Genomic DNA, 57,671 nt, shown 5'->3' with positions numbered 1-57,671 from the left:
GATGCCCCTTCATCAAACGAATCCAGCGCGGCCTGTGCCTTCGCTATCTGTGCCCGGCAACCAGGGCTGCTCATGTCCTGGCAAGCCGCCTGAAGCTCTGCATCCCGCATGTGGTCAAGCTGATTGGTCTGATTCAGTTGCTGGCAAGCCGCAGAGCCTGCCCCTTGCTGGTTACAACTGGCAAGCAAAGACAGTTTCTTCTGTACTTCTTCCTGATTCAGGTAGTACTCGATACTGCCTGCGGGCAATACCGCTTCGTCCGCCAGATAATCGGCACTGTTACGACTGATGAGCGCTGACTGATTCCCATGATGGCGGTTGATATCTCCTTCTCTTACCGTTCCCAGCCCGCTGTTTTCCAATACAAAGGCGTAGTTGTCCGCTGAATACCCGCCCATCAGGCTGGCGTATTCTTCATTCAGCGTTTTATTTTCCCGGCTGTCTAATCCGCCCTGCGCAACCTGACCATGCGTGACTTCATGACCTAACGTTGTCATGTAGTCCTTCGCATTCTTCATGGTTTCGTCATTGATAACGATTTGGCTGGCACCATTACCATTCATGTAATGTGCCCCGTGCGTCATCTTGGTGACCGCGACAACCAATGCCGAATCAATATTGACGCCATACACTTCGGCATAGGCGGCGGCATACGCGTTAATTGCAGCCTGCTTTTCTGAAGCTGTTGCTGTATCCAGATTATTTAATATGACCGCAAACTTACCCTCTGCCTGCGATGCAACCAGCTTCTGAACATCCAGGTTTTTCTGAACGTTATCAACATGCTCAAAAGTATCACCGAGAGAGACGGAATCTTTGGTGACCACATCGGCAAGCGAGGACAAACCAAGCTAGGACTGGATGGCGGTGGTCGAGGGTGACATCCACATTGCCCTGCTGGCGGTCGACTTCGAACAGATCCCGGCTGGTAGTGCTGGTATCGCGGTTCAGCGCCGTGAGGTCGCTGTCATCACTCAGGATGATCTCGCCCTGCCCCAAGGTTGCGAGCGTTTTGTCTTTGCTGTAGGACGAGGTGTTGGTGTATTGCAGGTTGCTGCTGTTGTAGGTGGAATCGATTCCCCCTTGCTGCACCCCGACACTGGTGGTGATGCCTGCCGACTGGTCCTGACGGTAGTCGGTGTTGTTGAGATCGCTGTAGCTCAGGCTGCCGGTGTTGAGCGTCAGGCTGCCGAGATCCTTGCCGTTTTCATCGACAGTAGCAATGAGCGCGCCGGTGATGTCAGTGTTACCCGCAACTTTGATCTCGGCCGTAAGCTGAGCTTAGGTTTTGAGGGATGCGGGGATGTTGAAGGCCTCCGAGAAGTGGACGCATCCGGTACAGAACTGGAATTTGACGTTATCCCAGGTGAGCCCCCACTTCCCGAACAGGGTCGAATAATAGGTGGCTCTGTGACTTACGCTGACACAAAATTATGAACACCCTCCCTATTTCCAACCATATTCCTGCTTCATCTCTCCATACATAAAATCACATGCCTCTTCTTCTTCCTCGAAGTCAGCAATATTAAAGATCTTACCTCGACTGTTATAAACCACCTTCCATCGACCACCATCATTCACTATACACATACATTCACCATCTTTGATACCATCGACACTGAATGATATTTCAGGAACGCCATGGATTAATAGCTCATCTTTTAGTTCTTTTCGATTCATGATTTATTCCTTTGGTCTTAAATAATTATTATCCAAGTACCATTTTACGGGCTTGGGCAATTCATGTTGTATGCCCATTCCAGGTTGACCAAACCACGGAGCAATTTTTCCTGTTGGAACATCAGGAATGGGTTTAATGACCTCATATATATTATAAGGATCATTTATCTTCGTTGAAGGCAATGCTCTTTGCTCGAAAGGAATGCCTTGTGGCGATACAAAAGACCCATATGGAGAACCATAGCGATCCATGACATAACCAGGTTCTAAAGTAATATTTTCGCTGGCTCCATAAAAACCACGATTCGGTGGCCAGATTCCTAACTCTTCCTGAACCCGTCCTTCGACTTTAAAATGAATATCGAAATTAGAAGACTCTCTCGCCACCCTACTCTCTGCGATATTCGCTTCGATACGCGCTCTAGTCGCAGAAGAAGTATTTAGAACAACACCCTCACCCTGCATCCTACCATCTGCATTCGCCCCAGCACCACCCTGAACATTGCTCTGCGCATGCTCCCTTGACGCCGATGTATTCTTCGGTAACTTCGACTGCTTTATCTTGCCGCTTTTACCATCGATAACAGCCGCTGCGACACCACCTAGCGCCAGAATGACTCCGGCTTGTTCCGGGGTAAGACCCTGTCCTTCCAACCAAGCCGTTCTGTCAAAAGTCTGGTGATTGTAAACAAGCTGCTCTGCATCAGATATCCGGTCTTGCTCTGTGTACTGGTATAAATCTTCGTAGGTTTCCCACTTAACTGCCGGATAAGTCTCCCCTTGGGTTAAAACCTTGTCGCTGTAATTTGCAAGAACTGCCTGAGCATCCTGATGATTCGCACCTTCATCCTCCAGCGCCCGGTAATACTCATACTCATCACTCCCATAAGCAAACTCTGCCGAGCACTTGATCATCGCGCAGGCGGCGCTTAGCAGTTCCCGTTGTTTTGCCGGGTCATCCCCGGCCAGTTTGTTCAGGGCATGCTGCTCTTTTTCATTCGGCAAGCGGAAATCCATCTGCCCGTTTTGCCTGTCGTGGTCAAAACGACTTTGGTTTTGCGAAATCAGCTCGCTGCCCTGGGTGCCGTTCTGGGTATTCCAGCCGCCAAATTCGCCATGACCGGCATTGCTGTAGTTGAAGCTCAGGTAATCGTCCGTGGCTTCCCCCATCACCTCGGCATACTGCTCGCGGTTCTGTTCGTAAGTCTCACCGTCACCCTGATGCCCGCGCTGCGCGTCTATATGGTGCTGAGTTTCATGGCCGACTGTGTTGACCGCATCTTCAAGGCGAGAGTGTTCACTGTCGTTGATGTACAGGGTGCCGTTGGCATACGCCCCTTTGGTGACTTGATCACCATAGGTTTCAACCACGGCCAGCAGGGATTCTGCAGGGGTGATGCCCAGTTCAGCAGAGATATATCCTGACAACGCGCGTAGTCTATGTTTTTGCGCCGGGGTGGCGTGGCTGTCGTTCAGCACAGCGACCAGTGCCGCATTCTCTGGCCCGGTGACAAAGTCTCTGGTAGCGGTGAAGAATTTCTGTTTGTTATCCTGATGGGCAAAGAAATTCTCTACACCGTTTTCGGCATCACCCAGCAGGCCGATGCTTTCTTTCTGTGCCACATCCATGACGGCATCGACAAAGATGCCATTCCGCTTCACATCCTCGGCAATGTTATTGCGCCCTTCTTCCGTCAGCAGGCGGTGGTCGAGGGTGACATCCACATTGCCCTGCTGGCGGTCGACTTCGAACAGCTCCCGGCTGGTAGTGCTGGTATCTCGGTTCAGCGCCGTGAGGTCGCTGTCATCGCTCAGGGTGATCTCGCCTTGTCCCAAGGTTGCGAGGGTCTTGTCTTTGCTGTAAGACGAGGTGCTGGTGTACTGCAGGTTGCTACTGTTGTAGGTGGAATCGATACCCCCTTGCTGCACCCCGACGCTGGTGGTGAGGCCTGCCGACTGGTCCTGACGGTAGTCGGTGTTGTTGAGATCGCTGTAACTCAGGCTGCCGGTGTTGAACGTCAGGTTACCGAGATCGTTACCCTCTTCATCGACGGTGGCAATGAGCGCGCCGGTAATGTCGGTGTTGCCCGCAACCTTGATCTCAGCCGTGCCGCCCGAGGTGAGGGTGGTGAGCTGGGTTTCCGAGCTGATAACACGGCCGCTGCTGGCGTTCAGGCCGCCATTACTGCCGGTAGTGTCTCCCTGGCCGCTCAGGCTGACACCGCCGCTGATACCGGCCCCCTGATTGCTTGAACTGTGGCGATCCTGCACTGAAGCCACATTGAGATCGCCGCCGATATCCAGGTTCAGCGACTCAGCGGCATCGACATTGGCACCTTGAATATTGGTATCACCACGGGAATTGATGGTGATGTTATTACCCGACACCCCGCTGTTGACATACGTGGTCGACTGGCTGCGCTGCTCCGACTGATTCAGGCTGGCGTTGAGACTGCCGCCCGTACTGCTGCCGTGCACCGTCATCGACGCGCTGATGGTGCCGCTTTCCGTCTGGGACTGACTTTGCTGTGTTTGTTCAGCGGCCAGTACACTGACCGTACCGCCATCCAGCGTCACGCCCTCTTTGGCGGTGAGCGAGCTGCCCTGCACCAGAATCTGCTGGTCGCTCTGGGTACCGGAATTGACGATGATATTCTGACCCGCGAGTGACGAGCCTCGTGCGGTTGAGCTGGTGCTCTTGCTGTCGGTCTGAGTAACTGACATATCAAGATGGAGACCCGCATCGACCCCAAGTGTACTGGTGCTTTGCGCTGCGGCGGCTCCCTGCTTCATCAACAAGGTGGTTTTCGACGCCACATCCACTGTCGCCAGTGTAATGCTGGCGAGATAGAACGCCTCATCACTTTTGACATCACTGATGATGCCTTGCAGCTCGGCAATATCTGCCGCGTTCACACCCGGTGTATTGTTCGCCAGTGCCTGTTCCAGCTCAGACAGCGTCTGCTCAAGGCTGTCGACTTGTTTCTGGTACTGACGGTAATCCTTTTCCGCCTGTTTGAGCTTTTCAGCAGACTCTTTCAGTGCAAGCGCCGCTTTGCCCGTTTCCACAGCCTGATGCTGCACCACCAGGCTCAGCTCGGCTTCACCCTGCATGCTGGAAGAGGTGGTCGATTCTGTGTCGAGCACTTCGCGGATCAGCACATTCTCCGCCGCGGTCAGTTCGATATTGCCCTGGCCGTCTTCGTCCGCGTCGGCCAGCACATCTGATCCTTGGATCACAATGTCTTCAGCGGCATCCATCAGCACCGTGCCTTTCCCCGTAATGGATGAGCCCAGATGCGTCGTGGCGTCTGTTTTGTGTTCCGCTTTCTCGTACTCGGCTTTGGCCAGTGTCACTTTGGCCTGACCACCGTCAAAATCTGTGGCACCAAACGGATTGACCAGCGATTTCAGGGTGTCGCCCAGCCCGACCGACAGGGATTCTGATTCCGACCAGCGGGTGTGGGTTTCCTGCGCCGCCAGCACATCAATACTGCCGGTATCGGCCGTCAGATTCACATCGGCGTCGGCATCAATACCGGAGCCAATCACGCTCACACTGCCGCCATTGATGTTCACTGTGCCGCCGGAGGTCAGGGTGATGCCTCTGGCAGTGTTGTGGATTTCACCCTGACGTTCTGAGTCCATCGAATACAGATCGCCGCCGCTGAAGGCGCCGTATTCCTGCTCGAATGTTTCGTGCTGACGGCTTTCCTGTCCGGCCGCGATGATCACCTCATCGACGGCGGTGGCCGTAATATCGCCGTCCGCGTCGATATCACTGGCCACCAGCGTAATCGACTTGCCTGAGGTGATATCAATGTTATCGCTGCTCATCATGCCGCTGGCATCAAGCAGGGTGGCGGAATCCACCTCGGATTTGTGCGAACCCGACAGGCCGCCAAAGCCTTGTTTGATGGTCTCGTCGCGGCTGTAGCTCTGGTACTGCTGCGCGGTGACGGTCACATCACCATCGGCCGAGGCTTCGATGCCCCCGCCCGCGGTAAAGTTGGAGCCGACAATCGTGATATCGCTGTCACCGCCTGCGGTCTGAACGCTGTCAATCTTCTGGGCTTTGACAATGATTTTGCCGCCCGCCGAGACATCGGCACCGACCACAGTTTCGGTCAGCGATTCCTGAATAGACGTTTCTTTGCGACCAAAGGATTTCTTCTCCGTGGATTGGTCGTAATGGTATTCACTGTCGTTGACGGCCTGAAAAGTGATATCGCCCTTCGCCAGCGCAACCACGTCACCTTGCGTCGACATCTGGCTGCCGGTTGCCGTGAAATCGTTGCCGGACTGAATGAACACACCATCATTGGCCGCCAGCTGCGTACCCTGATGCTGCCTGATGTGACTGACCGACTGACTGTTGTGCGTTTCCTCACTGCTGAAGACTTCATTCACCAGGGTATTGAGCGCAACGTCCCACCCGGCAACCATCGCCAGCCCGCCCTCTGCATACATGTCCGATGCAGTCACGGCAATATTTTCTCCGGCATCAACACTCAGATTGCCGCCGGACGATAAACCGGATCCCAGCACGGTAACATCCAGGTGTTCCTGATCACCGGTTTTGATGTAATCGCGCTGGGTTTCCGCGGTCACTATGATGTCTTTTTCGGCGGTCAAGCTGAGGTCACCACCGGCAGTAACATTCGCGGCGGTATTTTTAATCGAGCCACCAGCATTCATAGTGACCGTACCGCGTCCGTTAATGCTGGCCGTCTCGCCGACTCGGGTATCGGTGTATACCACACCGCTGGCATCATCGGCCGTGGTCACTGCGCCGCTCTGCGTGATGCTGACGCGCTCAACCTCAGTACGGTTGATGATGTCACCCTTTTCCGTGCTGAGTGCGATATTTTCACCGGCGATCTGGCCGCTGATATTTTCGATGTCATTGACGGCATTCATCTCAATATCGCCACCCGCGGTGATGCTGCCGCCCAGGTTGCTGATCCTGTCATCACTGACCAGATGCAGTTTGCCCTTGCTGTCCATCTGGCCGCTGTTGATGATATTGCCCGCCGAGGCATACACCTCTGCACCGCTGATCAACGCGCCGCCGCTGATATTGTCCTGCGTCACTTGCGACAGATAGAGCTTGGGTGCCAGCACCTGCTGGCCGTTCACTTCAACCGGTTCCCACCAGACAATATCCTGCGTCAGTCCGGCGACCTGCTCCGGCGTCAGTGCCACCCCGGCCTGCAGATTCAGGCTGTTTTTCTGCTGGCCTGCGCTGTCCAGCAGTTGCTGCATCTGGTCAAGATCTGTGCCGACATCGTCATTCAGATAACGCTGACCCGTTTGTTCGAAAATGGCTGAGGTGATGGTGCGGGTGTCATAGAAGGCATCCCCCAGCACCTTGAGATCTTTTTGCGGATCGAAACCTATGCTGTCGAAGAAGTAATCCGATCCCAGAAACTGATCCAGATGGGTCAGTGCCGGATTGGTTTCAATCAGATACTGACTGTCCGGGCCATTGTTATACACGAACAGGCCGTTCGGGCTGGTCGGCAGGCGGAAATCGGGGAACGGAATGTCATTAATTGCTGACAACGAAATTGAAACAGAATTCACAGCAACAATATTAGCAACTGAAAAATCCGAGGATCCTGATACGTTCGCATTGCCAGTTGCCACCACATTATTGGTGCCACCTAATGGTGATACTTTTTCCGCATTAGACTGGATAGTTGAGTTGTTAACTTTATTATCTACATTCAGTGTGACTTTATTAGTTGCTGTAATAGAAGAATTAAGGCTACCAAGACTTGTATATGAGCTATCAGCACCTGCTAATTCAAACTCAAAGTCAACTGTTCTGTAATTTTTCTGATAGCGATTATTGTAGTTGTACGTATAGTAAGTTTCCTCTTGACCGAAGCTATAGCCTGTATTTATTAAATTATCACTAGAAATCGTGACATTTTTACCCGCCATTTGTGATGCCACATTATTAACATTATCAGCACCAATCACAATATTATTAGCTGCAATCAAATATGAACTATCAGAAGCACTTACGAACTCGTTTTTTTCAATTTCCGCTAAATGTTTATTGATTTTTCCTTCAACTGACATTACCAGAAAATCGTAATTACTAGGGCATTGAGGAGAGAAACCTCCGCCTCCTGGACACTCGTACGCTTTAATAAATTCTGGAGCCAAACCACTGTCTTCTTCAACCCAATATGAATCACCTCCTCCATTTGGAATTTGCCCTCGATAATCTGTAATGCTTTGCTTAACCTCTAATGTTGTCCTTTCATTCGTCAACGTACCGGTATAAATACGGATATCTCCGCCCAATGACTCAATAGTAGCCGAACTGTTTAATACACTGGTGTTTTTTTGCAAACTGTCATTCTTAGCAATGATAAGAGAGTTTCCGGCCAGAATATCACTGTAGTTGTCTAAACGATTACTGTACAGTCTGGCATCATTGCCTGAATACACGAGACCATTATTAACCAACGTACCCGATAACTGAGTAGTGAGGTTATCAAGCCCAATCATAGTGCCAATATTATTTATTGAGTTTGCGGTAAAACTTAAGCTATTGAGCGCTTGAAGCGTACCATCATTAATAATATTACTTGCAGTAAAATCGGTATTAAGCCCAGAGATAATCCCATCTGATTGATTCGTTAACCCTTGTGTCAATGTTAATATCGTGTGATTACCTGAATTTATTTCCCCTTTGTTCACCAATGACTGAGCAGAAAGCAACAAGTCACCGCCTGCCTGTAAATCACCATGATTGGAAAGGGCGTAATTCACATCCAGTGTCAGATTTTGATTAGCCGTTATTACCGATTGTTGTTTCATAGTCTCTGTGTCGATATTCACAGATTGACCGGATTCAATTATCTCCCGATGAGTTAAAGAGTTGGTAGTTATATCAATATCACCACCACTAAGAAGCTCTCCTGAATTCTGAAAATCTTGAGTCACAAATGTTAAGGATTGTCGGCCCTGAATAATGCTATCGACCTGCGTGTTTAACAAACCGTTTGCATTAAGTGTCAGGGCTTGTGCTGATTTTAGCTCTCCGGCAATAATGACTTCATCGGCTGCCACAGTTACCTCACCCGAAGCCAAAGCTTGGCCTTGCAACGTCAAAGCTTTGGCATCAAGGGTCAATGCGCCTCCTGATGACACACTCCCTTGAATATCAGCTTCGGCAGCAGTAATTTGCATCTCTGAGCCGCTACTTAGCTCACCCTCCTGATTTAACGTATTAGCCTCAACGGAAAGCGATGTGCCAGATTGCACCGACCCTGACAGCTCAGTGACATCAGTTTGTGTCAGGGTGATATCGCCATTAGCTGCCAGGATTCCGTGTTGAGTGAGCGTATCACTACTGATAATGTAGTGGCCGATGGCTTGATGCCCACCACTTAAGGCCAGCGCTTGTGCGGTAAGACTAGTATCCCCATTCGCATGACTATTACCTGCGAGGGTCATGGTGGCCGCATTCAGCTCAAGCACATCACCCGCTAGTAACTGCCCACCCGTAATTTGGGTTAGTTCATCACTGGCCAAGATAGTAATTCCGGCCCCCGCCTGCACAGTATTAGAGAGATCAACAGTACTCGCATCAATGGTGATATCACCGCCTGCACTGATCTGCGACTCAAGACTCATTTGCTCCGCAGTGAACGCAAGATCGCTCTGCGCGATGACCTCACCTTGCTGAGACAGCTTTTGTGCGCTCAACATCACATCATCCGCTTGTAAAACGCCTCTTATTGTTAAAGAATCATGCGCTTGTGCAATAAGCGATTTTGTTGAATGTATCTCGCCATCCATTTCAACATGCTCAGCAGTCAGTAACACATCCCCGGTCGACATCAACGCACCATCTCGATCAAGCAGAATGTCTCCTGTCGCATCAAGCTCGGCTTGCTCGCTGTAGAGCGTAGTGCTTATCGACACTAATTCGCCTTCTATACCAAGCTGCTTAGTTTGAAGCTGACCATCCCCCGTTAACACCACTTCCTGTCCGCTGATTTGTACTGATTGCGAGGCGCTGAGATCTCCAGCATTGGATAGCGTATTCAAGCCAGTAAGGTTGAGTGTTTGCGCGGTAAGTTGGCTTTGATCATCTAGGGTAATGTCAGCGGTTTGTCCGCCCACCTCCGAGACATCAACGCTGGCATCAATGAGAGAGAGTGTGTCCGATTGAACATTTAATGCGCCACCAGCGACAAGCTGTGAATAAACATCAATATTTGCCGCAGTCAGGTCGATATCACGAGTAGCGCTTTGAATTCCTGATAGAGCGATATCTCGTTGAGTGCTGAGTGTGATATCTCGCTTACTGCTGACATCCCCTAAGGTAATCTGGCCGTCTGCGGAGAGCTGAATATCGCCCACCGAGCTGAACAGCTTGCCAGTATTCACGCCGACGCCCTGTTCTGTCGCCACCAGCGAAATCCGTCCGGCATACATGCCGCCCAGCGCCGAGGAATCGATTGCCAGTACAGGCTTATCTTTCACATCATGCGTGGCTGTGACTTCATTGGTCAGATAATCAATTTGGTTTGGGCCGGTAACGACAGACAGGTTGTTGGCATGAATGTCCGCATTGATTTTTGCCGTGCGGGCCAGAATATCGAAATAGTCCTGCTGTGTACCATCCAGCCCCTGCCCGGTGACAGTGACATCGCCCTGGCGAATATCAAAGCCGCTCAGTAAGCCGTTCTGAAACTGCGGTACGCCCGTGGTTAAGGTGGCACGCGGCGTATTGAGAAAACCGCAGCCGTTGCAGGTAATACCATAGGGGTTGGCAACAATGACGTTCGCTTGCCGGCCAAACACTTCGGTATAGCCATTCAACTGGCTGCGGCTGGCACCGGTGACTTCATTGAGAATGACAGAGGCGGCCTGCCCGTTCAGATGACTGTTACCCTGCAAATAACCGCCCAACTGAGATTGCGCCAGCTTTTCGGTCGAATTATTGAGGATCAGCCCTTCTTTGCCGACATGGTATTGCTGAAACTGGTTATGCGATAAACCACTGGCATTGGGGGCGGCAATGTTCACCACAGGCACGCCGTTAGCCGCGGCAGAGAGCGTGGTGGTGTTCTTGCCTGTGGTATCGACCTGAATCGTTGCCCAGACCGGCTGAGTCGCCAGCATCCAGCACATAACGTAAGTCAGTACTTGCGTAAATTTATGATTGCGATACCGCATGCTGCCCTCGGAAAAATTCAGAATCTCAGTGAAAAACGGTAATTCAGGCTATAATCATCCGCCGACATCCAGGAAGGATGTTCGATGGGCCAGCCCGCCAAAACAGTGCTCTGGTAAACGCCCGACTGCGCACGCAGCCCCACCGCCCCGCCGGTTAAGTGACCCCGTTCAAAGGGGTCGGTGTTGTCGGGATGTATCGCCCCGGTATCGAGCGCAATATTCAGATCCAGTTGCCCCAGATAAGGCCATTGCCCCAGGTGGTAGTTCAGGTCGTTACGCCAGTAGTAGCCGGCGTCTCCCGACAGCGATTGCCCTTGAAAACCACGCACCGAATATTCGCCACCGATACTCAATCGCTCACTGCCGGGCAATGACTTGGCGGCAATTTGGGTAAACAGCGTGGTCGAGAACGACCAATCCGGCGACAGGGGATAGGTATAGTTCACCGTGACTGTGCCCTTATTGAATTCCTCATCCGGACTGCCGGGAACAGTGCGATAGCCGGGAATGGCCAGTCCGCGCTCATATAAGGGCGACATCGTCAGAAACCCGCCAGCCAGCCGCGTGCTGTGTTCGGCGGCAAGCGTCACCGACGCGCGTTCATTACTGCTGCCGTTCAGTAAAGTTTTGTCGATAAAATTTTTCTCGTGGTCATACCCGAGCACCACCCGAAGTGAAGACTTACTGATACTGTCGCGATGAAATAACCATTGGCTATCGAGTGCGTGCCTTTGGGTTTTACCGCTGGATTCGAACGAGAAATTCTGGCTGTTTACCGTGGTCAAATAATCGCTGTAGGCGTACTGGTAGTTCAGGGTCCAGTAACCGAACGGCATTCCCCATCCCAGCTGCAGGCTCTGGCTGTCCCGGCTATCGACAAATTCAGCACTTTTGGCACCGGACAGGCTCCAGCTCTCGTAAAGCCCTAAAAGATCTTCAGCCACCAGCGTGACGGAGAGTTGCTCCTTGCCTGTGCTGTCCTGCCCTGAATTGCTGTAACCCAGCTCGCCCCGCCACCATACGCCCGCTCTGGCCTGAATATCGACCAGACTGAAACCGGGCCGGGTGCCGGGCAGCATTTGCACCGTCGCGTTATAGCGGGACAAACGGTTCATTTGATCCAGCGTCTGCTCGACATCCCGCAAATTTAAAATCCGGCCACTTTCCCCGGGGAAAAGGAGCTGCAAACCGGATGATGGCATGCCGTTTTCCTGCAGGCTTTCCAGCTTGCCTTCCAGCACGTCGACAACCAGTTCACCATTGGAGAGATTCTGCGGTAACAGCACTGCCCTGGACGTCACATAAGCCTTGTCGATATAGGTGTTAGTGACGATTTTCAGCATATTGTTGATGGCTTTAATGCCGATGCAGTCTCCGGCTCTGAAATCGATCGCCGCCAGTAAAATCTCTGTCGCGATATGTTGATTGCCGCGCAGCGTCAGCTTTTGAATTACAAAACATTGCGCATCCTGAGCTGGCAGGACAGGTGCTGGCAGTGGCAAGGCTTGCAACTGCTCTATCGCCTGTCGGGATGCCTCAAGCGATTGCAGGCGTTTTGCCTGCTCAGTCTCAATATCACTTTTTACCGCAGGGGAAAGCAGGGCGGCAGAAGAAGAGAAAGCAATCAGAGAGAAACAGATCGAAGCAAAACGAATCAGCATAGCACCAACATAAATAACGATATAAATGTGCGATCCTGCCTTCAATCAGCCGGTGATGTTGATGAAAAATAAATACCATCAGCCTCTCTACCCCCATGTTTTGCACCGATTTCTGCATCCGTTTCTTTACTGAACAAAAACCGGCAAACAATCACAGGACAAGCCAATACACACACTGAAAAGAATGAGCACAACTTATTTGAAATGTGCATCGCTCACGTCAGGAAATCGCTTTCAGTAGTGGCGACAATTTATTCAGCGACATTAAATTGACACACCTTTAACAAGGACTGAAAGATCTGAATAAAAAACAGGCAATGACATATAAACGGCATAAAAAACGGCCCTGAGCGAAACTCAGGGCCGTTTTTCAGAAAAGAAAAGGATGTTCAATCAGGCATGCAATAGCGCCATGGATTCTCTGGCGATCACCCATTCTTCATTGGTTGGAATCACCATCGCCATAGGAGTATTAGGTTTAGTGATCACGCCTTTTGCGCCGAAGCGGGCGTTCGCATTACCGGTGGTATCTTCGCGGTAGCCGAAAATTTTCAGATACTTAAGCACTTCACTGCGCACTGGCAGGGAGTTTTCACCGATACCGCCAGTAAATACGATGGCATCCAGTTCGTCCAGCGCCACCATGTAAGAGGCAATGTATTTCGCCACCCGGTAAGTAAAGATTTCAAACGCCAGTTTCGCACCGGCATGACCTTCTTCCATGGCTTCAACAATGCCGCGGCAGTCGCTGGTTAAACCAGAGACACCCAGGAAGCCCGCTTCTTTGTTCAGCGTCTGCTGCACCTCAGCCTGACTCCAGCCTTTGTTGATCAGGAAATCCACAATACCCGGGTCTAAATCGCCGCAACGGGTGCCCATCATCAGACCGGCGGTTGGGGTAAAACCCATACTGGTATCAACACTCTGGCCATTACGCACCGCACAAATCGAGGCGCCGTTGCCTAAATGCACGGTGATCACATTGGTTTTTTCTGCCGGTTTGCCCAGCTGTTTAGCCGCTTCCTGGCTGACAAAGAAATGGCTGGTGCCGTGAAAACCATAGCGACGGATACCAAAGTCCTGATAGAGCTTCTGAGGCAACGCATAGCGATACGCTTTGGCCGGCATACTTTGATGAAAGGCGGTGTCGAACACGGCGTACTGCGGCAGGTATGGGAATGCACTGATGGCCGCGCGAATGCCGATAACGTGCGCCGGGTTATGCAGGGGGGCCAGCTCGCTCAGCGCTTCAATCTCAGTCAGCACATGTTCATCGATTTTCACGGTTTCACTGAAACGCTCGCCGCCATGGACCACACGGTGGCCGATGGCAATGATGTCCTGCTTCAGGCCCAGTTCATCGAGCAATAGCACCAGACGATCAATCGCCTGCTGATGGTGATTGCCTGTCGCTTCCAGCGCAAAGCTGGACTTCTCGCCGTCATATTTCCAGCTGACAGAGGCATCGCTGAGACCGAAACACTCCCCCAGCCCTGTCAGTCTTGCATCACCGCTGACGGCATCGATCAAAGCAAATTTAAGCGAAGAGCTTCCGGAATTAATAACGAGTACAAGTGAATGGCGCATGGGGATTCCACCAGAAGATTGTCGGCTGATTTGGCACTCAGTGCCCCCTGACAACAGATGTTGTCGGCACAGATGCTAAGAAATTGATGTGGAGCAACAGATTCATAGCATCTTGTGCTGCACCATAATACTCAATTTTTTTTGAATGATTCAACACAATATTCAAATTTAATGTAAAAACACAAAATTTTTTGTAAGGAATTAAAAAACTGAGCAATAGTTCAACAAAGAGAAGATGTGTACATCCGCTGATACGTCTCTGGCAAAGCGCTTAGCTTGCCTCAGACGAAGACAGATACCTCTGGTACATAGCCTCAACGTCATTGCTGCACATCACATCCATATTGGCTTTCAGCATCGATAATGGCCAGTCCCACCACTTCATTTCCAGCAGCTTGGCCACCTCGCTGTCGTTAAACCGTGACTTAACGACTCTGCCAGGATTGCCGACCACAACACTGTAAGGCGGGACATCTTTGGTGACCACTGCCCGCGCACCGATCACTGAGCCATCACCTATGTGTACGCCCGGCATAATGACGCATTCGCTGCCGATCCAGACATCATTGCCGATAACCGTATCACCCGCTCTGGCAAAGCCGGCTTTGACTTTGTCGCCAAATTCACTCACCTCAAACGGGTAAGACGATATCCAATCGTGTCTGTGTCCCTGATTACCTGCCAGCATAAAAATGGCACCCGAAGCGATCGAGCAGAATTTACCTATAATGAGTTTATCCACCTCACCAAAAATACCGGATTCCCACACCGCTTTGGTGGAGTGATCGCCCATCAGGTAACGCACGCAATGATCTTCAAAATGCTTGTCGTGGTAATAGCCGGAATAGTAAGTAAAGTCCCCGACAATAATGTTCGGGTTAGTCACTTTTTTATTCAGCTCGTAACCACCAAGCCAGGAAGGAAAGATAGTCGCCATCATTACCTCATACTCAAAGATGCGCAAAAAAACTGCGACTTTTTATGTCAGTATACTGTAACTGTCTGGAAGCAGCCGCGCTATGCTGTCACCCAACTAAGACAACAACGCAGCAACGGCTGAAAATGGCAGAGATTTCGCTTATGCGGATGGCACAGACTCAGTGGTGATCATTTCCCCGCTCCAGTCTTTTTTTGCGGTATTTTGTGAACCGTTACCCTGCCCGGCCGCAGAAAGGCCAGGATTCGTTTGCACCACTGAATCCACATCAATGTCTTCACTAATGCGGCCCAGAGCGGCATCCAGCTCAGCATCGGTCGGACGGTATTTAGACCTGTCATACACTTTGTCGAGCAGATCCATGGTGGAATGCACCGGCACCGGGGGGTTGTGCAGTAATTTATAAATCTGTTTAGCCACTTTCTGAACATTCAAAATTGACTCAATGCCGACATGCTGAACCGCCGTATCCCGCTCTTTTTTGGCATCCAGATATCCCGAAGCAAACGCCACAGAAAACCAGATATACGCAACGGCGGCATCGGTCACATTGGTAACTGGCTGATCATTGTTCAGATGCATTTTCCCGGCCAGATACTGTGCTTCCAGATTACCGAGTTCGGCCGCTTTTTCCAGCCAGTAGATGGCTCGCCGGCGGTCTCGTGTCGCGCCCACCCCGGTCTGGAAACAGTAGGCAACTTTAATACAACCCATGGCATCGTTATTCACGGCCGACTTTAAACGCCAGAAAAAGGCACGACGCGGCGATGGAGTCGGATTCGACTCCACCACGTACCAGTCACCCAGAAACAGCTGCGCCGGCACATATTCCATTTCAGCCGCTTTGATCAGATGGCCGACACCCGAGGTGGTATTCATCGCAGTACCATAGCCTCGGATCTCGTAACGACCGAGCTCAAACAAAGCTTCAGGTTCATTGTTGTTGGCTTTGACCAGACATTCCCAATAACGCGACTTGGCTTCGCCGTGAGGATCATCGACATCCTGACGACTTAACCGTGCCAACGCATTCTGTCCGATTTCATTCCCTAGTTCAGCAGCTTTCTGGTACCAGCCTAATGCCACACGGAGATTGCCAATTTCATTTTCCTTCGCTAACGATAAAATGCTGGGAATATGACCTGACTGTGCCTTTTTGACTTTTTCTTCGTGTTCAACAGCCTTTGCCTGTTCTAATACCTGTCGGTATTTTTCATCCTTGAGGGCCTGCTCTCTGGCTGCCTCACGAACGTCTTTCATCAGTGCAAAATACCGGGAAACCGCCACAATCAGCAATACAATGCCCAGGCAAACGCCTAAACCGAGTTGTGACATAACCCCTCTTAAAACAAATCTGTATTCTTTGTAATAACGGCATTTTGGGATAAATCTAAAGTTATATTTTCTCTGATTTTGAAGCTGGTCAGATCAGGGCACCAAAAACAGTATAAAAATCCCGGTTTCAGCAGAGATTCTGCGAAAACCGGGACAGAAAAATAGCCAATGTCTGTGACGCTTAATCCAGCGAAATGCCGTTCACAGTCAGGCTGACTTCCACATTACCGCGTACGGCATTGGAGTAAGGGCACACCTGATGGGCTGACTTCACCAATTCAATGGCTGCTTGATCATCCATTGCCAGTTCAACGGACAAATCAACCGCTAATGCAAAAGCGCCACTTTCTTTAGCCAGTAACCGAACCTTGGCTTCTGTCGGGGCTTCACGCAAGCCCAGTTTCTGAAGACCCGCAATATGCAATACTGCATTTGAGAAACAAGCCGAGTAACCCGCAGCAAAGAGCTGTTCTGGATTCGTGGCCTCCCCGCTGCCGCCCAGTGCTTTGGGATAGCTCAGCGAAACATCCAGCAAACCATCATCACTCTTCACCTGACCATTGCGACCGGCGCTTGCTTTTGCGGAAGTGGTATAAATTGTTTTCATCAGATTAACCTCTCACAATTAAGTTGTGTGCAATTTAATTTCACGCAATCTTAGATCGATTTTCAGATCGAACGCAAGTATATTGTGCACAATTTAATTGAACTCTATCTATTCCGGAGATGGAACATGGCCAATTCCACTGAAATACCTGCCCGAGTCACACTGGATGACATGATCTGTTTTTCGCTCTACAGCACCTCTAACGCCATGATCCGGGCTTATCGTCCTCTGCTAGATGCAATCAACCTCACTTATCCGCAATACATAGTGATGCTGGTGATGTGGGAAAAAGAGTGCCTGAGTGTCAAAGCGTTAGGCGAGAAAGTTCATCTCGATTCAGGCACATTGACGCCGCTGCTGAAGCGTCTTGAAGGGAAAGGGCTGGTCAGTCGCAAACGCAGTGAAACGGATGAAAGAGTCCGCGAGATCAGCCTGACAGATGCAGGAAAAGCCTTGCAGCAGAAGGCGCAGCAAGTCCCGGCCTCACTGTTCTGCAAACTGGATATGTCGCTGGAAACCCTCAAAACCCTGAAAGCGACCTGCGATACGCTCTACGCACAACTGTCTGCTGCAGAGTAGCGGATAAAAAAATGCGCAGCCAAAGCTGCGCATTTAGAGAATCAGGGTTTGCTAAAGGGTTTAGTCAAACTCTTTCAGGTTCTTCTCATAGGTATCGAACTGTGCGTGTAATTCAGATGACGCACCACCCGTCATTTTGCTGACCACAATAATGGCAATGGTAGCAAAGACAAATCCGGGAACAATTTCATACATGTCGAAGATACCGCCAGTCAGCTGTTTCCAGATAACCACGGTCAGCGCACCGATAACAATACCTGCCAATGCGCCGTTGCGGTTCATCTCTTTCCAGTACAGGCTCAGCAGCAGAGCAGGACCGAATGCGGCACCAAAGCCCGCCCAGGCGTAAGACACCAGACCCAGTACTGTGCTGTCAGGATTCATTGCCAGCATAAGTGCAATAATCGACAGTACGATAACCGCCACACGGCCAACAGTCACGATTTCTTCTGTTGAGGCGTTTTTGCGGATCACTTGCTTGTAGAAATCTTCAGCCAGCGCAGAAGAGGACACCAGCAACTGGGAGTCAGCCGTACTCATGATAGCCGCCAGAATCGCCGCCAGCAGGATACCGGCCATCACTGGGTGGAAAATCGCATTCACCAGCAGCATGAAGATTTTTTCGCCATCTTCCAGGTTACCGCCCAGCTGGTTATCGGCGTACAGAATACCGACCAGACCCACCAGGATCGCACCGGCCATAGACAGTGCCGACCAAATCACAGCGATGCGACGCGCCGTTGTGATATCACGGTTAGAACGGGTGGCGTTAAAACGCGCCAGGATGTGAGGCTGACCAAAGTAACCCAGACCCCAGGCGGCCAGAGAAATAATGCTGATTGCGGTCAGCGGCTCACCTTTGACGTCGTTAAACAGGGTCATTAGTTCCGGGTTCTTGGCTTCCAGAGCGGCCGCCAGATCACCAAACCCGCCTTGCATCGCAGCAATAGGCACTATCATGAGTGCCGCCGCCATCAGCAGGCCCTGCACCAGGTCAGTCCAGGATACCGCCAGGAAGCCACCAAACAGGGTGTAAGACACCACGCAGAGCGTACCGACCACAACGGCAATTTTGTAATCCATACCGAAGACGGTTTCAAACAACTTACCGCCTGCCACTAAACCTGAACTGGTATAGAAGAGGAAAAACAACAAAATGAAGAAGGCTGAAATTGTCTGAATTAACTTGGAGTTATCTTTAAAACGGTTCGACAGATACTCAGGAATGGTGATCGCATTTTCAGCAGTAATGGTATAGGTGCGCAGGCGTTTGGCACAAATCAGCCAGTTCAGGTAAGTACCTAACAGCAGACCACCTGCCAGCCACAGTGATTCTATACCCGCTGCAAAGGCATAGCCCGGCAGTCCGAGTAACAGCCAGCCACTCATATCCGATGCACCGGCAGACAGCGCCGCTGGCCAGGGTCCTAACGAACGGCCACCAAGAAAGTAATCAGATGAGTTTGCAGTACGTTTATAAGCGTAATAACCGATTGCAAGCATAGCAATCAGGTACACGAAAAACGTGCTTGTGATAGCAAAGCTATTTTCTATCATGTTTGTGTTCCCTCATTATTGTTGCTCCCGTCATTGCAAGAGCTTATTGAATGATGCTGATTTATTCAGCCTCTGTGCTGGCTGGGTTCTGCTCCACCTCGTACAACGTACCTGAGAGTCCTTGTTAAAAAACCGCCAATCCATCGATTGACGGTTCAGGTCACGAGTCACTGGTAACAGTCACCATCAACATTAATGTGTTTCTTCGCCACTCCCCAATTCCAGCAGCGTCGCGTTACCGCCCACCGCTGTGATATTGATGGTACGTGTTCTTTCAGTTACGAAACGCAGCGAATAAGTCGGGCTGCCAATCACAGGATAAGATTCAAAATCCGACTCTGCAATCAGCTGGCCCAGCAGCCCGTCACGGGCGGCTAAATCACGTGACAGCGATAGAGCTGTCTCGCGCTTTCCTGCAAACACCACACCGGCAACACCAGCATGGCGTACTAACACGTCAAGTTCGTTAGTGCTCACTGACTGTACAACACCTTTCGGTATTTCAGCCTTTTCCAATTCAGTGACAATTTGCTGCGCTGATTTCCCGTACCCTTCCGGCAAAGACAAGAGCACAGTGTTACCTGTAACCAGCGCGGCCGTCAGCTGGCCGGCAACGGCCACCAGAGGTGCTGTCGCCTCGGCTGTGACCACAAAGATACCGCGGCCGGCGCAATAGAGTTCATTGGTTTCACCGGTTGGCCCCGGCATTAATTCCGTTTCTGCCACATGCTCGTTGGCATTGCGGCACTGAAACGCCACCATAGCTGCCACATCCGCATCGAGCGTGCTGCTCCACTGAGTCAGCTTGGTAATGCGTTTTTCATAGCCCTGGCCATTCCAGTTTTCCCAGGCTGCATTGCTCTGATCGACGAGCGCTTGAATACTTGTTGTCATCTTTCTTTCCTTCCCAATTCCGGCAGCCATTACGCAGTGAACACATCTTTAGTGAAGCGATACAGGTAGTGCGGTCCACCGGCTTTCGGACCTGTCCCCGACAACCCCTGACCACCAAATGGCTGAACACCCACCACGGCACCCACCTGATCGCGGTTGATGTAGCAGTTACCCACGCGGGCACGGCGCTCGATATGGCTGTAAGTACGCTCGTTACGGCTGTGAACGCCCATCGTCAGACCAAAGCCAGTCTGGTTGATTTGGTCAATCACCTGATCCAGCTCGTTTGCCTTAAAACGCACGATATGCAGAATCGGGCCGAAGTTTTCGTTCTGCAGCACATTGATACCGCGGATTTCAAACGCCGTCGGCAGGACAAAATCACCATGGCTGCAATCCGGGCTTAAGCTTGCCTGCGCCACCATTTTGGCCTGATTTTTCAGCGCGCCAATATGAGTCAGCAATTTATCCTTGGCGGTTTTATCAATCACAGGGCCAACATCCGTACTGTGCAGTTCAGGGCGTCCCACTGACAACTCGGCCATTGCGCCTTTGATAAGCGTGATAATGCGATCCGCCACATCTTCCTGTACAAACAACACCCGCAGCGCCGAACAACGCTGGCCGGCGGACGCAAATGCCGAGCGAACCACATCGCGCACCACCTGCTCAGGCAGCGCCGTACTGTCGACAATCATGGCGTTCTGACCACCGGTTTCCGCGATGAAAGGCACAGGATCGCAATCGCGAGCCGCCAGAGTGCGGTTGATGCGCTGTGCCGTCTCTGTCGAGCCGGTAAAGGCCACACCGGCAATACGCTCATCTGAGGTCAGCACTGAGCCCACTTCCGCGCCACGGCCAGGTACGAACTGGATGACACCCGCCGGTACGCCGGCTTCCAGCATCATCTGGATAGCACGGAAGGCAATCAGCGAGGTTTGTTCAGCCGGTTTACACACCACTGTGTTACCCGCAGCCAGTGCCGCTGATACCTGACCTAAGAAAATTGCCAGCGGGAAGTTCCACGGACTGATACAGGCAAAGACACCGCGTCCCTGATACGACAAGGTGCGCGACTGACCATCAAAAGCGACAACTGATTTGCCCTGCGCAAATTCCGTGGCCGCCTGATGAGAATAAAAGCGCAGGAAGTCGACCGCTTCACGGATTTCATCAATACCGTCCTGAATGGTTTTACCTGCTTCACGATGACACAGGGCAACCAGTTCGCCGGTGTTCGCCTCCAGCAGATCGGCCAGACGCTGCAGGCAGGCACCGCGCTCTGCGGCAGGAGTGCTGGACCAGCCAGGGAAAGCTTGTGCGGCGACATCAATAGCTTTTGCCACCAGATCGCTTGAGGCAAACGCCACTTCGCCGACGGACTCACGACGGTCGTAAGGGGCCGTGACGTGGAAAATATCGCCTGACTGCACTTCACCGTTCACAATAGGGCCGGCCGTCCAGTGGTGCGTTTTGAATGCCTCAACCGAATCACGGAAAGGCGTCCATTCAGATTCGATATCAATATTAATACCGGCCGAGTTCTTGCGGTCGGCACCAAAAATATCTTTTGGCAGCGGAATTAAATGGTTATGCAGCGTCGGACGCGAGCGCAACACATCAACCGGATGCTGCACCAGAGAGTCAATCGGACAGCGCGCATCAACCAGGCGATGGACAAAAGAACTGTTGGCACCGTTTTCCAGCAGGCGGCGCACCAGATAAGGCAGCAAGTCTTTATGACTACCGACCGGGGCATAGATACGCACATTCACACCGTAGATATCCATCACATGGTTATACAGTGCTTCGCCCATACCGTGCAGGCGCTGGAATTCGAAATCACGGTGTGTGGCCATCGCCAGAATGGCAGTGACAGTGTGCGCATTGTGGCTCGCAAATTGCGGGAAAATCAGGCCACGTACATGGGAAGACAGCAGAAAGCGGGCACACGCCAGATAAGAGGTATCCGTTGCCTCTTTCCGGGTATAAACCGGATAGCCCTGATAGCCGCTTTGCTGACACATTTTCAGCTCGCTGTCCCAGTAAGCGCCTTTTACCAGACGCAGCGGGATCACATCGCCTTGCTCTTTACTCAGCGCCGCCAGCCAGGTCAGCACGGGCAGAGCACGTTTCGAATAAGCCTGAATGACCAGGCCAAAACGGCCCCAGCCTTTGACTGTTTCTGAACGGTACAGTTTCTCAAACAGTTTCAGCGACAGTTCCAGACGGTCCGCTTCTTCCGCATCAATGGTGATACCCACATTCAGCGCACGGGCGCGTTTCAGCAGCTCCAGCACAGTGTCGTACATTTCTGTCAGCACACGGCCTTCGTTGGATACATCGTAACGCGGATGCAATGCCGACAGTTTAATGGACACAGTCGGGCAAGGTGATTTGGAATGCTTTTTATTATCCAGACCCACAGCGTCGATGGCTTCAATGTAATCGTTGAAGTATTTCTTGGCATCGTCCTGAGTCAGCGCCGCTTCGCCGAGCATGTCAAAGGAGTAGGTAAAACCTTTATCACGCTTGGCCTGGCCGTTCTTCATCGCTTCGCCGATGGTCCGTCCCAGCACGAACTGGTGACCCATGATTTTCATGGCCTGGTGCATCGCCTTGCGAATAACAGGCTCAGACATCTTATTAGTCAGGCGGTTGATCACCCGGGCCGGGCTGCCATCTTCCTTCGATTCCATGCTGACCACTTTACCGGTCAGCATCAGGCCCCAGGTAGAAGCATTCACAAACAGGGAATCAGAGTTTTTAAGGTGAGACTTCCAGTCTGCCACGCTCAGCTTATCGCGGATAAGCGCGTCTGCAGTGGCTGCATCCGGAATACGCATCAGGGCTTCGGCCAGACACATCAGCAGGATGCCTTCTTTGGTGTCCAGGCTGTATTCCAGCAGCAGGGCATCGATCATCTGGATCGCGGTACGATCTGCGCGCACCTGCTCGATCAGGCGTGTCGCCTTCTCGACAGTGAACTGGCGTTCTTGTTCAGAAGGCTCAGCCAGGGGCAACAGTTGTTCCAGCCAGGCAGATTCTTCTACCGAATATAACGGTGAAATCTGCTGCCATAGTGCATCTAAAGGTTGCTCAATAAAAGATGGCTGAAGGGCATCTGCCGCATTGAACATAGTCATTCCCTCAATATAGTGGACCTGAATAACCATCAACACAGTTTGTCATGTGATTCAGGATAAATGTTACACCAGTGTTACTTTAGCGGGGGATTTTATTTCGTACCTGTCGCCGAGTCTTACCAAAAACTCCGATAATTTATCTAAAAAGTCCGCTTTATAACAAAATTGGACCCAAGTATTTAGCAAAAAATACTGTTTTCTAGTTAATTGATGTAAGAAACAGCAAACAACCGATCCTGATGCCCGATCCTCGCATCCAATAACAGGGAACGTCTTAAAACTGTGGTTGAAAATAGTGAGATAAGCAACTACCGGTCAGAAGGCAACCAGTAACGTCTGTGCTGACAGCTGTGCGAACCCGGCTATCAGCTCCACTGACGGCGGTATTTGGCGGGCGACACCCCGAAATGGCGGGAAAAGGCCTGGGTGAAATTACTCTGGCTTGAAAATCCGCACGACTGAGCAATCTGGGCCAGACTCAGGCGCGACTCTTCCATCAGGTGACGGCTCAGCTCCAACCGCTTTTGCAGCACATACTGATGCGGTGTGACGCCTGTCTGCTCTTTAAAGACAACATGAAACTGGCTCTCACCGAGAAAAACCAGTCCTGCCAGCTGGGCGACCGTGATTTTGCGCGACAGATGCTGATGGATGTAATGATCGATAACATCCATGTTCAGGCGCGGCAGATAGCGCTCAGACGCCAGCGGCTTGAAGTGACGCTGCAAAACGCACATCAGGGTATCGGTGCAGGCTTTGCTCAGCAGCCAGTCGTCCGGGTTACTGAGCATTTCTGCTGAAAGCGCGCGGATCAGCGTCTGTGCCTGGTTATCAAGATGAAAGTAGGAGGATTGCTCGAACAGTCTCTGCATCCGCTCGGCGCCATAGTCGGGTACAGCGTCACTGACAGAGACATTCAGCACCAGAATCTCATTGTTGCCCACACCGGAAAAACCATGTTCGGATTCTGCCGTCACCAGGCACCCCTGCCCCGGACAGACCAGACTGCCGTAGCCTTCAATTTCAAACTCAGTTTGCCCGGACAGCGCAATCACTACCTGATTATACCCATGGTTGTGATGATCCATCTGTTCTGGCAGCTTCATGATTTCCGCCGGTTTGAACCCTGACGGATGGGTACTATCCTTCATCTGTTCTCCCTGCGTAAATGATTGAGGTAGGCCATCTGGCGCGATATCGCGATATAAAGGCGAATCATAATAGATAAGCCCCGACAATGAAAAGAGGCTGGCTGATTTCTGTGGATCTCGCACCTGCTCACCTTGATCATCTTTCCTGTCTCCCAGCCCGATTTCGATCAAAAACACCTCGGAAGCGTGATCAAGACTCAACTTTTTACGGTCAATGTCATTTGGATTTTATCCCGCTGAATTTTCAGCCATCACAGTGGCTGGCATTCACGCTAAATGGAATCCCGGCAATAAATCTGTCCCCTCATCATGAGAAAACAAAATAGCCATAAAAATCAATTACATAAAAACATATTGCTTGATAATTTATCCGCTCTGGCTGTGCTGTCTCCTTCCGGGATGACCAATGCATCTGCTTTTCAAACCAGCTAGCTTGATCATACTTCCGCGCATTTGCGGCTGATGCCTTGCCCTGGTTTCTTAAATTACCCGGGATCCTGCTTGATCATCTTTCCAGTCGAAATGACAAAGGCCGTTATTTATCCTTGCTTGATCATCTTTCCAGTGTAAACACCTGCCCATATCGGCTTGTAACCAACATTTTCCCTTCCCTTTACCTTGCGGCAGCGAAAGAGGGAGGATAAAAAATGTTACAGATAAACCGGTTAGTTGCTGTTGCCTCAAATGCTTTGTGATAAAACGTATGGCTGTTTACCCGAGTGGAAAGGACACGCAATGGGCGAATTTCTCACGCAGCTTTCATTTTCATTTACCGTTACTGGCCCTATTTTTATCATGCTGGCGTTGGGAATAGCCTTAAAACGCTGGGGAATCATCAATGATGCCTTCACCCAGGCTGGCTCCAGACTGGTATTTACTGTGACCCTGCCCACGTTATTATTCCTCAATCTGGTCAATGCCGATGTACATCAGCTGGGCAGCGGGGAGCTTTTTATCTTTGCCACGTTAGCTAACATGGCGGTATTCCTCTTATTTGAAATGATCGCCGGAAAGATGATCAAGGAACCATCGGAACGTGGCGTGGTTGTTCAGGGCGCTTTTCGAGCCAATACGGGGATCATAGGTCTGGCTTATGTGGCCAATGCGTACGGTGAGCCCGGTATAGTGGTCGGTGCCCTTTATGTTGCCGTGATCACTGTGCTTTATAACATCATGGCGGTGATCACACTCAGCCGTTCCAGTGCCGCCAATACGTCCCTTGATCATCGTTTCGTACTGAAGTCGATCATCACCAATCCCCTGATCATCAGTATCTGCAGTGCCCTTCCTTTTACTTTTCTGGATCTCCGCCTGCCGGATGTTGTGATGCAGTCGGGCCGGTACTTTGCCGACATGACATTACCTCTGGCGCTGCTGTGTACCGGTGCCAGCCTGGATCTGCGACAGCTGAAACAGGAGTCGGGCAATGCCAACCTTTCGACCAGTGCCCGTTTGATCATCGCTCCGCTACTGATCACCTTCGCTGGCTATTGCTACGGTTTCCGAGGCACAGAACTGGGCATTATCTTTCTGATGAGTGCCGCGCCGACTGCCGCTGCAAGCTATGTGATGGCCCGAGCAATGGGGGCCAATGCCAGTCTGGCGGCCAATATCATTGCGATGACCACACTTGGCTCTATGTTCACCTGCAGCCTTGGCCTGACTTTGCTAAAAACAGTCGGAATTATCTGATTTGTGATTCAATAATAGAATTGATAATCACTCTCATCTGGTATTAAATAAGAACTATTCCTATTCAGTATTGTTTGAGAGTGACTATGACATCTCAGGTTAAATCCGCGCCATTCCACAAACTGGGTGATCGCTGGCGTCTTGCCAATAAGCGACTCGTTCTTCCCGTCTTGCTGGTGGCCATGCTGGCTGCACCTGCAACTCGTGAGCTGACAGTCAGTGTGCTTGCCGATGCGTTCTGGCAAGTCGCCGCCTACGTCGCCATCACTCTCGCGCTGTATCATTGGCTGTCAGAAAGGCTGAACCATCAGTCCGCTTTCACCTTACGGCTAAAAAACAGCCGGCGATATCAGGTTGTCTTTGCATCTGTAATGGGTGCGTTGCCCGGCTGCGGTGGGGCAATCATAGTGATCACGCAATTTGTCCGTGGTCAGTTGAGCTTTGGCTCTGTTGTCGCCGTGCTGACAGCCACGATGGGGGATGCCGCTTTTCTTTTGCTTGCGGCTAAACCCAGCACCGGACTGTTCATTATTTCGATCGGTTTAGTGGTTGGCATGCTCAGTGGGTGGCTGGTCGATACCCTTCATGGCAGTGCTTTTTTGCAACCTCAACACTCAGAAGCTACAGCAGCGTGTTGTCGCGCGACGTCATCGGGTTACCAGGTACCGGCGGTTCGCTGGCAGGGCACCTTCTGGCAATGGCTGCTGATTCCCAGTGCAGTGATCGCCCTGATGGGATCGTTTCAACTCAACACAGATGCATTGTTACATTTACCCGAGGGTAGCATCACTGTACTGGGCGCGTTTTTTGCCCTGGTCGCCATGCTGCTCTGGTCACTCAGCCGCGACATCCAGGGTTATCAGGATGCCGTTTCTGAAGATCCGAAATCTGACAAAGCCAGCCTGTTTCAGCGTGTGGCTCAGGACACGAATTTTGTCACAACCTGGGTGATTAGTGCTTTCCTCTGTTTTGAAGTCGCCATCAAGCTGACAGGCTGGGATATAGCCGCATCACTCAGCCACTGGAGTGCTGCACTGCCGTTAGCCGGCGTATTAATTGGCCTTATTCCCGGCTGCGGGCCGCAAATTCTCATCACGAGCTTTTATCTTCACGGCGCGATCCCCATATCGGCACAGCTGGGCAATGCGCTGAGCAATGATGGTGATGCGCTCTTCCCCGCCATTGCACTCGCCCCTAAGGCCGCGTTGATCGCCACTCTGTATTCCAGTCTTCCCGCCTTATTTGTTGCTTATAGTTATTATTATTTTTTTGAGTAGTATCACTTTTTATATTTACACTTACTGTCTGATTGCATATTTATGAGCTACCAGCGTATTTATTCGAGATTAGACGCAAAAAAAATCGACCTAAGGTCGATTTTTTATTATCTTAAGCGCTCATTTCTTATCGTTTAATAGCATTCAGTATCATATTGCAAACGGTAATCACTCTCAAATCACAGCCATCGCTTATTGTCAATAGGTGATTTCCCCCCTTAACGAAAAGAGACCGCTTCACTATAGTTGCAACTGTAGGCGGTTAAAGAAACCCTTTCTGAAATCGGCTGCAGTATCCTAACCGGATACATCCCAATGAGGTTCTTTGATATATACCCTCTTATCAAAGATGCAAACTTGATTGGATACCTCTTCTACACGTCGTACAGGATTGAACTCTTCGGAGTAAAACTCTTGTCTTTGCCGGTCAGTTTGGCCGGCATTTTTTTCTATTTTATTCCATACTTGTCTAATTTTTCGGTCAGCTAATATTGTAACATTCTGCGCTTCCATTAAACTCAGACCTAATCCGCCCATCAAAATAATAAACTCTGGCTTAAAGCGTGAAAGATTCACTCGATCCCACTTTGTTACACATGTTTAATCAGCTTCCTGGATGTTGGGGTTGTAAAGATAAAGACTCTGTATTTGTTTATGCCAATCATGAATATGGCAAAATTATAGGCGTAGAACACCATTTAGACTGCGTTGGACGCACAGATTTCGACATGCCATGCCCCACCATTGAGTGCGCAGAAAACTTCAGAGATCAGGACAATCAAGTCATTGTCAGCGAAAAGCGCATGCGGGTACTGGATATACACCCGTACTCAGATGGTAACTGGCGAGCACACTTGTTCACGAAAATGCCGTGGCGTAATGAAGAGAATGAAGTCGTCGGCACCATATTTTCAGGCATCGAACTGAAAGATACCGCGATTCTTGAAGTCGGTCATTGGATTTGCAGGGCAGCAGGTCTGAATGATCAACACCAAAAATCATTCAGTCTTGATCTTCACCGCCAAAAAGTTCAGCTCAATACGCGGGAATCTGAAGTCCTGTTCTTACTGCTTTACGGTAAAAAACCCCAGTACATTGCAAAGGTGCTCAACGTTTCAGTGAAAACAGTTGAAAACTACGTAATTAAGCTGCGCGAAAAGTTTAATGCCAATTCAAAAAATGAGCTGATTGATTTAGCTTTAGATCTTGGTTTTGGCTCACACATTCCCGAAAGCATGTTGACCAGCCAGTTATCCATCATTCTGAAAGAATAACAGTTATAATCAGGCCACCTTCCCGGTGGCCTTGTTATGTCTGTTTACGGCGCTAAACGGTCAATATGCCAATTGTCACCTTCACGCTCGTACAGGAAACGGTCGTGCAGGCGATGCTCACCACCTTGCCAGAACTCCATTGACGTCACTCTCACACGGTAGCCACCCCAGAAAGTTGGAAAAGGAACTTCGCCTGAGGAAAACTTCTTCTTCATTTCCATGAATTTGCCTTCCAGCGCCTGACGGGCGGTTAATCGGGTACTTTGCTTACTGGCCCAGGCTGCAATCTGGCTCTCTTTGGGTCTCGATGAAAAGTATTTCATCACTTCCAGCGTGGTCAGTTTCTCCGCGACCCCGGTAATATGAACCTGTCGCTCCAGCGGGTGCCAGGGAAAGTGCAGACTGATCTTATTATTATGCTCGATCTGAGACGCCTTCCGGCTGCCTAAATTGGTATAAAAAACAAAACCCTGCTGATCAAAATGTTTCAGCAATACAATGCGCTGAAAAGGTTGGCCCGTTGCATCGACTGTTGCCACCGTCATTGCCGTAGGATCGGTCAGACCCGCTTCAATGGCCTGCTGCAGCCAATGATTGAAAAGCTCAATCGGTTGTTCCGGCAGATCGTGGCGGCGTAACCCACCCCGAGTGTACTCGCGACGAATATCAGACAGCTCCATTGTATTCTCCGTTTACTGACTGCCAGCACTCACCAATACTATGATTCAGTGAGCTCAGGCATGGACTGGTTAATGCGTCAAATTGTCCGCCTTAGTGTGTGGAAAAACAAGCACCTCCTGCAAAGTAAGCGGTTTTTATTGCGAGTAACAGGCGATACAAGGATCACGATCAATTTGATAAACATAAGCTTTAGTGCCCGCCAGCGAAAGATGCTAATTTTGCATATTCCACTTTAACTCAGACAGGGCGCCGATTTTGCCAAAATCACGTACCTTGGGCCTGATAACCGGACTGGGCATACTACTGTCTGTGCTTATCGGTTTCCTGACCCAACAGCACTTCACGCGTACGCTATCAGAACAAATTACCTCTGATATCCGGTTACTCGGCGAAAAACTCGACCAGCGTCTTACCCGCTACCAGCAACTACCCCAACTGCTGGCCCATGATCCCAGGTTACTCGATTCACTGCATGCACAAACAAGTCCCCAGCGTGAACGCGATGCCAAAATGCTGCAAACCAATCTGCTGCTGGCTTACTGGGCAAAAACACTGAGTGCTGACACCATTTATTTACTCAATGCCAGGGGCGATACTCTGGCAGCCAGTAACTGGACACAAGCCGACAGTTTCGTCGGAAACAACTACGCATACCGTCCATATTTTACAGACGCTATCAAAGGTTCACTCGGTCAGTTTTTTGCGCTTGGTGTCAGTTCTGGCGAGCGAGGGTATTTCTTCTCAGCCCCGGTATTTGACGCACGACAACAGATCGAGGGGGTAATTGTCATTAAAATAGATCTCAATCTGGTTAATGAAATCTGGCAATATCAGGAACTGGAGTACGTAATCAGCGACCCGCAAGGCGTCGTTTTCTACAGCTCAATGGATGATTGGCTTTATCACAGCCTGGTGCCCTTATCGGCAGCACAGCAGCAACAAGTAAGAGCAAGCCGCCAGTACGGTAATGCTTCACTGAGTCCCCTGACCCGGTTTCCGAGCCTGATGGCGCTGAATGCAAACCAGCAGGCTGATCTGTACTTACCGCAGCGGCAACGCAGCCAGTCCTTTTTGCTGGCTCACCATGACATGGCGACGGCAGGCTGGGTGATTTATGGCTTTACCCCCAGTATGCATATCTATACCAATATATTTGAAAGCATATTGCTGTTTATCGCCTTTTACGTGTTGCTGATTCTTGTCATGATTTACTGGTGGCAAACGGTCAGTGCCAAGCAGGCACTATCGGAGCTGAACGACACGCTGGAACATCAGGTGGCAGACAGAACCCAACATTTGCATCTGGCTAACCAAAAGTTGTGGCACGCTATTGAGCAATACGAGCTGACTCAGGCACAGCTGAAAGAAACACAAACTGAATTGATCCAGGCTGCCAAACTGGCCATGCTGGGCGAGCTCTCAGCCAGCATCAATCATGAAATTAACCAGCCGCTGTCGGCGATGCGCACTTATTGTGAAAATGGCCTGAAACTGTTAAAGAAAGAGCGCTATCAGGCAGTAGCCACTAATCTTGAGCAGGTCATTGATTTAAACGAACGTATTTCCACTATTATTGCCCGCTTCAAGATCTTTGCCCGTAAAGGGCAGTCACTCAACAGCAGTACTGATGCTGCCCAGTCGATTCGAAATGCCATTGAGCTGATGCAGGCACCACTGACCAAACATCAAGTTGCGCTGCAACTCAATCTCAGTGACGATGTCTTTGTCCGCATCGATGCGGTGCAGTTTGAACAGGTAATAGTGAACCTGCTGCAAAATGCCATTCAGGCACAGGAACTGGTCACTGATAAGAAAATTGGTATCACCCTGCATGCTGGCCGCCAGCGCGCTGTCATCACCCTTTGGGATAATGGTCCGGGTATGGATGACACGCAGAAACAACGGATCTTTACGCCTTTTTTCAGTACCAAGCACGATGGCCTGGGTCTGGGGCTGACCATCTGTCGCCGTATCCTTGATATGTTTTCCGGCAGTTTGACCGTCCATAACCACACAGGCGGTGGAGCTGAGTTTCAAATCAGTTTGCCACTGAGCAAAGAGGAACAAGCATGAAACCTCCAGTCATCTTTATTGATGATGAAAAAGCAATCCGGGATTCGCTCGGACAAACTCTCGAACTGGAAGATTATCAGGTTCAGTTATTCCCGAGTGCCCGCCAGGCGCTGAGCGTTTTCGACAATCAATTTCCGGGCGTCATCATCACAGATATTAATATGCCGGGTATGGACGGTATGACGTTTCTGCAACAAGCACTGGCGATTGACGCAGAGCTGCCGGTGATTATGCTGACAGGCCACGGCGATATTTCTACCGCGGTCGATGCCATGCGGATCGGTGCTTACGATTTTCTGGAAAAACCCTTCTCTACCGAGCATCTGCTCGATGTTGTCAAGCGAGCTTGCGACAAGCGTGAACTGGTCCTTGAGAACCGGGAACTGAAAAGAGAGCTGGCATCACAAAGCAGTCCTGGCCCTCGTATTTTGGGCAACAGCTTAGCCATTAAGCAACTTCGACGCAGCCTTTACCAATTGCAAGAGGATGAATCGACTGTGTTGCTTGAAGGTGAAGAAGGCACAGGCAAACGCTTAGTGGCACAGTTTATCCATGACCACAGCCCAAGGCAGCATCTGCCTTTGATATCGCTTAAGTGTCAGGATCTGAGCGAGCAGCAATTTGAAGAGCTTTGCTTCGGAGATGCCAGCCATGCCGGCAAATGGTCTGAAGCGCAAGGCAGCACACTGTATCTTGAAAATATCGACCGGCTGGCGGCCGTGTCGCAACAACGCTTGCTTTATCAGCTTACACAACAGGCCCAACTCACCCAGCCAGCCGCTCCTGCAAACCACAACAAAACACGCCTGATAGTCAGCAGCTGCCGCTCTCTTGATACGCTGACCTCGCAAGGGCAGTTTTCTGACGGGCTTTTCCGGCACCTGAAGCAATGCGCACTGTCATTACCCCCATTACGTGAGCGTCAGGAAGACATCGAATTATTATTCCAAAACTTTATTCGTACTGCGGCTTCGCGCTATAACATCGAAGCACCACTACTCAATGCCGAACAAAAAAGTAAACTGCTTGCTTACGATTGGCCAGGAAACGTTCGCGAACTTAGGACAGTGTCAGAAAGATTGGTACTGCTTGGTAACCATTTTGACCAACAGCAAACGTTCGATCTTGATGCCCCTCTTCCCTCTCTGAGTGAGCGTGTACACCAGTTCGAATTCACTTTAATCAGTGACGCACTTCGCCGACACAATGGCCGCTTGAAAGAAGTACAGGCAGAACTGGCTCTGGCAAGAAAAACCTTGTACGACAAAATGAAAAAACACGGGTTAGATAAGCAGGATTTCAAAGAGTAGCAGGAAGGCAAACTGAGCCGAGCACGACCGTCCCGATTTACAGTGTAAATACAAGCCTCTGACATCAGCAGCCATTAGGCTATTTACACTGTAAATCTCTCGGATCATACCTGGCTGCGATTGGTATTCAGTGGCTGACACACAATCTTCTGTTGCTCTAAATGTATTCGGCAAGCCGTTATTTCCCGCTCTGCAACAAACTCTTTATCCGCAATACGAACCGATACCCCTGGGTATATCAAGCCACTGACTTCAACCTGAGCAGCAGACAACTGCTGGAGATAACGTTGCTGCAAAGATTGGAACTGATTCTTCATCTCTGCTAACGTCGCCATAAACTGCTCTTTACTGTCTGTCACTTTATTCGCTAATTCATGTGAGCGTTTCTGTTTCGGTGTTTTCGCGAGCTTCATCTGCAGCAGGACAACTTGATGTAGTCGCTCTTCCTGATTTTTGATTTCGGCTTTCAGGGCGTCCATATCAGTCTTGAGATCATCGAACTGACTCAACAGTTTTATCTGAGTATCAATACCGGCTTCCGCCCCTAACACTCTGGCACTGACACCACCCTCGGCGACGATAATCCCACCCGTTACAGTACCGTGACGTTGCGCAGGATCGATAACCCTGACCACCCCCTGGGCTGTGACCATGCAATGCGCCAGATGAAGGTGCAGCTCAGTATCTGAGCCAGAGTCGATCTGCGTATACTGAGCAAACTTGGCCGCGACTTTACCCTGCGCTTGCAGATGACAGTAGGCTGGTTTGCCGTCCTGTAGCCGTCCTATCACACCATTAGCGACTGTAATATTTCCACCGGCAGTCAGTTCAGCCAGTTCCACCACACCTGTCACTGTAATATTACCGGCAGCTTTGACCTTCATGCCTGAGCTGATATCACCCAGTATCAGTACCGCACCGTTAAAATCGATATGACCTGTAGTGACATCCACACTATCGACAGTTAAGAGGTCATCCACCGCCATACCGGTCAGACCGTGGCGCGGCGTCCCTTCTTTATCGGCAATCAGTACATTGTGATCGGACTCAGAAATCCGTGTTCCAATACCAACATCGAAAGCAATGGCTTTACCAGCAACCGCCTTAACCAGGTTGCCATGAATATCATAACCAGGTTCACCCGAAGTAGGTGGGATACGTCGCATCAAAGGTTGGCCGATTTCAACCGTAATCAGTTTACCCAGATCACGCATATCGACTTTTCCGTGATCACTGTCCTGAGGGGCAAGAATACGCTGAGAAGCATCCAATACTAGAGGTTCAAAGCGGGTATCAGCACCAGCAACGGCAGGCCGGCCAGCCGCTATTTTCAATGTGAAGGTTTCACCCGGGTCGAGTTCCCAGGATTTCTGCAGGAGATATTGCAGACGTTTTTTGCTGACACCACGCAGAATACGATGCTGCTTCAGTGTGGCTATCAGCCCCTGTGCCGTTAGACGCTCGCCCCCGTATGCGCCAGTCAGAGTGACATAAGCGAACATACAGTCGTCTGAAATGGAGATGTCAAGTTCTACGTCTTTTCGCTCAGCAATGATAAATGCCGACTGTCCGGTGTCTGATTCCGAATTGTTGTAATAGTCGATTGCATCTTGAATCGCCTCCTCGAAGCGACTATAAGCACAGTAATCTGACTGTTCCAGTAACGATTCAATATCGGCACGCTGTAGCGACTGACAATTATCTGTCATTTGTTTGGATACAACCAGACGCAGTTGTGAGCCATCTGGCTCCAACATCAGCACTGAATCCGTCATGGAAGGCTCCTTCTTCCTGCCCTGCAGCCCGTTTGGATCTAAATCTTACAGAAATTTCAATTGAGTAGACATAGAAGGGAGTCACACTTCGCACAACAAGCAATGACAGGACTTGCAGTCAGGGAGCAAGAGCGGAAAAAGGAATGTCAGGGAAAAGGGTTGTCAGAAACGTACTGAGCAGGTCCTTGTTCAGTCAGCCCAGCCAGAACTATTGCGGATCAGGCAGAGATAAAGAATAAAGCGAGCAAGGATACCTTGCTCGCCCGCAAAAATGCGTTTCAAGAAAAACTAATCTATCCCTAACCAATTCAAATCATCATCTGTGAGCCAGTCATTCGGATGAAACTGATAAATACAGGGCAGTTGGAGATCATTATCACCGGATGATTCTGCCGTCAGGTAGCCATCGAGCATTCTCAACCCCTGAACTTGCAACTGATAAGACGCAGATAAATCCAACGGCACCATGGCTGCGAAATAGATGCAATTCTTACTCAACTTATTCAATCGCACTTTTAAACCCAGATTACCGCTTTCAGAAACCGCCTGACCTGACGCGCTATTGGCTTTTTTCAATAATCGCGCCGCAAATCCACCGGCCACAAGGCTGAATGTCATATTGGGTTTAACAATGCGTACACCGGGCTCCGCCAAGGTTCTCATTGCCTTGCTTTCTACCTTAACTAAACTCATATCCTACCCCTTAACGGCATTCTAATAGTTATCCTGTACTTGTCATCAGCAGTACGTTTTTCATGCTCAGGTAAAATAACTCTAGTCTAATTTTGTGGTTTCAGTGGTAATACCTTGAACTTTTTTCCGTAGAACCCGAACCAATAAGTTAGCACTCACCAACCTGTAACCTCAGTGAAACAAAGTAAGAGTAACGTCATTAAAAGAACGAAGGCAGCCGACTTTAGTCAAAACTCCGGAATTTACAGTGTAAATGTAAGGTGTGATCTATTTACACTGTAAATTGCAATCAATAGGGATGATTTTGCAGCGCATTACCCACAAAGTGACGCAAAAACAGTTCTGCCTGTTTTCTGCCTGTAAAGCCAAACTGCGCCTGTATTTCAGTCCAAGATTGACGCTGAATCACTTTGGCTAACATCACTTCAATGCCGTTTTGATCCATCAACTCGCCAGACTTGAGTCCGTGCTGCAGCCAGAGTGACAACTGACCAACAAGCAAGTCGTAGCCTAGCCCACCCAGAGAGAAGTGCAGTAATTGGCGGTATACCATATCTGGTATTTGCGGTAATTCCGCCTGCATCAGGCAGTACGAATATAAAGGCAAAAAAACAGCCCTATCAAGCAACCGAAACTGTTCGCAAGCCTGTGCCAGGAAACTGAGTGAGAAAGAAGATGTTGCTGTATCAAACCAGGACCTGGACGCGTCGGATAATGGCAGCACAGACAACAGGGAATGACAGCCACTGGCACCATCTTTAACAATCCCCAGCCGAATCGGAACATAGCCAGCGCTGTGCCAGAATGGTAATAATTCGCTGCTGGCTGCAAAGCTGGTACCCAAAAAGTCCAGCTGATGATGCACTGCCCAGCCCTGAACCTGGGCCAGTAAGGCTGAACCAATCCCCATATTGCGCGCATTATCATGAACGGCAATGCGTAAAATACGGCCACAGTGCTGGCTGGCTGCCTCTGACAGCCCAAGGTGCGCAGCGACAGACTGAGCGAGCAAGTGCCCTCTGGGCCGGCGTTGGCCAAGACATATGGCTTGGGCAAGCTCTGCAGAGAAACCACCTTCACGAGAAAGCAATACACACCCCACAATCAGCTCATCCTTTATAGCGACAAAAATCGCTAAATCAGGATCGTCCAGCAGTTGCTTAAGATCGCTCGGTGAGGTCTGATAATGTGCATTGACCAGCAAACCAAACAACTGGGATAAGCTGTCCGGCCGCTCAGCCAGCCATAGTGGCGAGATCCGCTGATACTGAACATCCGCGGCAGACACAGGCTCAGCAATAAAGGCCGGCTCGGCATCCAGCAACAGCGTCTCAAAAAGCCAGCGTTCCATCGGATCGCCCGCAGCCCATCGAATAGGAGATGTCATTGAGCAGGCACGCCATTGCGGGGTCATAGCGTCAAGCACAGATGTGAACTTAATAGCAAATCCCCGTCCGGTACCTTCATAACCATGTATCGTAGATGCGAAGACCACCCTTGAATAACCCGACAACATCTTTTGCAGCAACGGGGCCGGAATAGCCGCCGCTTCATCAACGATAAGCAGATCCGCGGGAGGGCGCTCAGCCAGCAAGGTATCAGGTGCAACAAAACAGAGCTGACTGCCATCCTGTTCCAGCTGATAAGACGAATCGGCCGCGAGTCCTAAGATGTTTGCCGCATGGCGGAATACGGTTTGGGCATTACACTGACGTGGTGCGGTCACCAGTATCTTGCGAGGCTTTTCCTTCATCAGAATACCCGCAGCGATTCCTAACGCAGATGATTTGCCTCGCCCGCGGTCCGCCGTGATAACCAAGGGACGGCGCCTGTGACCCGTAACTACCCGTCGGATTGCTTCAACGGCATCGACCTGTTCATCACTCAGGCACCCATAACGCCGTTCAGCGATATCATTAACGGCCGGAGGTGCTTCAGGCAACAGAGGCAAACACATCTTGCCATCGCGCCCGGGTTTTATCGTTAGTACATGATGACTGGAAAGCTGAGATAAAAAGCGCTGCATGAAAGGGGACTGCCAATCGCCTGACCTGTCCCTGGGGCCAGGTAACAACAACACCATAAGCCCGCCGCCACGGATGGTGCCGGCCAAAGCAGCCATTGCCTCAATAGCCAGACCCTGGTGCAAATCTACAGTCAGAAAATCACTATCCTGTCCTAACCAGGCTTGTGCTTTTTTGGTCGATACCGATGGCACGTTCTGCGGCGCATCATCACCCAGCCACAGGCTATCAGAGTAATGCGCCTGAGCGAGCAGAGCTGCGTTAATTCCCCAGCTGTGCTCACTCTCAATACAGAGCAGATAACGATGACGGGATTGTTTTGCACGACTGACTAAGTCAGAAATGAAACGAGACAGTTCAGACATACTGGCCTCTGATGCTGCAGCAATAGATAGAAGAAACAGGTCTGTATACTACCAAGCACAATAAAAAAAGCCACGTCATCAGACGTGGCTTACGGCAAACAAAGATGCGATTAATTGAGGTAATCGGCCAGATAGGCAAGTATGTGTTCAGCCTGCTGTTCAGAGAGCTTGCTTAGCTTAAGCTGAAGCTTGTCGCCATCTCTGACATAGCTTGCTTGTCCGCGCACCAGCTCAACCGGCTGAGGTTTGCTGCTCTGCTGCACTTTGGGACGCACTAACTCGCCAAGATGCTCAATGTGGTTAGTGACTTCACGGGTAATGCGTGTAATACCCTGCGCATCGACACTTTGCCAGACAGGTTTATCTTGCTGAGCCAGCTCCTTCACAAAGGCTTTCTGCTGCTCATCGTTTAATGAATAGTAGAGTTTATGCAGCTTAACTATGGTCGGCCGGCCTAACTCACTCACGCTCGGGTAAGCCATTAACAGTTCCATCGGCAAACTGGCCGCTTTCAATGCTCCGCTGACCAGCGCTTCACTGCACTGGCAAAATCGAGCCAAGGCTTTTTGATCAGCGACTTTGCCGCTAGCGAGCAAAGCCTGCATTTCTTTGCCGCGTTCAAACAATGACAGTGGTTTGTGCGCATTGGCCACATCGGAAAGAAACTTGGCATGATCACTGTTGATGCCTTTGGCTACATAAATCAGAAAATCCTGTTGCGACAGCAAACAGGCCATCCGCCGCCGGCTACCGTCCAGTACTTCAATGCGACCGTCATCCAGCCAGCGGCCAACAGCCGGATACTGTTGGCCCCGGTCTTTCAGTGTTGTCAGAATATCGGCTAAGGCATGTTCATTTAAAAATGCCTGTTCACGGGCATTCTGGGCAAACACCTGAGTCTGTTCACCAATCTCACTGGCTTTCACTTTTACCAGTTCAAACGCCACAGTGGTTTCACCGGCAACCGCCAGTTCAATAACTGCTGCTTTATCTTTTGCCGCACTCTGCGCCTCGGCCACTGTGGTCGCACGGCGCTTATCTGCTTTACCAAACAGACGGGCATTCAGATCGTTTGTTTTAATCGCCACCTGTTATTTCTCCTGGTTCAAATTGGCCCAGTGACTATGCATGACACGTTCCAGTTCAAGGCCAACCCGCTGAATCGCATCCTGGGCAGTCGATAAGGTTTTTTTACCGCCTTCAAAATCAGAGGTCGTCAGATCAAAAACGGTGCTGTAAGTATCTGCGCAGGTTTCAAAAGCACGGCTGCGAGGCACTGTTGCCATCATCACCTGCTCCTGAAGCAGATAGTTCATTTCGGTTAATACAGAGACCTGTTTTTTATTATCATCTTCGAACATGGTAGGGATCAAACGGATAAACTCCAGGCCATGCCAGTCTTCCGGGAACATTTCATAAACCGTTGGCAAATGCTGGAAGAAATTCACCGTAGATGCCCAGTCAAGTCGTTTGGCCGCACAAGGGATCAGCAGCGCATTTGACGCATACATCGCATTCCACACCAATGGATCGATGTGCGGACCTGTATCAATCATGATGACATCGAATTCATCTTCTATCTGATCGATGACCCGCTCTTTCAGCAACTGCACAATATCCAGATTCTGATTTACAGCCAGATCCTGCCAGGCATCAGCATTGAACATGGCGTCTTCCGGGAAGGCAGCAATGGTTTTCAGGTTGGGGTACTGGGTTGGCATAACCACATTATTCATCAGAAAGGCTTTGTCCGTTGCCTGATCTTCCGGCACATTTCCCAGCATAACGTCAACAGCGGAATAAATGTTGTCCTGATCGCCAACACTGATTTGCGGATTCAGAAACAGACGAAGAGAGCCTTGCGGGTCCAGGTCGATTAAACAAATGCGGTAACGCTTATCCAGATCCAAGGCCAGGCAAGCCGCCAAATGAACCGCGGTCATTGATTTGCCTGTGCCACCTTTCTGATTCTGCACATTCACTACCCAGGGCTTACGCTTGCCGGTTTGGCGCTCGTGAAAGGCAGGGCGCTCTGCCGCATCCATCAGCATATGTGCTTCATTCAGCGTAATGGAGTAATGATTGGCATTATTTTTAGTAAATTGATGTCCCGCTTCTTCCATCCGGGCAATTGCTTCATCTAACTTACGACGGGTCAGGCCGGAACGGGTTTCCATCAGTGCTTTTGACATAGAGGGAAAGTGATCATCCCTGCGCTCTTCCAGCACAATTTCAATTCGGTCCGCCTGAACCTGTTTTGTCTGCTCGGCTATCTTAAGCAAATTTTCTATTGTTTCTACCCGATTCATCTTATTCATCACCCTACAGAGTATTTGTCAAAATTGTACAACATAAATATACAAAAACAACAAAAAGCTGAACAGCTCACTGTGATAAAGATCTCAAGTAAAAACCATGCCAGTTCGGATAAAAGCCGCACGAATTAACAAAAACCTTACAAATTAGTGCGTCATTTCTGGCTGTTATGATTCATATAACAAGCAATAAATTAAAATGTCACAGTGTCACAAATTTACATTGTAAAGCCAATAAGCCCGATTTTGGCTGGAAGCCTGAAAAAAGATGGCTAATCTACAGTAACTGTCATTTCAACCCGAAAATCGCCAGGATGAGCTCAATAAATCAGAGCAGACGCACCGAAAAAGGCGATAGCATGAGGCCAGCGTGAATAATGGAGCAAAAATAAGCACTGTGCCTTGATCATGCTTCTGGCATTATTTGCTGTTTACGCAACAATGATCAAGGAGAAAGGCGGCTAAATAGTAAGCGGAAAAAGGGGTTCCCAAAGCAAAGAAAGATCGGATCAATGATCAAGATGAGGATCCTCGTCAGGTATCAGGTCCAATACCTGCGGAAGCATAGTGAAGTACCGCTAATTTACGGTGAATGCCCGATATACCTGAATCAAATCGGGTGGTTAACCCTGCAGATGGCAGCGATTTGTTCAACCACCATCACAATCAGTAGGTTGAAATGACAAAACTGACAGCTTGATCATTTTTCCATTACCGGACACATATAAAAGCGCTCTGTTATTACGGTGATTGTCTTTCCGAAATCGATGAAATTGACAGCAACGGGAAAGAAGCAGGCGCACAAAACAGATTGCACCAGGTCCAAAAGCTATTACTTGATCATCGTTCTGGACCGGCAAACAAGGAAAAGACCTGAAAAAGAGGAGTGAAGAGACAATATTGCTCGCTGACAGATCATCCTCACGGTATAACCCTGTGGATAACCTGTACAAACACATTGATCATTGTTCTGATAGCGCGTTGATCATACTTACAGAGCGTTAATGATCATGGTTCTGGGCCTTGTTTGATCATGCTTACAGAAATATCATGATCACCACTCCGAAAGCGCATTGATCATACTTCCGGATCGTGTAGAAAAATACATATTTACAATCAGTAAGTTATGGTGATTTCGTTACACGGATCATAAGATCACACTATCAGTTAGATCATTAAAATCAAAAAGATCATTATTAAAAAGCGGCAATAAAAAAAGCTTTCTTTCTCAGTATTTTTTTATTATTCTTTCCGGAAAGATGGTCAAATTACGGCGAATGGCAAATGAAATCTACGGTTACGCGTGATGAGAAATATGATGAAAAGATCCTGATCTCAGCTCCCCGATCACACAAAGACGGACACTTGTTTGCCATTCCCACCGCGCTTGTCGACTGGCTACCTCAATACCAGCATTTCAAAGGGGTGACCAAAAGCATTATCGAATTACTGAACCTGATCTCCTTACGTGGCTTGTCCAGCCAGGACGGCATAGTATCAACCACTGAACTGGTGGAAGCCACTGAAGGCCAGCTTACCCGTGCTGCCATACAACAACGTTTACGTGCTGCTGTGAGTATCGGTTTATTCAACCAGCAACCGGTACGCTTTGAAGAAGGGCTGGCGGGCAAGACCATGCTGCATCACTTCATTAATCCGGCTCTTTTGATTTCTCAGCTGGGCACTGCCAGCCTGCAGTCAGCCCAAAGTAAAGAGCAAGAAAAACAAAAACGTTCCAAAGCGTTAGCTCAGAACCAGGTCAATAAACGGTTATTGAACGAATATGGCCTGGGCACACCGCCTATGATGCCCGACGAAGCCGATCAGATTGTTGTCTCACCCACCAGCTGGGCGGGCATCATTGATCAGGCGCTGGCACCGCCACGCACCAAAAAAAGCTATCAGAAATCTATGGTAGCAATCTCTGGCACACGCGCCATTATTGAAACACGATCTTCGAAAGCGATCATGACGGTAGACGACATGATGACGCTGTTCGCGCTGTTTACGCTGACGGTGCAATACCATGATCATCATTTGTCGGATTATGAGCTGCAATCCCGGCACATGAGCAATAAAACACCGATTTACATCACAGACATTCTGGCACTGCGCGGAAAAAAAGACAGTGGACCGGCCCGTGATTCGATCCGGGAAAGTATTGACAGGATCGAGTTCACTGATTTTCAGCTGCATGAACTGACTGGCCGCTGGTTAAGCGAGAACATGCCGGAAGGCTTTAAAAGTGATCGTTTCCGTTTTCTGGCCCGAACCATAACGGCGTCGGAAGAAGCGCCGCAGGAAGGCGAAGATGGCGAAATCCGCATCAAGCCGAATCTGTACATTCTGGTCTGGGAGCCTTCGTTTTTTGAAGAGCTGCTGACCAGGGACTATTTTTTCCTGTTCCCGCCAGAGATTCTTCGCCAGCATACTCTGGTCTTCCAGTTATATACCTTCTTCCGCAGCCGGATGTCGCGCCGGGGCCATGACAGCATGCTGCTGAGCGAGCTGAACCAGAAACTGGCCCGTAATATTGAATGGCGCCGTTTCTCTACCGATTTGATCCGCGAGCTGAAAAAGCTGGCTGAAGGCAAGGTGACTGAGTCGCTGTTTGCCGTCAACCTGTGGGGTTATCACCTGACGATCAGTCCGGCTGAAGGCAAGGCATCGCGTTATCAGGATTATAATATTGAGATTAAATGTGATGCCGATGAAGTGATCCGGTTTTCGCGGGCCAAGATGCACAACGAAGGCAAACGATCAATGGCACCCACCATGCCCAACCCGCTGCGCAATGAGATCCTGCCCCGTCAGGAACTGGATCAGCTGTCTGAGATCATTGACGGCGAATTTGAACCGATCCAACGCAAAGAGGGCCGGCCAAAAGGGCGCTTAGGGCGACGGGTTAAATTGCGAAAGCACCTGGTCGAGATCAATGCAGATGAGCTAACCATTGTGTTGTCTAAATATACCTCTCAGGAGGCCTTACAGCGCAGTATCACAGCGCTGTCTGCCATGTCCGGTCATCCCGTCAGTGTGATTACCGAAGAATGCCAGGCCTTTATGGAGAAGCTTGACTGGCTGCGTGTCAGTGGCGAGGTGATGCCATACGAAACCCTGAGTAAAACGGTCGAATTGTTTAACAGTCAGCATGATGAGCGGCATCTGTCGATAGAAAAGCTGATCTCAGGATTAGCCGTACGCCGTAAGGTCTGTAAGCTAGTGTACGAAGGACATATCAATGATCAGGTACTGACAGCGCTGGATGATATTGCCAGCGGCAGATAGGAAGCAAGATCAAATATTTCAGTCAAATCTGAGTCAAATCAATATGTTTTGACATTGCGATGACATTAGGTGCACAAAAAAAGCCAAAATGAATCTTGATATAACCTTTGTCCCTTTCGATGAGAAAGGTAACCCCTGGCAAGGATGGCGGGTCAGTTATCTTGTGAGTCTCTCGAAAATGCAATATGTGAGTTTGTTGCGAGCCCGTCCCGGCTCGCTTTTTTTTATCTGTTTTTCAGGCCACTGAGTATGCCATGCCCTTGAAGATATGGCATGAGCATTGCGTTAAGCTATCTCACAGGCCAGCCGTAGCATCTTTTCTCAATGCGCGACAGCCAGAGAACAGATACTGCTTTATTCCCCTGCCTTGATCATCTTTCCTGTTGAAATGACTGTGTTGATGGATGTCTCTGATTCAATGAAGTGACATTTTCATAGTGATTAATCTTGTTGCATATAGGTTTTACACTGTAAACCGGGTCTGTCACTTCTCTGTGTTCACTTCTGTTACCCTCGTTACAATTGACAACACGTCAAAAAATCGCTGCTGGCTATACTTAACTGGAATCGACACATCATTGCTGTTTCGCCTTTTTTCACAGGAGCACATGGATGAAAGTCACCCTGCTCGTTGGCGCTGTCTTGCTGCTGGCTCTGGCCCTTGGCATCGGCTACACCGAATACCAGCGACGTGCTCAGACACTGGTGAAACAGTCACGACCTGTCCCCAATGTGGTGGTTCAGCCGGTAGTGCGGCAGAACGTTGCCCGTCTTGTCGAAGCGCTTGGTACGGTGAAATCACGCGAATCCGTACAGATCACCGCAAAAGTGACAGAAAAAGTCGATCGGATCCATTTTGAAGATGGTCAGCAGGTGAGGGCGGGGGAGTTACTGCTCACACTGACCTCGGGTGAACAACAGGCTAAAGTCAGGGCCGCTCAGGCCAATCTGGATGAACAGCAACGGGAATACCAGCGCATTGAAGGTCTGGTTCGTCGCAATACAGTGGCACGTTCTGAGCTGGATAAACTGCGGACGGGGATTGAAGTGGCCAGAGCCATTCTGGCCCAAAATCAGGCCGAACTGGAAGCCCGGACCATACTGGCGCCCTTTTCCGGTGTACTGGGGTTCCGCCAGATCAGCCAGGGCGCCTTGGTGACGCCTGGTATGGTGGTCACCACCCTGGATGCCCTGGATACGGTTAAACTGGATTTTTCTGTCCCTGAACGCTTTCTCGGCCAGATTAACCCTGGTGCTCAGGTGGAAGGAAGCGTCGCCGCTTTTCCCGACCAGATTTTTTCCGGCAGGGTTGCCACGGTCAACAGCCGGGTCGACCCTCAGACGCGGGCCGTCGAGGTGCGGGCCAGAGTCGATAATCCTCAGTTATTATTGCGGCCCGGAATGCTGATGACACTGGCGCTGACATTAGAATCCCGTGCCGGGCTGGTGGTTCCTGAAGAAGCTGTGATCCCGCGTCAGGCAGAACATTTTTTGATGGTGGTCAATGGTGACAGTGTGGTTGAACAGCGGTTGGTTGAGCTGGGCTTCCGCAGTCGCGGTGAAGTGGAAATTCTCAGCGGCGTGCAGCAAGGCGAGCAGGTGATCACCCGGGGAATGGATAAAGTCCGGCCGGGACAGACAGTGACCACTCAACCTGTGGAACATTTTACCTTCCGGGAGGCTGTCCATGTTTCTGACTGATCTGGCTGTCCGGCGGCCTGTATTTGGCTCTGTGATCAGTTTGCTCTTAATTACCTTCGGGCTGGTCGCCTATGAAAGGCTGCCGCTGCGTGAGTATCCGGATATTGATCCGCCAATTGTCACTATCTCAACCAATTACCGGGGGGCATCGGCGGCAATTGTTGAAAGCCGGATCACCCAGATTGTCGAGGATCGGGTGTCTGGCATTGAGGGGATCCGCAATATCAGTTCCACCAGCAGTGACGGCCGGTCTGATGTGACGTTGGAGTTTGGCATCGGACGGGATATCGACGCCGCCGCTAACGATGTGCGAGATCGTATTTCCGGTATTCTCAATAACCTGCCGGACGAAGCGGATCCGCCTGAAATACAGAAAGCGGAAGGCAGCTCAGAAGTCATCATGTGGCTCAATCTGGTGTCAGACCGGATGGATACCCTTGAGCTGACGGATTACGCCAACCGCTATCTGGTCGATCGCTTCTCTGTGCTGGACGGGGTGGCAGCGGTGCGTATAGGGGGCGGTAAAGAGTATGCAATGCGGATATGGATAGACAGGCAAAAACTAGCTGCCCGCCGGCTGACGGTGTCTGATGTGGAAAATGCGCTCAGGGCCGACAACGTTGAGCTGCCGGCTGGATCAATTGAATCAGAAAACCGCCAGTTTTCTATCCGCACCCAGCGCAGTTTTCTCGGCCCGGCGGATTTTTCCCGTCTGGTGATAGGTATAGGTGAAGACGGCTATCTGATCCGGCTGGCGGATGTGGCAAAGGTTGAGCTGGCGGCGGAAGAAGAAAACATTATGTTTCGCGGTAATACGCAGGACATGATAGGGCTGGGGATTAACCGGCAATCGACCGCCAATACGCTAGAAGTGGCAACCGCGGTGAATGCGCTGGTCGCCCAGCTCAATCCGACCCTGCCGGAGGGCATGGAGATCAAAGAATCCTATGACTCCTCGGTATTTATTCAGGCATCGATCGATGAGGTGTATAAAACCCTCTTCATTGCTCTGATTCTGGTCATCATTACGATCTACCTGTTTCTCGGCAGTGTCCGCGCCATGCTGATCCCGGCCCTGACTGTGCCTGTGTCTTTGATCGGGACTTTCATTATTCTCTATGCTCTTGGTTATACCATTAACCTGCTCACCCTGCTGGCGCTGATTCTGGCCATCGGGATCGTCGTCGATGATGCCATTGTGATGCTGGAGAATATTCACCGTCGTATTGAACTGGGCGAATCACCGCTGAAAGCCGCTTTTTTGGGAGCGCGGCAGGTCGGTTTTGCTATTGTCGCCACCACAGTGGTGCTGATCTCCGTGTTCCTGCCGATTGGTTTTCTGGAGGGCGATCTCGGTAAATTATTCCGGGAATTCTCGGTGGCCATGAGTACCGCGGTGATCCTGTCTTCACTGGTGGCACTGACACTGACCCCTATGATGGGGTCGAAAATTATGCAGCAGGTCGAAACTGAGCCCTGGCTGGTGCGTAAGGTCAGTGCTGTGCTGGGGGCGGTGACTGATTTTTACCGCGCATCGCTGATGAACTGGCTGCGCCGGCCTTATCTGATCATCGGTATTCTGGTAGTGATGCTGTGCGGCAGCGTCTGGCTGGCAACCCGTATCCCGACGGAGTTTGCGCCCCGGGAAGACAGAGGTGCAATGTTTATTCTGATCAATGGCCCTCAGGGCGCCAGTTTTGAATACATGCAGCCCTACATGAGTGAGATTGAGCACAGGCTGATGCCAATGGTGGAGAGCGGGGAAATCATGCGCTTGCTTGTTCGGGCGCCGCGTGGCTGGGGCCAGCTCGAAGACTTCTCTAACGGTTTTGCCATTGTGGTACTGGAAGACTGGGATGAGCGACGCAATGCGTTTGTGATCATTCGTGATATTCAGCAGCGCCTGAGTGATCTTGCCGGGGTGTCGGCATTCGCCGTGATGCGCCAGCCATTCGGGCGCGGTGTTAATAAACCGGTGCAGTTTGTGATTGGTGGTGGTACCTATGAGCAGCTTGCCCAGTGGCGTGACATTATCATGGAGCAGGCCGCGAACAATCCCGGACTGGAAGGTTTGGATCATGACTACAAAGAAACCAAGCCTCTGCTTGGCGTGGACATCAACATAGAGCGGGCAGGGGACTTAGGTGTCTCGGTAACTGAAATAGGGCAGACGCTGGAATCTATGCTGGGCTCCCGGGTCGTGACCCGCTACGAATGGCGCGGAGAAGAATACGATGTGCTGATCGAAGGCCAGCCGGAGCGACAGAATACCCCGCAGGATCTCAGCAATCTGTACGTGCGTTCAGGGCATAATGGCGAGCTGATCCCCTTATCGAATCTGGTGACTGTGTCTGAGTATGCTGACGCCCCAACTCTGAACCGGTTCAACCGGATCCGTGCGGTCACCATAGAGGCTAATTTAGCTGATAATTACACCTTAGGAGAAGCATTAACCTACCTGAACGGACTGGTCAGGCAATATTTACCTGCCGACGCGGTGGTGAACTATAAAGGGCCGTCGCAGGACTTTCAGACTGCCAGCCACTCAATTCTCTTTGTGTTCGCCCTCGCGCTGGCGGTGGTGTTTCTGGTGCTGGCGGCCCAGTTTGAAAGCTATATTCACCCGCTGGTGATCATGCTGACGGTGCCACTGGCGACCTTCGGGGCTTTGCTGGGACTGTATTTTACCGGTCAGACCCTCAATATCTATTCGCAGATAGGCATCATTATGCTGGTGGGACTGGCGGCGAAAAACGGGATATTGATTGTCGAGTTTGCCAATCAGTTGCGCGATCAGGGCAAAGCTTACCAGGACGCAGTCATTGACGCGGCCTGCGCACGCCTGCGTCCGATTCTGATGACAGCCATCACCACGGCTGCCGGTGCGGTTCCTTTGATTCTGGCGACCGGCGCCGGGGCAGAAACCCGGATGGTGATCGGGATAGTGGTGCTGTGCGGTATCAGTGTTGCCACCTGCTTTACTTTGCTGGTGATCCCTGTGGTGTACCATCTGCTGGCCCGTCACACCAACAGCCCGGAATTTGTCACCCGCCAGCTGGAGAAAGAGCTGGCGCAGGACAATACTGTGCTGTTGAAGAAGAAACGGCTGGGGTGAGCCGGCGTAACAGCTTGCGGAAAAGAACGGCATCTCAGACTTGGGGATAACAAAAACTCACAATGCAGCCATAACTTTCGCTGCATTGTGAGTCACATGTTCATAAAAAGCGGCGCTACTCAGAGACCGTCTTGCCCGGTCCATGACCAGCCAGGGTACTGCACGCCATTCACTGTGGCATTGTTGCCCGAAATGATCGAATGGGGCTTATCAACCGCTTTCCAATTGTCCGCTGTTGAATGTTCTAACTCAAAGACCACATTGCCCCAAAGATCGTAGGGGCCGGAGACTGAAGAATTGCGATAGGCGCCAAACAGGGTTTGTCCCCCCCATCATCAAATGTGCCACTGAACTCTGCCGGTTGATATCTACCGCCGCTTTACTCCAGATCATCAGCACGTTTATCTGGGTGCCATTATCGCCCAGGAAATAGCCGTTGCCTGACACTTGTACCGAGTTAAACTGGTTGGCTGCGCTGGACTGGGCGGAGGAGGTGTCGCTGACATTGAGGGCATGTAGCTGATTACTTTCTTTAAAGTCGGCAAACGAATTGCCCGCCACCCGGATCACATTGCCTGTCATATTGGTCACGGTCAGGCTGCTGCTTTCACTGACGGTAAATTGTTCCAGCGGGGTGTCTGTCGAGCTGATGGCATCCGTGGTGACTTTATCCAGCGTCACACTGCTGTTGGCCTTAGCCTGCACAGCAGGTACATCGATGGGCACTGAAATGTGGATATCCCGCAGCGTGACGGCTGCAGACTGGATGATAATGGCCGCACTGGACTGCACTTGCTGATCCAGCACAATAGCACCGCTGCGGGTGTTATCACTGGTGAGCTCAATTCCGCTCTGGTCAATGAGCAGCGGGCCCTGGCAGTGGCCAGTGATAGTTATTTTGATCGGACCGGCGAGCCAGATTTTGTTTTCGAGTGCACTTTTCAATGCATGGGGCCTGCGGTGGCAATTGATTGACAGCTGCTTGGTTTTCTTGCTGTTGAGCCTGCTGTCTGCACTGTGGTTGCTTTGTGTGGAGGCTGGCATTGCTTCCGCAGCCAGCTGTTTTGCATGAAGACTGGGTGAAACCATGACGGAAGCGATGAAGGCCGAACTGCACAGAGAACAGGCGAAACCCTTCACGAGCCGCGGTCTTGATATAAACATAAAAAATCCTTTTTCCTGTGGGATGAAGACGCTGGTGGATAATGAGCCTGTTGAATAAATCCACCCATGTGTAAAGCACTCTCTTTATTCATGGGTGTGCATATATTAATGACTGTGAAAGTTTTTTCTTTTGCTATGAAACGATTTTAAGATCAGTGCAATACAATTTTGTCGACCGGATGGCGCAGTTAACCCAGAGTTTGTGGGAGATGCGGTTATTTACTGCTTTCACCGTTTCACCCGGCATGTCGGGATTCACCCCTGCAGTAAACGGAAAGTCGGGCACTTTTCGGGTATTTATCAGTCCAACACCTCATCAAGGGCCCCTGAAAGACTTTTTGCCGACCGTTTGGCGAAGTCGGGCCTTATTGAGATGGCTCAGTATCAGGAGAAGGTATGAATACAAAGCGACTCTTGTCTCTTGCGATTAGTCTGGCTCTGGCGGGTGCGCTGGCAGGCTGTGATAAACCCGCGTCCGAAAGCGAGATGTCATCAAATGCTGCACCTGCTCAGACGCAGGTGGCCGATCAGCAGGCGACAGCCTATGTGGACACTGAACATAATGCCCGTAATTCGCTGGACTGGAATGGCACTTATGTCGGCACCATCCCCTGTGCAGACTGTGAAGGTATTGAAACTGTTCTTGTACTGGATCGGCAGGGGACATTTGAACTGACTGAAACCTACCTGGGTAAGGATGGCGAGCAGTTTTCCGATCGGGGAAAATTTAGCTGGAATGATGCCGGTAATACCATCACATTAACCAATGACAGCGGCGAAGGCATTCAGTTCTTTGTCGGAGAGAACCAGTTGTTTCGGCTGGATCGCCAGGGCCAGCGTATTACCGGGAGTCTGGCTGAGATGTATGTGCTGACTAAGCAACACAGCCAGTGATAAGCACGGCAGCGGTGCTTTATCGCCTGCCGGGTTTCTACCGCTGGATCTTTGTCTGTTAAATCGCCCTTCATATTGCTGTTTCTTCAGACAGTCAGATAAGCAAACCTGACTGTCTGATTTCCCGTCAGAGAAATTTACACTCTGTGTCCAGATTGCCTCTTATCGTGTCGGTGTTTTTTACATTGTTATATTGATGCTGAAAAAACTTGCTGATTTTCATTGGCTTATGTTTTGGCATGTAAGATGCAGTGGTTCATACGCACAAAAAGATGCGAACACAACTGCATCAACACAAATTAACACGGCATAACACAATTAGGGAGCAAGATGATGAAATCACTTATAAAGGCAGGGGTAGCAGTCCTTGCACTGCTGGGTGGTTCGATGAGTGTGTCGGCGGCACAAATCGACTTCACAGACGGTGCTTATTCGGGTCTGAATGGCAACCAAACCGGCACTGTCGGCGGAATAACGTTTTCGTCGTACCGTTATTATGTCCCTGGTTTGTTTCAGGATGGCATTATCACTGACGATCAGTCACTGGTTAATTTGTCACACAGTGGGCAAGGTATCGGCGTCAACAGTATTTCTGATGGTGGCCTGATCGACAGTGCGCTGTTGCTTGGCGACGATAACTTCAAAGTGGATGGTCATGAGTTTCTGGTGCTGAGCTTTGACCAGCCTTCAACGGTGCAAGGTTTATTCCTGAACAATCTGAGTTTGCTGGAATCCGCGACCGCTTATCTGATAGACGACGGTTTCCCGGAATTTGAACTCAACATCAATACCAATTTACTGGGGATTGATGATTTACTGTCTGCTCTGACACCAAACGAGCTGAATTTCCAGGGTAATTACTGGGATCTGGATGGTGAAGACAATGTCAGACACATTATTCTGTCGGGCGTATTGCTGTCAGATTTTTATCTGGCCGGTATTGACTATATGATTTCCGGCGGGCCAGGTAACCCGATTCCAGAACCTGCCGGTTTGTTGCTGCTGACAACAGGTTTGGGCCTGCTGGGCTGGCGCTTACGTCGTAAGGGTGCCGGGCAGCAAGCGCCGTTGCTGGCTTAAAACGTGTTCAACACTACCTTTTGATATCTGTTAAATGTTTTGATGTACCGGCGATGCATGATGCTCGCCGGATTTTTTCTGTAATCGACGCAAGGAGTTGCATCGATATCACGAATTAGTCAGCAAAGAAGTGCCACATGAAAGGGAAATTTGCCTAAAATGAAAGTGTCATTTTCACGTAAATGTGATCGTGTTAACTAAATAAGTCTTGTCGCAGAGCCAGAACATAAAATGGCCGCAATAAAACAAAACAGCACTATAACAATCACATATTTTCCCGAGTTGGCGATGGACGTGACGGTGATAATTTGGGACGAGGTAATCCATTTATGAGCCATTCTGCGCAGGGTAGGGCTGGTCGTGAGGCTAGCTTGCAATCGCTGTTTCATTCAATGTTCCTGAAGCGAACCTTGATCAAACTTGCTGTTTTTGCAGTCATCTGGCTGCTTCTTGCCAGCCAGTTTGAATTTTTTGAGCGTTTTACGCTTTGGGTTGATCAATATCATCAATTCGGACTGGGGGCGCTCATCTCACTTGTGTTCGTTTTGCCTTTTGCTCTTGTGGCACTGAGCTGGCGACGGCTCAGTCAGATGAACCACATGCTGAAAGCCGGTGAGCGGGATAAGGCGGCCATGTACAAACTGGCAATGCATGATTCTTTAACCGCACTGCCGAACCGGCTTTATTTTTCACAGCAACTTGAAACAGCCCTTCAGCATGCCGGCGATAATGATGCCTGTGTTGCTGTATTAATGATGGATTTAAATAAATTCAAGCAGATAAATGATGCATATGGCCACATTGTGGGTGATGAACTGCTGGTGGCAACGGCCGGGCGTCTGAAACATTTGCTGCGCATGCATGACACCATTGCCAGGCTGGGCGGGGATGAATTTGCACTGATCCATGTTGGCGGGCAGGAGCCGGATGAAGCCTCGGCCCTGGCGTCCCGTATTATCAAAGCGATGTCTGAACCTTACCATATCCGCGGGCAGCAGATTCTGGCGGGCGTGAGTATTGGTATCGCCATGTCCAATCATGATATTGAACCTGTCGATCTGTTGCGGGCCGCGGATACAGCTATGTACCGCGCCAAAATGGACGGGGGCTCGACCTTTTGTTTCTTCGATACCCGAATGGACGAGCAGTTAAAACAAAGGCAGCTACTGGAAAGAGACTTACGTAAAGCCATGGCGCAAGACTTGCTCGAACCTTATTATCAGCCGGTGTTTGATCTGAAAAACAGCCAACTGCAAGGATTCGAAGCTTTGCTGCGCTGGCGTCATCAGCGCGAAGGTATGGTGTCTTCTCAGGAATTTATGCCTGTTGCCGAGGATGCCGGGTTGATTCAGGCGCTGGGTGACTGGGTGCTGAAGCAGGCGTGTATGGCCGCGAGGGATTGGCCGGAAGAAATGAGCATTTCAGTCAATATTTCCGCCCAGCAGCTGAAACCGGACACTTTCTGCCAGACTGTACTGGAAGCGCTGCAGGAATCCGGACTGGAACCAGGACGCCTTGAAATAGAACTGACCGCAAAAACCGTCCAGCAGGATCCACCGAAAGTGCGGGCCATGATGCATGATCTGAAGCATATAGGTGTCAGTCTGGTACTGGATGATTTCGGTAACGGGAATGCCTGCCTGACTATATTGCGCGATTTCCCTTTCGATAAAGTAAAAATTGCCCGCGCATGTGTGGGTACTCTGCCGGGCTCAGACGCTAACAAGGCGCTCATTCAATCCGTTGTTGGCATGAGTGAAAGCTTGGGGGTTAAGGTCGCTGTGGTCGGGATTGAGGATGACGTTCAGCTCTCGACGGTAAAATCACTGGGCTGTCAGCTCGGTCAGGGGTTCCTGCTAGGGCATCCGCTCAGCAGACATGCGGCCGGGCGCTTGCTGGTGGGTTTACCGGATAAAGCCGTGGGCAGTTAAATCCGGCTGGTGTGCTGCTTGTGCGACTGGGCCCGGATCTGCTTTTGTCTGTATTGTTCTGGTGTGCATTGCGCATGCCGTTTGAACAGGTTAATAAAAGGCGAAGCCTGGTGATAACCTAAGGTCAGTGCGATTTCTTTTACAGACAAACCTTTCCTCAATAAATGCAAAGAGTAGATAAATTTTCTCCTTTGCCGCCATTCAATGAAACTCATACCGAGCGTATCCTGGCAATGCCGGGCTAGTGTACGCTCAGAGGTATGCAGTTTTTCTGCCCACGCCGCCAACGTTGTGCCGTCGGTTGGATTTTTTTCCAGCGTACGCAGTATGGGCTGCAGAAGTTTGTCTTCACTGCTGGGCAGAAACTGGTCGTGAATACGGGTGTGCCTGAGCTGATCCAGCAAGACGTCGATCAGACGCTTATCTTCAGCGGTTTCCGCGATCTGCAGCTGGCGGTCACGCAGATCATTGACTATCGCTTCTATGATAGGGTTGACCTCCAGCAGGCAGGGAAAGTCCGGCAGCGATGTAGCCAGCGGCTGAATCAGGTTCATTGAGCAGTAATTCATGCTGCGACGCATATAGCTTTCGTGCTCTATGCCGGGCGGTATCCATATCGCGTACTGCGACGGTGATAAAAAGCGTTTCCCTTCAGCGTTTAACTCCAGAATACCGCCACTGATTAACTGTAATTGCCCCCAGGGATGACTGTGTTTGGGAGTGGTTGTATGAGGAAGAAATGCCTGATGGCCGAAAAACACCTCGCCGGGCGGGTTGTTATCGTCAAACAGCGGGCGATAGACGTTTTTCATTGCGCGATCCTTTCATATAAGCCTTCACAAGAGTAATTCTGATCGGCTGCTGTTGGCAAGGGGCTGAAGCCGGCCGCCATACATGCTATCCTTCGCCGCTTTGTTCAAAGCTAATAGTGCAAAACTCAATAATCATCCGTGTTGGTAAGTATTTACTATCAGAGCTGATGATTATGAAGTTTGGTATGACGGATAATGGAAAATCATGAATTTTAACCGCATCGTTTGTTTTGATCTTGAAATGTGTTGCTGGAATGAAGACGGTATCGCTCGCACCGGCGAAATCATTGAGATTGGCGTGGCTGAACTGAACCTTGAAAAAGGCACGATTTCACGTCGGGCGCAATACTATGTTCAGCCGGAGAACGACGAAATATCGCCATTTTGTACTGAACTGACGGGTATCAAGCCAGAAGTTGTAGCGCAAAACGGCAAGCCCCTGGCCAGTATTCTGTCAGCGATAGAGCAAAAATTCGGTGGCCGCCATAAAATTTATGCGGCGTGGGGGCGGGACGATGCCATCCTGCGCGCCGAGTGCAAAACAAAAGATCTGAACGTGCCTTTCAGGGAATACCTGAACCTGGCAACCCTGTTTAAACTGCAGCCGCACGTTAAAAACAAGCGCATCGGGTTACGGGCCGCCATGAGCATGAGCGGACTGGAGTGGGAAGGCCGTCAGCATTCAGGCTATGTTGATGCCTATAATCTGGCCCGGTTAGCACGTGTGATGCTCTGCCCGTCTGAGTAAGGGCTGCCGGTAAGCTGGCACTAACCTTTAGGTGCAGGTAGCAGTGTGTGATGATCTGTTGCCTGTGCTTTTTCTCTTCTCTTCTCTTTTCTTTATTCCTCTCAATCCCTTTTATTGATTACTGTCTCCCGGATCGACAACAGGACAAAATAGTGCTTTGTGGATTATTTTGACTTCCTGCCTGGACGAGCTTAAATCAAATAAGTACCCGGATATCTTTCTCAGAAAGAAGGGAAGCGACTATGTCTGCCAGTCACAACCGTCGGAGCTATGCATCAAACGCCGCACGAAACGCCGGGCAAAACGTGCTAATGATAATGGTGTCAGTGGCTGTGGTTGTGGGAGTGCTGTTATTTCTGACCCGGGATGTCTTCTCTCAACTGATTTTTCTCAGTCAGTCAGAAAATCCGGTGCGTAATGTGGCGATATTTGCTGCGCTCTGGCTGTTAGCCATCGCATCGTTAAAAGCGGTGTTAACGGCCAGACTAACGGCCGTGCATGTATTCTGGAATCTGTTTCTTACCCTGGTTGTGCTGGCCCACTTATCCCTGCTTTTGATACTGGCTGATAACCTGACACTGTTCGATATCAGGCGGATGTGGATTGAGCGCGGTGAGGCGGGTGCAGCTTTGCTTTTTTACTGGTCAGAGCTTCTTCTGCCTCTGCTGATTGCTGTGACATTCAGTCTGTCTTTATTCAGAATCAGAGCCTGGCTGCTTTCTCGATATTCTCCGTCCTCCTCCTGCGTTGCCGCAGGGTTCCCTGTGTTTGTTACAGGGATACTGGCTGCCATGGTGGCGATGAAAGGCCCGACAGCGGCGCAGGGGATGGCGGGCGTTTATATCCTGCCCGGCTTGTTAAGCGTGATACTCTTCGAGCAGATTGCGGATGAACGACCAGAGCGACGGCCGGTCACGGTCGCCGCCGGTAACCCCTTGATCAGCAATGTTATTGTTGTCATGGATGAGAGTGTCAGTGGTGATTTTTTCGGGCAGGATACAGATTATTCGCTTGTGCCAAGTTTAAAGGCGCATGCTGATGCTGTGATCAATTACGGTGTCGCAACTTCGGCACATAACTGCAGCAGCTATAGTAATGCTGTGCTTCGCTGGGGAGTCGTCCCCGGCGCCTTTGAGCAAGCCTTACAATTGCCGACTATCTGGCAATACAGTCAGGCATCTGGCTATACCAGTACCTATATTGACGCCCAGAAACCACCGGGCACACTGGCCAATTTCATGAATATTGATGAGCTGAGCTTCATCAATCAGGTAAAGCAGCTTAATGTCGAGCAAATTGAAAGGCATCAGGCATTCATGCGGATTGATTTCGATATTGTCGATCATTTAGTGTCGCTGGTGGCCGATGATAAGCCAGACTTTATTTATATCAATAAACTGGGTGTGCACTTTCCCTATGAGGGGAAATACCCTGCCTCCTCGGCCAGGTTTCAGCCTGCGATGGCGTTATTTGAACCTATCGGTCACAGCGATCGCCAGGCTCTGATTAATTCCTATAAAAATGCCATTGCCTGGAATGTGAACGGCTTCTTTGAGCGTTTGCTCAACAGCATTGATTTAGATAATACGGTGGTGATTTATACCTCTGATCACGGACAGGATTTACTGGAAGAAGGCAAAGGGCTGCTGACCCATTGCAATCGTAACAGCGGCTCTGCCTATCAGGGGATGGTGCCTATGCTGGTGCTGACGAGACATCCGCAACTGCGGCAGCGATTTGAGTCATCGCTGGCGGAAAACCGCCATCAATTGTCGCATTTCAATGTGTTTCCCACTGTGCTTGAAATTCTGGGGTACGATCATGATTTTGTGAAGCAGCATTACGGTGATGCCATGTTTTACCCGGTGGAACGGATCGGGAAATTCTATACCAGCGAATTATTTCTTCCTGAACATGCCCAGCACGACTATGAGTGGAAAAGCGTACCGTTGCCAGCACCTTCCCGGTTAACCTCGGGGGCGCTTGTCAGTCAGCAGGCTGACTGACAGGGATTTCCTGCCTCATGGCAAAAAACAGGTAGCCGTTCACTGAGAGCATGTTGACACACGCTTTTTGTGACCACGTTAACTTGATCCGCACGACATCTGTTGATGTGGCAGGAAAGTCGTTCCGAATGTAAAACCCTACCGCCATCATCAGATCTTTGATTTACCGGATGCGAGCTACAGTGTGATCGAGCATATGTAAGATCCAAAGCATGTTAAGTAATGCCTTTGTACTCTCCTTGACTGCTTGTTTCATCATTACAGCACGCTCAATATCAAGGGGGACAGTTATTGGCTCTCTGGATCAGCAACAAACCATGGATGAATTCGATCACGGGCACCCAGGAGCATTTAACACGATGACTTCAGTTACTGGACAGCTATATGAAGCGGTTTATTCCTGAAATGGCCGCGGAATCTCGGGTTAAGGCCTCTATAACGAAAATTCGTAAAGAAGTTGCTAAGAAATTAGAAAATTTTCCAAAAAGTCAGCAATAAAAATGGGTTAAAAATTCACTAAAAATTGCAAGTTGCTGTTTTTAAATGAAATTAAATGTTGGCACGGTGGTTGCTATGTATTAGTCATCGCAAAGAGCAGCGTTATGTTCTACTTATTGAAATGACTAAAATTTAAGGGAAAGTGATTATGCCAACTCCAGCTTATATGTCTATCCACGGTGAAACTCAGGGCCACATTACGAAAGATGCTTACACGGCCGATTCTGTCGGTAACACCTGGCAGGAAGCGCACGTTGACGAATTCCTGGTTCAGGAACTGGACCATGTTCTGACGGTGCCTCGTGACCCACAAAGCGGTCAGCCTACAGGTCAGCGTGTTCACCGTCCAATTATCGTGACCAAGCAGCAAGATCGTACTTCGCCATTGCTGTTCAACGCATTGGTCAGCGGTGAGAAGCTGCCAGAAGCTTACATCAACTTCTACCGCACGTCGACGCAAGGCAAGCAAGAGCATTACTACACCATCAAACTGATTGATGCACTGCTGGTTGATATGCAAACCCGTATGGCGCACTGCCAGGATGCATCGACCTCTGACCGTGTGGTTGAAGAAGTGCTGAAACTGACTTATCGCGCCATTGAAGTGACTCACG

38 protein-coding genes (1 of these 38 running past the window's edge) are annotated in these 57,671 nt (G+C 50.3%); 17 read left to right on the top strand and 21 right to left on the bottom strand.

Features of this window, described 5'->3' with window-relative positions:
- Nucleotides 1–827 carry the beginning of a DUF6862 domain-containing protein gene (locus tag H511_RS0105690; RefSeq protein ID WP_027251433.1) on the bottom strand. The gene continues 949 nt to the left of window position 1, outside the view, so the window shows 827 of its 1,776 coding nt (coding positions 1–827); the start codon lies at nucleotides 825–827; its stop codon lies beyond the left edge, outside the window.
- Nucleotides 828–861: 34 nt separating this feature from the next.
- On the opposite strand from H511_RS0105690, the gene H511_RS24765 reads away from it, so the two are divergent.
- Nucleotides 862–1,437, top strand: a complete 576-nt coding sequence (locus H511_RS24765) for a hypothetical protein (protein WP_027251432.1) — start codon at nucleotides 862–864, stop codon at nucleotides 1,435–1,437.
- A 9-nt stretch (nucleotides 1,438–1,446) separates the two neighbouring features.
- On the opposite strand, the gene H511_RS0105680 is transcribed toward H511_RS24765, so the two are convergent.
- The 7 genes from H511_RS0105680 to H511_RS0105650 form a co-directional block, all read right to left on the bottom strand.
- Nucleotides 1,447–1,680, bottom strand: coding sequence for a hypothetical protein (locus tag H511_RS0105680; protein ID WP_051287925.1), 234 nt, complete (start codon nucleotides 1,678–1,680; stop codon nucleotides 1,447–1,449).
- Between the two features lie 3 nt (nucleotides 1,681–1,683).
- Complete coding sequence (locus tag H511_RS22695; RefSeq protein WP_081669202.1) at nucleotides 1,684–10,887, bottom strand: two-partner secretion domain-containing protein; 9,204 nt, start codon at nucleotides 10,885–10,887, stop codon at nucleotides 1,684–1,686.
- Nucleotides 10,888–10,904: 17 nt separating this feature from the next.
- The gene (locus tag H511_RS22690; RefSeq protein WP_051287921.1) at nucleotides 10,905–12,548 is read right to left on the bottom strand and encodes a ShlB/FhaC/HecB family hemolysin secretion/activation protein; all 1,644 of its coding nucleotides are present in this window, start codon (nucleotides 12,546–12,548) and stop codon (nucleotides 10,905–10,907) included.
- A gap of 393 nt (nucleotides 12,549–12,941) precedes the next feature.
- Nucleotides 12,942–14,135, bottom strand: a complete 1,194-nt coding sequence (locus tag H511_RS0105665) for an acetate/propionate family kinase (protein WP_027251430.1) — start codon at nucleotides 14,133–14,135, stop codon at nucleotides 12,942–12,944.
- A 271-nt stretch (nucleotides 14,136–14,406) separates the two neighbouring features.
- A complete protein-coding gene (locus H511_RS0105660; RefSeq protein WP_027251429.1) occupies nucleotides 14,407–15,072 on the bottom strand; it encodes a CatB-related O-acetyltransferase in 666 nt (221 codons plus the stop codon).
- 141 nt (nucleotides 15,073–15,213) lie between these two features.
- On the bottom strand, nucleotides 15,214–16,407 hold the full coding sequence (locus tag H511_RS22685; RefSeq protein ID WP_051287919.1) for a tetratricopeptide repeat protein: 1,194 nt from the start codon (nucleotides 16,405–16,407) through the stop codon (nucleotides 15,214–15,216).
- Between the two features lie 181 nt (nucleotides 16,408–16,588).
- Nucleotides 16,589–17,014: an organic hydroperoxide resistance protein gene (locus H511_RS0105650; RefSeq protein WP_027251428.1), complete on the bottom strand. Its 426-nt coding sequence runs from the start codon at nucleotides 17,012–17,014 to the stop codon at nucleotides 16,589–16,591.
- Between the two features lie 126 nt (nucleotides 17,015–17,140).
- On the opposite strand from H511_RS0105650, the gene ohrR reads away from it, so the two are divergent.
- Nucleotides 17,141–17,593: a transcriptional regulator OhrR gene (gene ohrR, locus H511_RS0105645; protein ID WP_027251427.1), complete on the top strand. Its 453-nt coding sequence runs from the start codon at nucleotides 17,141–17,143 to the stop codon at nucleotides 17,591–17,593.
- Between the two features lie 60 nt (nucleotides 17,594–17,653).
- On the opposite strand, the gene putP is transcribed toward ohrR, so the two are convergent.
- The 4 genes from putP to H511_RS0105625 all read right to left on the bottom strand — a co-directional run bounded on the left by putP (nucleotide 17,654) and on the right by H511_RS0105625 (nucleotide 24,341).
- Entirely contained in the window at nucleotides 17,654–19,150 is a 1,497-nt protein-coding gene (gene putP / locus H511_RS0105640) for a sodium/proline symporter PutP (protein WP_027251426.1), read from the bottom strand.
- Between the two features lie 192 nt (nucleotides 19,151–19,342).
- Complete coding sequence (locus H511_RS0105635) at nucleotides 19,343–20,044, bottom strand: aldehyde dehydrogenase family protein (protein ID WP_027251425.1); 702 nt, start codon at nucleotides 20,042–20,044, stop codon at nucleotides 19,343–19,345.
- 29 nt (nucleotides 20,045–20,073) lie between these two features.
- On the bottom strand, nucleotides 20,074–23,184 hold the full coding sequence (gene putA / locus H511_RS0105630; protein WP_027251424.1) for a bifunctional proline dehydrogenase/L-glutamate gamma-semialdehyde dehydrogenase PutA: 3,111 nt from the start codon (nucleotides 23,182–23,184) through the stop codon (nucleotides 20,074–20,076).
- Nucleotides 23,185–23,555: 371 nt separating this feature from the next.
- Nucleotides 23,556–24,341, bottom strand: a complete 786-nt coding sequence (locus tag H511_RS0105625; protein WP_027251423.1) for an AraC family transcriptional regulator — start codon at nucleotides 24,339–24,341, stop codon at nucleotides 23,556–23,558.
- A 735-nt stretch (nucleotides 24,342–25,076) separates the two neighbouring features.
- Between H511_RS0105625 and H511_RS0105620 the strand changes: the two genes are divergently transcribed.
- On the top strand, nucleotides 25,077–26,033 hold the full coding sequence (locus H511_RS0105620; protein WP_027251422.1) for an AEC family transporter: 957 nt from the start codon (nucleotides 25,077–25,079) through the stop codon (nucleotides 26,031–26,033).
- Nucleotides 26,034–26,119: 86 nt separating this feature from the next.
- Nucleotides 26,120–27,310, top strand: coding sequence for a putative manganese transporter (locus H511_RS0105615; RefSeq protein ID WP_027251421.1), 1,191 nt, complete (start codon nucleotides 26,120–26,122; stop codon nucleotides 27,308–27,310).
- 297 nt (nucleotides 27,311–27,607) lie between these two features.
- On the opposite strand, the gene H511_RS0105610 is transcribed toward H511_RS0105615, so the two are convergent.
- Entirely contained in the window at nucleotides 27,608–27,886 is a 279-nt protein-coding gene (locus H511_RS0105610) for a hypothetical protein (RefSeq protein WP_027251420.1), read from the bottom strand.
- On the opposite strand from H511_RS0105610, the gene H511_RS0105605 reads away from it, so the two are divergent.
- Nucleotides 27,874–28,584 (top strand): helix-turn-helix transcriptional regulator, encoded by a 711-nt coding sequence (locus H511_RS0105605; RefSeq protein ID WP_027251419.1) that lies wholly within the window; start codon nucleotides 27,874–27,876, stop codon nucleotides 28,582–28,584. The genes H511_RS0105610 and H511_RS0105605 overlap by 13 nt on opposite strands.
- A gap of 44 nt (nucleotides 28,585–28,628) precedes the next feature.
- Here H511_RS0105605 and pdxH read toward each other — a convergent pair whose 3' ends face one another.
- On the bottom strand, nucleotides 28,629–29,264 hold the full coding sequence (gene pdxH / locus H511_RS0105600; protein WP_027251418.1) for a pyridoxamine 5'-phosphate oxidase: 636 nt from the start codon (nucleotides 29,262–29,264) through the stop codon (nucleotides 28,629–28,631).
- 256 nt (nucleotides 29,265–29,520) lie between these two features.
- On the opposite strand from pdxH, the gene H511_RS0105595 reads away from it, so the two are divergent.
- A complete protein-coding gene (locus H511_RS0105595) occupies nucleotides 29,521–31,338 on the top strand; it encodes a sensor histidine kinase (protein WP_027251417.1) in 1,818 nt (605 codons plus the stop codon).
- The gene (locus tag H511_RS0105590; RefSeq protein WP_027251416.1) at nucleotides 31,335–32,648 is read left to right on the top strand and encodes a sigma-54-dependent transcriptional regulator; all 1,314 of its coding nucleotides are present in this window, start codon (nucleotides 31,335–31,337) and stop codon (nucleotides 32,646–32,648) included. The genes H511_RS0105595 and H511_RS0105590 overlap by 4 nt, the downstream gene beginning before the upstream one ends.
- Before the next feature lie 104 nt (nucleotides 32,649–32,752).
- Here the strand turns inward: H511_RS0105590 and H511_RS22680 are convergent, their stop codons facing one another.
- The 5 genes from H511_RS22680 to H511_RS0105565 all read right to left on the bottom strand — a co-directional run bounded on the left by H511_RS22680 (nucleotide 32,753) and on the right by H511_RS0105565 (nucleotide 39,814).
- Nucleotides 32,753–34,423, bottom strand: coding sequence for a FapA family protein (locus H511_RS22680; protein WP_051287917.1), 1,671 nt, complete (start codon nucleotides 34,421–34,423; stop codon nucleotides 32,753–32,755).
- Between the two features lie 288 nt (nucleotides 34,424–34,711).
- Nucleotides 34,712–35,116 (bottom strand): hypothetical protein, encoded by a 405-nt coding sequence (locus H511_RS0105580; protein WP_027251415.1) that lies wholly within the window; start codon nucleotides 35,114–35,116, stop codon nucleotides 34,712–34,714.
- A 289-nt stretch (nucleotides 35,117–35,405) separates the two neighbouring features.
- On the bottom strand, nucleotides 35,406–37,505 hold the full coding sequence (locus tag H511_RS0105575; protein ID WP_027251414.1) for a tRNA(Met) cytidine acetyltransferase TmcA: 2,100 nt from the start codon (nucleotides 37,503–37,505) through the stop codon (nucleotides 35,406–35,408).
- Between the two features lie 110 nt (nucleotides 37,506–37,615).
- On the bottom strand, nucleotides 37,616–38,593 hold the full coding sequence (locus H511_RS0105570) for a ParB/RepB/Spo0J family partition protein (RefSeq protein WP_027251413.1): 978 nt from the start codon (nucleotides 38,591–38,593) through the stop codon (nucleotides 37,616–37,618).
- A 3-nt stretch (nucleotides 38,594–38,596) separates the two neighbouring features.
- Nucleotides 38,597–39,814 (bottom strand): AAA family ATPase, encoded by a 1,218-nt coding sequence (locus tag H511_RS0105565; protein ID WP_027251412.1) that lies wholly within the window; start codon nucleotides 39,812–39,814, stop codon nucleotides 38,597–38,599.
- A gap of 1,290 nt (nucleotides 39,815–41,104) precedes the next feature.
- On the opposite strand from H511_RS0105565, the gene H511_RS0105555 reads away from it, so the two are divergent.
- The 3 genes from H511_RS0105555 (at nucleotide 41,105) to H511_RS0105545 (ending at nucleotide 47,924) form a co-directional block, all read left to right on the top strand.
- Nucleotides 41,105–43,108: a replication initiator protein RctB domain-containing protein gene (locus H511_RS0105555; RefSeq protein ID WP_027251411.1), complete on the top strand. Its 2,004-nt coding sequence runs from the start codon at nucleotides 41,105–41,107 to the stop codon at nucleotides 43,106–43,108.
- Between the two features lie 612 nt (nucleotides 43,109–43,720).
- A complete protein-coding gene (locus tag H511_RS0105550) occupies nucleotides 43,721–44,809 on the top strand; it encodes an efflux RND transporter periplasmic adaptor subunit (protein WP_027251410.1) in 1,089 nt (362 codons plus the stop codon).
- Nucleotides 44,796–47,924 carry an efflux RND transporter permease subunit gene (locus tag H511_RS0105545; protein ID WP_027251409.1) on the top strand — a complete coding sequence of 1,043 codons (3,129 nt, stop codon included), beginning with the start codon at nucleotides 44,796–44,798 and terminating at the stop codon, nucleotides 47,922–47,924. Before H511_RS0105550 ends, H511_RS0105545 begins: the two co-directional genes overlap by 14 nt.
- A 249-nt stretch (nucleotides 47,925–48,173) precedes the next feature.
- On the opposite strand, the gene H511_RS22675 is transcribed toward H511_RS0105545, so the two are convergent.
- Nucleotides 48,174–48,869: a hypothetical protein gene (locus H511_RS22675; protein WP_155804811.1), complete on the bottom strand. Its 696-nt coding sequence runs from the start codon at nucleotides 48,867–48,869 to the stop codon at nucleotides 48,174–48,176.
- 142 nt (nucleotides 48,870–49,011) lie between these two features.
- Between H511_RS22675 and H511_RS25090 the strand changes: the two genes are divergently transcribed.
- The 4 genes from H511_RS25090 to H511_RS22670 all read left to right on the top strand — a co-directional run bounded on the left by H511_RS25090 (nucleotide 49,012) and on the right by H511_RS22670 (nucleotide 52,993).
- The gene (locus tag H511_RS25090) at nucleotides 49,012–49,146 is read left to right on the top strand and encodes a hypothetical protein (protein WP_272926492.1); all 135 of its coding nucleotides are present in this window, start codon (nucleotides 49,012–49,014) and stop codon (nucleotides 49,144–49,146) included.
- Between the two features lie 338 nt (nucleotides 49,147–49,484).
- Entirely contained in the window at nucleotides 49,485–49,982 is a 498-nt protein-coding gene (locus tag H511_RS0105535; protein ID WP_036758896.1) for a copper resistance protein NlpE, read from the top strand.
- 333 nt (nucleotides 49,983–50,315) lie between these two features.
- Nucleotides 50,316–51,062 (top strand): PEP-CTERM sorting domain-containing protein, encoded by a 747-nt coding sequence (locus tag H511_RS0105530; RefSeq protein ID WP_161441986.1) that lies wholly within the window; start codon nucleotides 50,316–50,318, stop codon nucleotides 51,060–51,062.
- A 329-nt stretch (nucleotides 51,063–51,391) separates the two neighbouring features.
- Nucleotides 51,392–52,993 carry a putative bifunctional diguanylate cyclase/phosphodiesterase gene (locus H511_RS22670; RefSeq protein WP_081669201.1) on the top strand — a complete coding sequence of 534 codons (1,602 nt, stop codon included), beginning with the start codon at nucleotides 51,392–51,394 and terminating at the stop codon, nucleotides 52,991–52,993.
- On the opposite strand, the gene H511_RS0105515 is transcribed toward H511_RS22670, so the two are convergent.
- The gene (locus H511_RS0105515) at nucleotides 52,990–53,805 is read right to left on the bottom strand and encodes an AraC family transcriptional regulator (protein ID WP_027251405.1); all 816 of its coding nucleotides are present in this window, start codon (nucleotides 53,803–53,805) and stop codon (nucleotides 52,990–52,992) included. The two genes, H511_RS22670 and H511_RS0105515, sit on opposite strands and share 4 nt — an antisense overlap.
- A 205-nt stretch (nucleotides 53,806–54,010) precedes the next feature.
- Between H511_RS0105515 and H511_RS0105505 the strand changes: the two genes are divergently transcribed.
- The 3 genes from H511_RS0105505 to H511_RS0105490 all read left to right on the top strand — a co-directional run.
- Complete coding sequence (locus H511_RS0105505) at nucleotides 54,011–54,553, top strand: 3'-5' exonuclease (protein ID WP_027251404.1); 543 nt, start codon at nucleotides 54,011–54,013, stop codon at nucleotides 54,551–54,553.
- 242 nt (nucleotides 54,554–54,795) lie between these two features.
- On the top strand, nucleotides 54,796–56,559 hold the full coding sequence (locus H511_RS0105500) for a sulfatase-like hydrolase/transferase (protein ID WP_027251403.1): 1,764 nt from the start codon (nucleotides 54,796–54,798) through the stop codon (nucleotides 56,557–56,559).
- Nucleotides 56,560–57,205: 646 nt separating this feature from the next.
- Nucleotides 57,206–57,671, top strand: a 466-nt coding sequence (locus tag H511_RS0105490; protein WP_036758922.1) for an Hcp family type VI secretion system effector, incomplete at its 3' end; no start/stop codon positions are given.

Origin of the sequence: Photobacterium halotolerans DSM 18316 (genome assembly GCF_000425165.1) — a bacterium.
In the GTDB taxonomy this organism is placed as follows: Bacteria; Pseudomonadota; Gammaproteobacteria; order Enterobacterales; family Vibrionaceae; genus Photobacterium; species Photobacterium halotolerans.
This window is presented reverse-complemented; position numbering and strand designations above follow the sequence as displayed.

Coding starts and splice junctions, on each gene's coding strand:
- H511_RS0105555 (WP_027251411.1), top strand. CDS start 41,105: ATGAAATCTACGGTTACGCGTGATGAGAAATATGATGAAAAGATCCTG.
- H511_RS22670 (WP_081669201.1), top strand. CDS start 51,392: ATGAGCCATTCTGCGCAGGGTAGGGCTGGTCGTGAGGCTAGCTTGCAA.
- pdxH (WP_027251418.1), bottom strand. CDS start 29,264: ATGGAGCTGTCTGATATTCGTCGCGAGTACACTCGGGGTGGGTTACGC.
- H511_RS22695 (WP_081669202.1), bottom strand. CDS start 10,887: ATGCGGTATCGCAATCATAAATTTACGCAAGTACTGACTTACGTTATG.
- H511_RS0105550 (WP_027251410.1), top strand. CDS start 43,721: ATGAAAGTCACCCTGCTCGTTGGCGCTGTCTTGCTGCTGGCTCTGGCC.
- H511_RS0105545 (WP_027251409.1), top strand. CDS start 44,796: ATGTTTCTGACTGATCTGGCTGTCCGGCGGCCTGTATTTGGCTCTGTG.
- H511_RS22690 (WP_051287921.1), bottom strand. CDS start 12,548: ATGCTGATTCGTTTTGCTTCGATCTGTTTCTCTCTGATTGCTTTCTCT.
- H511_RS0105665 (WP_027251430.1), bottom strand. CDS start 14,135: ATGCGCCATTCACTTGTACTCGTTATTAATTCCGGAAGCTCTTCGCTT.
- H511_RS0105515 (WP_027251405.1), bottom strand. CDS start 53,805: ATGAAAAACGTCTATCGCCCGCTGTTTGACGATAACAACCCGCCCGGC.
- H511_RS24765 (WP_027251432.1), top strand. CDS start 862: ATGGCGGTGGTCGAGGGTGACATCCACATTGCCCTGCTGGCGGTCGAC.
- H511_RS0105615 (WP_027251421.1), top strand. CDS start 26,120: ATGACATCTCAGGTTAAATCCGCGCCATTCCACAAACTGGGTGATCGC.
- H511_RS0105580 (WP_027251415.1), bottom strand. CDS start 35,116: ATGAGTTTAGTTAAGGTAGAAAGCAAGGCAATGAGAACCTTGGCGGAG.
- putP (WP_027251426.1), bottom strand. CDS start 19,150: ATGATAGAAAATAGCTTTGCTATCACAAGCACGTTTTTCGTGTACCTG.
- H511_RS0105500 (WP_027251403.1), top strand. CDS start 54,796: ATGTCTGCCAGTCACAACCGTCGGAGCTATGCATCAAACGCCGCACGA.
- ohrR (WP_027251427.1), top strand. CDS start 17,141: ATGGCCAATTCCACTGAAATACCTGCCCGAGTCACACTGGATGACATG.
- H511_RS0105635 (WP_027251425.1), bottom strand. CDS start 20,044: ATGACAACAAGTATTCAAGCGCTCGTCGATCAGAGCAATGCAGCCTGG.
- H511_RS0105680 (WP_051287925.1), bottom strand. CDS start 1,680: ATGAATCGAAAAGAACTAAAAGATGAGCTATTAATCCATGGCGTTCCT.
- H511_RS0105505 (WP_027251404.1), top strand. CDS start 54,011: ATGAATTTTAACCGCATCGTTTGTTTTGATCTTGAAATGTGTTGCTGG.
- H511_RS0105535 (WP_036758896.1), top strand. CDS start 49,485: ATGAATACAAAGCGACTCTTGTCTCTTGCGATTAGTCTGGCTCTGGCG.
- H511_RS0105530 (WP_161441986.1), top strand. CDS start 50,316: ATGAAATCACTTATAAAGGCAGGGGTAGCAGTCCTTGCACTGCTGGGT.
- H511_RS0105620 (WP_027251422.1), top strand. CDS start 25,077: ATGGGCGAATTTCTCACGCAGCTTTCATTTTCATTTACCGTTACTGGC.
- H511_RS22685 (WP_051287919.1), bottom strand. CDS start 16,407: ATGTCACAACTCGGTTTAGGCGTTTGCCTGGGCATTGTATTGCTGATT.
- putA (WP_027251424.1), bottom strand. CDS start 23,184: ATGTTCAATGCGGCAGATGCCCTTCAGCCATCTTTTATTGAGCAACCT.
- H511_RS0105625 (WP_027251423.1), bottom strand. CDS start 24,341: ATGAAGGATAGTACCCATCCGTCAGGGTTCAAACCGGCGGAAATCATG.
- H511_RS0105660 (WP_027251429.1), bottom strand. CDS start 15,072: ATGGCGACTATCTTTCCTTCCTGGCTTGGTGGTTACGAGCTGAATAAA.
- H511_RS0105575 (WP_027251414.1), bottom strand. CDS start 37,505: ATGTCTGAACTGTCTCGTTTCATTTCTGACTTAGTCAGTCGTGCAAAA.
- H511_RS22680 (WP_051287917.1), bottom strand. CDS start 34,423: ATGACGGATTCAGTGCTGATGTTGGAGCCAGATGGCTCACAACTGCGT.
- H511_RS0105590 (WP_027251416.1), top strand. CDS start 31,335: ATGAAACCTCCAGTCATCTTTATTGATGATGAAAAAGCAATCCGGGAT.
- H511_RS25090 (WP_272926492.1), top strand. CDS start 49,012: ATGACGGAAGCGATGAAGGCCGAACTGCACAGAGAACAGGCGAAACCC.
- H511_RS0105565 (WP_027251412.1), bottom strand. CDS start 39,814: ATGAATCGGGTAGAAACAATAGAAAATTTGCTTAAGATAGCCGAGCAG.
- H511_RS0105650 (WP_027251428.1), bottom strand. CDS start 17,014: ATGAAAACAATTTATACCACTTCCGCAAAAGCAAGCGCCGGTCGCAAT.